General features: G+C 63.6%; 43 protein-coding genes. 28 read left to right on the forward strand and 15 right to left on the reverse strand.

What is annotated here, in order from left to right; all coding sequences use genetic code 11:
* Positions 1 to 254: FCD domain-containing protein (locus E5X88_RS09290; protein WP_292160575.1), on the forward strand; the 254-nt coding region annotated here is incomplete at its 5' end.
* A 9-nt stretch (positions 255 to 263) separates the two neighbouring features.
* On the opposite strand, the gene E5X88_RS09295 is transcribed toward E5X88_RS09290, so the two are convergent.
* Entirely contained in the window at positions 264 to 551 is a 288-nt protein-coding gene (locus E5X88_RS09295; RefSeq protein ID WP_292160577.1) for a DUF3175 domain-containing protein, read from the reverse strand.
* Between the two features lie 178 nt (positions 552 to 729).
* Between E5X88_RS09295 and E5X88_RS09300 the strand changes: the two genes are divergently transcribed.
* The 7 genes from E5X88_RS09300 to E5X88_RS09330 all read left to right on the forward strand — a co-directional run bounded on the left by E5X88_RS09300 (position 730) and on the right by E5X88_RS09330 (position 9,270).
* Positions 730 to 1,962, forward strand: a complete 1,233-nt coding sequence (locus E5X88_RS09300) for an MFS transporter (protein WP_292160579.1) — start codon at positions 730 to 732, stop codon at positions 1,960 to 1,962.
* A 557-nt stretch (positions 1,963 to 2,519) separates the two neighbouring features.
* Complete coding sequence (locus E5X88_RS09305; RefSeq protein WP_292160581.1) at positions 2,520 to 3,548, forward strand: LacI family DNA-binding transcriptional regulator; 1,029 nt, start codon at positions 2,520 to 2,522, stop codon at positions 3,546 to 3,548.
* A gap of 441 nt (positions 3,549 to 3,989) precedes the next feature.
* Positions 3,990 to 5,114, forward strand: a complete 1,125-nt coding sequence (locus tag E5X88_RS09310) for a sugar ABC transporter substrate-binding protein (protein WP_292160583.1) — start codon at positions 3,990 to 3,992, stop codon at positions 5,112 to 5,114.
* Positions 5,115 to 5,184: 70 nt separating this feature from the next.
* Positions 5,185 to 6,753: a sugar ABC transporter ATP-binding protein gene (locus tag E5X88_RS09315; protein WP_292160585.1), complete on the forward strand. Its 1,569-nt coding sequence runs from the start codon at positions 5,185 to 5,187 to the stop codon at positions 6,751 to 6,753.
* Positions 6,750 to 7,730 carry an ABC transporter permease gene (locus E5X88_RS09320; protein WP_292160587.1) on the forward strand — a complete coding sequence of 327 codons (981 nt, stop codon included), beginning with the start codon at positions 6,750 to 6,752 and terminating at the stop codon, positions 7,728 to 7,730. The genes E5X88_RS09315 and E5X88_RS09320 overlap by 4 nt, the downstream gene beginning before the upstream one ends.
* The gene (locus tag E5X88_RS09325; protein ID WP_292160589.1) at positions 7,727 to 8,713 is read left to right on the forward strand and encodes an ABC transporter permease; all 987 of its coding nucleotides are present in this window, start codon (positions 7,727 to 7,729) and stop codon (positions 8,711 to 8,713) included. Before E5X88_RS09320 ends, E5X88_RS09325 begins: the two co-directional genes overlap by 4 nt.
* Positions 8,714 to 8,784: 71 nt before the next feature.
* Complete coding sequence (locus E5X88_RS09330; RefSeq protein WP_292161027.1) at positions 8,785 to 9,270, forward strand: gluconokinase; 486 nt, start codon at positions 8,785 to 8,787, stop codon at positions 9,268 to 9,270.
* A gap of 34 nt (positions 9,271 to 9,304) precedes the next feature.
* Here E5X88_RS09330 and E5X88_RS09335 read toward each other — a convergent pair whose 3' ends face one another.
* The 9 genes from E5X88_RS09335 to E5X88_RS09375 form a co-directional block, all read right to left on the reverse strand.
* Entirely contained in the window at positions 9,305 to 9,754 is a 450-nt protein-coding gene (locus E5X88_RS09335) for an Rrf2 family transcriptional regulator (protein ID WP_292160591.1), read from the reverse strand.
* Between the two features lie 250 nt (positions 9,755 to 10,004).
* Positions 10,005 to 10,991: a sulfate ABC transporter substrate-binding protein gene (locus E5X88_RS09340; protein ID WP_292160593.1), complete on the reverse strand. Its 987-nt coding sequence runs from the start codon at positions 10,989 to 10,991 to the stop codon at positions 10,005 to 10,007.
* Between the two features lie 208 nt (positions 10,992 to 11,199).
* Positions 11,200 to 12,240 carry a sulfate/molybdate ABC transporter ATP-binding protein gene (locus E5X88_RS09345; RefSeq protein ID WP_292160594.1) on the reverse strand — a complete coding sequence of 347 codons (1,041 nt, stop codon included), beginning with the start codon at positions 12,238 to 12,240 and terminating at the stop codon, positions 11,200 to 11,202.
* A gap of 20 nt (positions 12,241 to 12,260) precedes the next feature.
* Positions 12,261 to 13,145, reverse strand: coding sequence for a sulfate ABC transporter permease subunit CysW (gene cysW / locus E5X88_RS09350; RefSeq protein ID WP_292160596.1), 885 nt, complete (start codon positions 13,143 to 13,145; stop codon positions 12,261 to 12,263).
* A complete protein-coding gene (gene cysT, locus E5X88_RS09355; RefSeq protein ID WP_292160597.1) occupies positions 13,138 to 13,989 on the reverse strand; it encodes a sulfate ABC transporter permease subunit CysT in 852 nt (283 codons plus the stop codon). Before cysT ends, cysW begins: the two co-directional genes overlap by 8 nt.
* A gap of 33 nt (positions 13,990 to 14,022) precedes the next feature.
* Entirely contained in the window at positions 14,023 to 15,051 is a 1,029-nt protein-coding gene (locus E5X88_RS09360; RefSeq protein ID WP_292160599.1) for a sulfate ABC transporter substrate-binding protein, read from the reverse strand.
* A 244-nt stretch (positions 15,052 to 15,295) separates the two neighbouring features.
* Positions 15,296 to 15,982, reverse strand: a complete 687-nt coding sequence (locus E5X88_RS09365) for a M15 family metallopeptidase (protein WP_292160601.1) — start codon at positions 15,980 to 15,982, stop codon at positions 15,296 to 15,298.
* A gap of 37 nt (positions 15,983 to 16,019) precedes the next feature.
* Positions 16,020 to 18,125 (reverse strand): penicillin-binding protein 1C, encoded by a 2,106-nt coding sequence (pbpC, locus tag E5X88_RS09370; RefSeq protein WP_292160603.1) that lies wholly within the window; start codon positions 18,123 to 18,125, stop codon positions 16,020 to 16,022.
* A gap of 201 nt (positions 18,126 to 18,326) precedes the next feature.
* Positions 18,327 to 23,807 (reverse strand): alpha-2-macroglobulin family protein, encoded by a 5,481-nt coding sequence (locus E5X88_RS09375; RefSeq protein WP_292160605.1) that lies wholly within the window; start codon positions 23,805 to 23,807, stop codon positions 18,327 to 18,329.
* Positions 23,808 to 24,083: 276 nt separating this feature from the next.
* Between E5X88_RS09375 and E5X88_RS09380 the strand changes: the two genes are divergently transcribed.
* The 6 genes from E5X88_RS09380 (at position 24,084) to E5X88_RS09405 (ending at position 38,705) form a co-directional block, all read left to right on the forward strand.
* Positions 24,084 to 26,012, forward strand: a complete 1,929-nt coding sequence (locus tag E5X88_RS09380; protein ID WP_292160607.1) for an autotransporter assembly complex family protein — start codon at positions 24,084 to 24,086, stop codon at positions 26,010 to 26,012.
* Positions 26,012 to 32,062 carry a translocation/assembly module TamB domain-containing protein gene (locus tag E5X88_RS09385; RefSeq protein WP_292160609.1) on the forward strand — a complete coding sequence of 2,017 codons (6,051 nt, stop codon included), beginning with the start codon at positions 26,012 to 26,014 and terminating at the stop codon, positions 32,060 to 32,062. Before E5X88_RS09380 ends, E5X88_RS09385 begins: the two co-directional genes overlap by 1 nt.
* Positions 32,063 to 32,431: 369 nt before the next feature.
* Complete coding sequence (locus E5X88_RS09390; RefSeq protein ID WP_292160612.1) at positions 32,432 to 34,084, forward strand: ABC transporter substrate-binding protein; 1,653 nt, start codon at positions 32,432 to 32,434, stop codon at positions 34,082 to 34,084.
* Between the two features lie 160 nt (positions 34,085 to 34,244).
* Positions 34,245 to 35,279, forward strand: a complete 1,035-nt coding sequence (locus E5X88_RS09395) for an ABC transporter permease (RefSeq protein ID WP_292160614.1) — start codon at positions 34,245 to 34,247, stop codon at positions 35,277 to 35,279.
* 12 nt (positions 35,280 to 35,291) lie between these two features.
* Complete coding sequence (locus tag E5X88_RS09400; RefSeq protein ID WP_292160616.1) at positions 35,292 to 36,449, forward strand: ABC transporter permease; 1,158 nt, start codon at positions 35,292 to 35,294, stop codon at positions 36,447 to 36,449.
* Positions 36,450 to 36,497: 48 nt separating this feature from the next.
* Positions 36,498 to 38,705, forward strand: a complete 2,208-nt coding sequence (locus E5X88_RS09405; protein ID WP_292160618.1) for an ABC transporter ATP-binding protein — start codon at positions 36,498 to 36,500, stop codon at positions 38,703 to 38,705.
* Between the two features lie 13 nt (positions 38,706 to 38,718).
* On the opposite strand, the gene E5X88_RS09410 is transcribed toward E5X88_RS09405, so the two are convergent.
* Positions 38,719 to 39,309 (reverse strand): hypothetical protein, encoded by a 591-nt coding sequence (locus E5X88_RS09410; protein WP_292160619.1) that lies wholly within the window; start codon positions 39,307 to 39,309, stop codon positions 38,719 to 38,721.
* A 219-nt stretch (positions 39,310 to 39,528) separates the two neighbouring features.
* Here E5X88_RS09410 and E5X88_RS09415 point away from each other — a divergent pair, with 219 nt between their 5' ends.
* A complete protein-coding gene (locus E5X88_RS09415) occupies positions 39,529 to 41,067 on the forward strand; it encodes a trimethylamine methyltransferase family protein (RefSeq protein ID WP_292160621.1) in 1,539 nt (512 codons plus the stop codon).
* A gap of 82 nt (positions 41,068 to 41,149) precedes the next feature.
* Complete coding sequence (locus E5X88_RS09420) at positions 41,150 to 43,591, forward strand: FAD-dependent oxidoreductase (protein ID WP_292160623.1); 2,442 nt, start codon at positions 41,150 to 41,152, stop codon at positions 43,589 to 43,591.
* A gap of 20 nt (positions 43,592 to 43,611) precedes the next feature.
* Here the strand turns inward: E5X88_RS09420 and E5X88_RS09425 are convergent, their stop codons facing one another.
* Entirely contained in the window at positions 43,612 to 44,004 is a 393-nt protein-coding gene (locus E5X88_RS09425) for a DoxX family protein (RefSeq protein ID WP_292160625.1), read from the reverse strand.
* Positions 44,005 to 44,185: 181 nt separating this feature from the next.
* Between E5X88_RS09425 and E5X88_RS09430 the strand changes: the two genes are divergently transcribed.
* Positions 44,186 to 44,692 (forward strand): hypothetical protein, encoded by a 507-nt coding sequence (locus tag E5X88_RS09430; RefSeq protein ID WP_292161029.1) that lies wholly within the window; start codon positions 44,186 to 44,188, stop codon positions 44,690 to 44,692.
* Between the two features lie 138 nt (positions 44,693 to 44,830).
* Here E5X88_RS09430 and E5X88_RS09435 read toward each other — a convergent pair whose 3' ends face one another.
* A complete protein-coding gene (locus E5X88_RS09435; protein WP_292160627.1) occupies positions 44,831 to 45,607 on the reverse strand; it encodes a VOC family protein in 777 nt (258 codons plus the stop codon).
* Between the two features lie 234 nt (positions 45,608 to 45,841).
* Here E5X88_RS09435 and E5X88_RS09440 point away from each other — a divergent pair, with 234 nt between their 5' ends.
* The 5 genes from E5X88_RS09440 to E5X88_RS09460 all read left to right on the forward strand — a co-directional run bounded on the left by E5X88_RS09440 (position 45,842) and on the right by E5X88_RS09460 (position 50,062).
* The gene (locus tag E5X88_RS09440; RefSeq protein WP_292160629.1) at positions 45,842 to 47,206 is read left to right on the forward strand and encodes an NAD(P)-dependent oxidoreductase; all 1,365 of its coding nucleotides are present in this window, start codon (positions 45,842 to 45,844) and stop codon (positions 47,204 to 47,206) included.
* 2 nt (positions 47,207 to 47,208) lie between these two features.
* Positions 47,209 to 48,522 carry an NAD-dependent dihydropyrimidine dehydrogenase subunit PreA gene (gene preA / locus E5X88_RS09445; protein WP_292160631.1) on the forward strand — a complete coding sequence of 438 codons (1,314 nt, stop codon included), beginning with the start codon at positions 47,209 to 47,211 and terminating at the stop codon, positions 48,520 to 48,522.
* A 111-nt stretch (positions 48,523 to 48,633) separates the two neighbouring features.
* A complete protein-coding gene (locus E5X88_RS09450; RefSeq protein WP_292160633.1) occupies positions 48,634 to 49,152 on the forward strand; it encodes an Rrf2 family transcriptional regulator in 519 nt (172 codons plus the stop codon).
* Positions 49,153 to 49,164: 12 nt separating this feature from the next.
* Positions 49,165 to 49,623 carry a carboxymuconolactone decarboxylase family protein gene (locus tag E5X88_RS09455; RefSeq protein ID WP_292160635.1) on the forward strand — a complete coding sequence of 153 codons (459 nt, stop codon included), beginning with the start codon at positions 49,165 to 49,167 and terminating at the stop codon, positions 49,621 to 49,623.
* Between the two features lie 61 nt (positions 49,624 to 49,684).
* The gene (locus tag E5X88_RS09460) at positions 49,685 to 50,062 is read left to right on the forward strand and encodes a DoxX family protein (RefSeq protein ID WP_292160638.1); all 378 of its coding nucleotides are present in this window, start codon (positions 49,685 to 49,687) and stop codon (positions 50,060 to 50,062) included.
* A 59-nt stretch (positions 50,063 to 50,121) separates the two neighbouring features.
* On the opposite strand, the gene E5X88_RS09465 is transcribed toward E5X88_RS09460, so the two are convergent.
* Positions 50,122 to 50,751: a TetR family transcriptional regulator C-terminal domain-containing protein gene (locus E5X88_RS09465; protein ID WP_292160640.1), complete on the reverse strand. Its 630-nt coding sequence runs from the start codon at positions 50,749 to 50,751 to the stop codon at positions 50,122 to 50,124.
* Between the two features lie 254 nt (positions 50,752 to 51,005).
* Between E5X88_RS09465 and E5X88_RS09470 the strand changes: the two genes are divergently transcribed.
* The 5 genes from E5X88_RS09470 to E5X88_RS09490 all read left to right on the forward strand — a co-directional run bounded on the left by E5X88_RS09470 (position 51,006) and on the right by E5X88_RS09490 (position 55,947).
* Positions 51,006 to 52,334 carry an aspartate aminotransferase family protein gene (locus E5X88_RS09470; protein WP_292160642.1) on the forward strand — a complete coding sequence of 443 codons (1,329 nt, stop codon included), beginning with the start codon at positions 51,006 to 51,008 and terminating at the stop codon, positions 52,332 to 52,334.
* A 69-nt stretch (positions 52,335 to 52,403) separates the two neighbouring features.
* Entirely contained in the window at positions 52,404 to 53,654 is a 1,251-nt protein-coding gene (locus E5X88_RS09475; protein ID WP_292160644.1) for a Zn-dependent hydrolase, read from the forward strand.
* The gene (locus E5X88_RS09480) at positions 53,651 to 54,091 is read left to right on the forward strand and encodes a contact-dependent growth inhibition system immunity protein (RefSeq protein ID WP_292160647.1); all 441 of its coding nucleotides are present in this window, start codon (positions 53,651 to 53,653) and stop codon (positions 54,089 to 54,091) included. Before E5X88_RS09475 ends, E5X88_RS09480 begins: the two co-directional genes overlap by 4 nt.
* Positions 54,092 to 54,124: 33 nt before the next feature.
* Positions 54,125 to 55,576 (forward strand): dihydropyrimidinase, encoded by a 1,452-nt coding sequence (gene hydA / locus E5X88_RS09485; RefSeq protein ID WP_292160651.1) that lies wholly within the window; start codon positions 54,125 to 54,127, stop codon positions 55,574 to 55,576.
* Positions 55,573 to 55,947 (forward strand): hypothetical protein, encoded by a 375-nt coding sequence (locus E5X88_RS09490; protein ID WP_292160653.1) that lies wholly within the window; start codon positions 55,573 to 55,575, stop codon positions 55,945 to 55,947. The genes hydA and E5X88_RS09490 overlap by 4 nt, the downstream gene beginning before the upstream one ends.
* A gap of 35 nt (positions 55,948 to 55,982) precedes the next feature.
* On the opposite strand, the gene E5X88_RS09495 is transcribed toward E5X88_RS09490, so the two are convergent.
* Positions 55,983 to 56,387 carry a cupin domain-containing protein gene (locus tag E5X88_RS09495; protein ID WP_292160655.1) on the reverse strand — a complete coding sequence of 135 codons (405 nt, stop codon included), beginning with the start codon at positions 56,385 to 56,387 and terminating at the stop codon, positions 55,983 to 55,985.
* A gap of 128 nt (positions 56,388 to 56,515) precedes the next feature.
* Here E5X88_RS09495 and E5X88_RS09500 point away from each other — a divergent pair, with 128 nt between their 5' ends.
* A complete protein-coding gene (locus E5X88_RS09500; RefSeq protein WP_292160657.1) occupies positions 56,516 to 57,307 on the forward strand; it encodes an ABC transporter ATP-binding protein in 792 nt (263 codons plus the stop codon).
* The last annotated feature ends 364 nt before the right edge of the window (positions 57,308 to 57,671 follow it).

The raw sequence follows: 57,671 nt of genomic DNA on the forward strand, positions 1-57,671 counted from the left end.
GCGCCGACACGCGTTTTCATCTCGCCATCCTGCGCGCCTCGGGCAACGATCTCCTGGTGCCGCTCGGCGTGCTGATCGAATCGGCTTTCGATCATCTGTTCGCCTATACGACGCGGGAGCTGGACGATTTGCAGCACGCGCAGAAACTGCACGAGGCGATCGAGAAGAACATCCGCCTGCAGCGGCCGGATGCGGCGCGCAACGCGGTGCGCAAGCTGTTGGCCAACACCGACAGCGTCATCAAGTCGCGGTAAGTCGATACTCTAATTTTCTCTCGGTCGGCCAAACGCTGCGCGCAGTTCGTCCTTGGCGTCCTCCAGCACTTTCTTCTGCTTGGCCGGCAGGTTCTTGCCGGCCCGGTTGATGTAGAAATTCAGCATCGACATGGCGGACTGGAACGGCTCGGCCTTGCGCCGGTCGCTGTGTTCGGCCGATCGCTTGAGCGAGGCCGCGATCTTTTTGGGATCGTGGGATTCGAAGACATGTTCCTCGAGGTCCAGCGCATCGCTGTGCTCGGTCACGTCGGCCGACCATTTCCTTTTCGCGGTCATGAACAAACTCCTTCCCTTGGTGCGTTTGATGGAAAACGCCGGGACGGCGGCTGCTGTTCCACTGCCGCTTAAATCCGTGGAGCCACGGATTTGCCTGTCGTGGCGCTGCTCGGCGCCGCGAATGTGCCGATAGTGGTGTCGAACCGGTCGATTTCGCAGAACCGCGACAGGAAACGCCTTGACCGCAACCGTCTCCAGCCGGGCCGGCAGCCCCGGCATCGACAGCGCCTACGCCTGGATGCGGCTCGGCATTTCCGTGCTTTTGGCGACGATCGGCGGCGTTGGCATGTGGGCGGTGGTCGTGGTGCTGCCCGCCGTGCAGGCTGAATTCGGCGTCGATCGGGCGGCCGCGTCGATGCCCTATACCGCGACCATGGTCGGCTTCGCCGCCGGCAACGTGCTGGTCGGCCGCGCCGTCGACCGGATGGGTTACTGGATCCCGGCGCTCATTGCCTCGGTGGTGCTCGGCGCAGGTTTCCTGCTGGCGTCGCTGACCACTTCGATCCTGCAATTCACCCTTGCTCAGGCGATATTGATCGGCATCGGCACCTCGGCGATCTTCGGGCCGTTGATCGCCGACATCTCGCACTGGTTCAACCGCCGGCGCGGCGTCGCGGTGGCGGCCGCCGCCGCCGGCAATTATCTCGCCGGGGCGATCTGGCCGCTGGCGATGCCCTATGTCATGCAGAGCGAAGGCTGGCGCTTCACCTATGCCGCGATCGGCGTCGTCTGCCTCGCGACCATGGTGCCGCTGATCTTGCTGCTCAGGCGCGGCGCACCACGTGCCGCCGTTCCCGGTTCACCCGGCAGCCGGCCGGTCCAGCCGATCTCGCTGTCACCGGCAGCCTTGCAGGTGTTGCTCGTCGTCGCCGGCCTTAGCTGCTGCATGGCGATGTCGATGCCCCAGGTGCATATCGTCGCCTATTGCATGGACCTTGGCTACGGCGTGGCGCGCGGCGCCGACATGCTGTCGATCATGATGGCGGCGGGCGTCGTCAGCCGGCTGGCGTCCGGCTTTCTCGCCGATCGCGTCGGCGGTGTAAAAACCCTGCTGATCGGCTCTGTCCTGCAAGGCCTGTCGCTGTTGCTCTACATCCCCTTCGACGGGCTCGCCTCGCTTTATGTCGTCTCGCTGGTCTTCGGCCTGTCGCAAGGCGGCATCGTGCCTTGCTATGCCATCATCGTGCGCGAATACATGCCTGCCAAAGAGGCCGGCCAGCGCGTCGGCATCGTCATGATGGCGACCATATTCGGCATGGCGATCGGCGGCTGGATGTCGGGCTGGATCTACGATCTGACCGGCTCCTACGCCGTCGCGTTCCTCAACGGAATTGCCTGGAACCTGCTGAACGTAGCGGCCATGATGCTGTTGCTGTGGAAGGCGCGGCGCAGCGCCGCGGCGATGGCCTGAGCCGATGAAGAAGCATCACGGCGCATAAAAAAACCGCCTCGGCGGCGGTTCGCTGGCGCAATTCAGCACCATGAATAAATTCCTAGCATAACTGCCGTCACCTGTCAAGTTGAAACTACCAAAATTCCGGAGCTGGCGCCGCCGGCGACGCTGCTGATCTCCCCCCTTGCGGGGGAGATGCCCGGCAGGGCAAAGGGGGGTGCTGTCCCGCCGGCCTGTCAACCAATAGCGGCCAAGCCCTCAGGCTGAATCCCGGTTGGGAATGGCGGAAGTTGGCGATCCTTCCCACCCCCCTCTGTCCTGCCGGACATCTCCCCCGCAAGGGGGGAGATTGGATGTCGGCTCGGCTTTCGCCAATTACCAACGCAGGCGGAAGAGGGGCAGCGCAACCTGAAGCGGTTGGCCTTGCCTTTGGGCCCGTTCGCTTGACAATGGGGTAAGGCTGCGCGACGCCAGACGGGTGGGGCTGCAGGTCGGGGCATGGCGAGAGTGGCAAAAACGCTGAACATCGTTGCGCGGTCGGGCCTCGGCGCAGGCGCCGCGTTCGGGACAAGGCTGTGATCAAACCGCGCTCACGCCGCGGCGGCGGCCGTCCGACCATCGCTGATGTCGCGCGCAGGGCCGGCGTCGGCGCCATCACGGTCTCCCGTGCCTTGCGCGAGCCGGAGCGCGTTTCGGAGGATTTGCGCCGCCAGATCCAGGCGGCCGTCGATGAACTAGGCTATCTGCCCGACCCGAATGCGCGGGCGCTGGCTTCGGCGCGCGCCGAGGTCTTTGGCGTGCTGGTGCCGTCGCTCACCAACAGCGTCTTTGCCGAAGTGCTGCGCGGCATCTACGACAGCCTGTCCGACAGTTCCTTTCGCATCCAGCTTGGCAACACCCATTATTCCGGTCTCGAGGAGGAGCGGCTGTTGCAGGTGTTCGGTCCCCAGCGCCCGGCGGCGCTGATCGTGGCGGGCATCGACCAGACGCCAACATCGCGAAGACTGCTCGAGGCGGCGGGCTGCCCTGTCGTCCAGGTCATGGAGACCGGGCCCGATCCGGTCGACATGATGGTCGGCTTCTCGCATTTCGACGGGGGCAGGGCGGCGACGGAGCACATGCTCGAAATGGGCTATCGCCGCATCGGCTTCATCGGCGCGCGCATGGACCCGCGCTCGCAGCGGCGTCTGGCCGGCTATCGCGCGGCGATGGAGGCGGCCGGTTTGTTCGACGCGCGGCTGATCACCACCACGCCGGTGCCGTCCAGCGTGACGCTCGGGCGCGAACTGTTTCGGGACGCGCTGGCCAAGGCGCCGACGTTGGACGGGGTTTTCTGCAACAACGACGACATCGCGCTCGGCGTATTGTTCGAGTGCCACCGCGCCTCGATCGCCGTGCCGAAGACGATCGGCATCACAGGCTTCAACGATCTCGACATGATGGAAGTGGCCTTTCCGTCGGTCACCAGCGTCCGGACGCCTCGCTACGAGATCGGCCGGCGCTCGGTCGCCATGGCGCTCGCGGCGATTGCAGGCAAGCGCCCGCAGGAGCCGGTCGTCGACCTCGGCTTCGAACTCAAGCGCCGCGAGAGCACGGCTCGCTGAAAGCACCTTGCAGGCATTCGCGAAATGTCGCTTTACACTGCGTCATGGTAGCGCTACCATTTGTCTCTGGTGAAAACTCGCGGCAAAGACCGAAGTCTGTTTATTATATATAAGCGACAGCTCACGCTTGTTTATTATGTATAATATGATAGTTTTTACTTCGGTTGCCGAGCGGCAAGGGAGGAGATCGGGTCGGCATTCGGCCACCTGAAAAGCGCGACGGGCAAGGCGGGAGGTGCCGGGCCAGACGCGTAAGACGCGTAAGAGCCTGTTTGGAAACTCTGCTCCGACGGTCATCTGATGGCGTTTTCTGCGCTTCCGGTGCTCACGGACCCAAATGTCCGCTGCGCTCCGGTTCTCGAAGCCAGCATATGACTCGCCGGAGCGGCTTTCGAAACAGCCTCTAAGAACAATCAGAAACTGCAACTGGGAGGAATATCGATGATCAAGTCACTCGTTGGCGGCATCGTTGCTGCCACTGCATTCGTCATGCTGAGTTCGTCGGCGCTCGCCGAACCCGAAATCGTCACCGGCCCGTCCGCCGAGCCGGACTGCTTCGCCCCTTGGGCGGCCGACACGCAATTCTTCAAGTTCCCCAAGAAAGACGGTCCGTACCGGATCGCGCTCGCCAATGGCTACATCGCCAACACCTGGCGCATCCAGATGGTGCAGACGGCGAAGGCCTATGCGGCGCAGCCGGAGGTCGCGGCGAAACTGAAGGAGTTCAAGGTCGTCTCGACCGGCGAAGACGTGCCGGCGCAGATTTCGGCGATCAACAACTTCATCGATTCCGGCTATGACGCGATCGTCGTCAACGCGCAGAACCCGACGGCGTTCGGGCCGGTCATCAAGCGCGCCAAGGAAGCCGGCGTCGTGCTGGTCGCCTTCGATAACATCCTCGACACCAAGGACGCCATCAACGTCAATGTCGACCAGAAAGGTCTTGGCGAATTGTGGGGCAACTGGCTGATCAAGCATGTGCCCAATGGCGGCAAGATCCTCGAGGTGCGCGGCGTTGCCGGCACGTCGGTCGACACCGACCGCCACAATGGCATCCATGAGGTTCTCGACGCCTCAGGCAAGAAGTGGGAGGTCACCGAAGTCATCGGCAAGTGGGACGACGGCGTGGCGCAAAAGGCCTCGGCCGATGCCATCGCCACCAATGGCCCCTTCGACGGCGTCACCGGGCAGGGCGGCGACACCGGCATCGTCCAGGCGATGATCGACGCCAAGCATCCATTCGTGCCGTTTGGCGGCGAAACGGAGAATGGCTTCCGCAAATTCTGCGCCAAGTTTGCCGCGGACGGGCTGAAATGCTCGTCGGCCGGAACCGGCCCCGCCCAGGTGGCGGTCGCCATCAAGACGGCGATTGCCGCGCTCGAAGGCCAGGTCGTCCCGCAAGCGGTGAAGCTGCCGCTGGCGATCGTCGAGGATCCGAACTTCAAGGAAGGCCAGGACTATTTCCCTGACCAGTCCGACAATTTCTTCGTCGGCAACTCCTTCCCGACCTGTGGCATCAACTTCACCGCGCAGGAAATCATGGGCCAGAGCAAGGAAAACCAGTAGGCTGATCGCTCGGCGCCGCGGGACATCCCGCGGCGCCGGTCCCGAAGAACGAGCGCCTTGGGAGGGGCCGATGGACGGTGCGGTTCCGCTCTTCCGCATGGAGGGCATATCCAAGCGCTATGGCGGTGTGCGGGCGCTGGAAAAGGCCGAGCTTTCGGTCACGTCAGGCAGCATTCACGCCATCCTCGGTGAAAACGGCGCCGGCAAATCGACGCTGATCAAGATCATGGCCGGCGTTGTCGCGCCCGACGAAGGCCGCATGATGCTGGACGGAAGCGAGGTGACCTTCGCTTCACCGGCCGCGGCCAACCAGGCCGGCATCGTCTGCATCTTCCAGGAACTGTCGCTCGTCCCCGAACTCAGCGTTGCCGACAACATCGTCATTTCCGATCCGCCCAAGCGCTTCGGCATGATCGACCGCAAGGCGCAGCGACGCATTGCGGAAGAAGCCCTTGCTCGCGCGGGCGCCGCCGACATCCACCCGCTGGCGCTGGTCAAGGATCTTCCTCTTTCAAGAAGGCAGATGGTCGAGATCGCCAAGGCGCTTGCCAGGAAGCCGCGCATCCTGATCCTTGACGAGGCGACCTCGGCGTTGACCGCGGCGGATGTGGCCAAGATTTTCGGCGTCTTGAAGCGGCTGCGCTCGGAAGGGCTGGCGCTGCTCTACATCTCGCACCGGATGAACGAGATCGCCGAGCTGGCCGACCAGTGCACGGTGTTCCGCAACGGCCGCAATGTCGCCAGCTACGCGGCAGGCACGAAGAGCGACAATGAAGTCGTCGAGCTGATGATCGGCCGCGAATACAGCCATATTTTCCCACCGAAGCCGGTGCGCGCGCCAGCCACCGCCGCTCCGGTGCTGGAGGCGCGAAAACTGTCCTGGACCGACCGGCTGGACAACATCTCGCTGACGGTCGGGGCAGGCGAGGTCGTCGGCCTCGGCGGTCTCGACGGCCAGGGCCAGCGTGAATTGCTGCTCGCCTTCTTCGGCGTGCTGCGCGGCCTGTCCGGCCAGATATTGATCGATGGCAAGCCGACCACGATCGCCAGTCCGGCCGCCGCCCGGGATGACCGGATCGGCATGGCGCTGATCCCGGAGGATCGCAAGACGGAAGGGTTGATGCTGCCGATGACGGTGCGCGAAAACCTCTCCTTCGCCGCACTCGACCGGCTGTCAAAAGCCGGCATCATCGACCGTGCCGCAGAGCAGCGGCTGATCGACGACATGGTCGGTCTGCTGGCGATCAAGACGGCCGGCCTCGACATTCCGGTCGGCGCGCTGTCCGGCGGCAACCAACAGAAGGTCGTCATCGCCAAATGGCTGATGCGGCAGCCGCGCATCATCCTGCTCAACGATCCGACGCGAGGCATCGATGTCGGCACCAAGCAGGAACTGTATCAGCTGATGCGCAAGCTTGCCGACCAGGGTGCTGCGATCCTTTTCTACTCCACCGACTATGACGAACTGATCGGCTGCTGCGATCGGGTGCTGGTGCTCTATGATGGGGCGGTCAAGCGCGAGCTGGTCGGCGCCGAGATCACCGAGCGCGCGCTGATCGCCAGCGCCCTCAACATCCATGGCGAAGAGATGCCTGTCAGAGGCATGGCGAAGACGCCAGCCCGAGGAGCGGACGCGTGAAAGATTGGCGCTACTGGCTTGCCGAACAACGCGGGACGCTGCTGGCGTTCGGCATCTTCATCGTGATGTTTATCATCTACACCTCGAACCATCCGGCGGGCTTTACCGCCAATGTCGTGCAGACGGCCTCGAACAAGGGCGTGCTGCTTGCCTTCGTCGCCATGGCGCAGACGCTGGTGGTGATCACCGCCGGCATTGACCTTTCCGTCGGCATGATTTTTCTGCTGACCAACTGCCTGGCCTCATGGCTGGTCATCGGCACCGGCATCGAGACCGCCTTCGGCGTCGTCGCGGTGCTCGGCACCGGGCTGCTGTGCGGGGCGATCAACGGCGCCATCGTCATCTACGGACGGCTGCAGCCGATCGTCGCCACCATCGCCACGGGTGCGGTCTATTTCGGCATCGCGCTGCTGCTCAGACCCTTTCCGGGCGGTTCGGTCAACGAGGATCTCGCCGACGCGCTGACCGGGCGGCTGTTCGGCGTGGTGCCGGCGAGCCTGGTGGTGCTTTTGGCCGTCGTGCTCGTGGTCTGGGTGCCGTTCAGCCGGTCGGTGCTTGGCCGCGCCGCTTACGCGGCCGGATCGTCGGAGATGGCGGCCTACATGTCCGGCGTGCCGATCCGCCGCGGCAAGTTCGCCGCCTATGCGCTCGCCGGCCTGCTGGCCGCGATCGGTGGATTGTTCCTCACCTTCTTCACCTATACGGGCGAGGCGGCCTATGCCAGCGGCAATGCCTATACGCTGTTCTCGATCGCCGCCGTGGTGCTTGGCGGCGTCTCGCTGTTCGGCGGCAAGGGCAGCGCCATCGGCGCGATCTTCGGCGCGCTCGCCTTCCGCACCATTGGAGACCTGCTATTCGTCTTCGATTTCGATCCGCTCTGGCAGCCGCTATTCCAGGGTGTCATCCTGCTGATCGCGGTCAGCCTCGGCGCCTTCGCCCTGTTCAGAGTCCGCAACCGGCTGGAGTGGTTCCTGTGAGCGAAACGACGATAGGCGGCATCGCCGGCCGCATGCCGAAATTCATCCGCCGCGCCGATCCTGCGGTGTTGACGGCCTTTGCCTGCATCGTGCTCCTGTTGTTCCTCGGCAGCCTCTATTCACGCAGTTTCCTGTCGCCGGAATATCTGCTGCAGCAGCTCAAGGTGGCCTCGTTTCTCGGCATCATCGCCACCGGCATGATGCTGGTCATCCTGCTCGGCCAGATCGACCTGTCGGTGCCGTGGTCGGTGGCGACGGGCGCCATGATGGCTTGTGCGGCCGCCGCCTACGGCCCGGTCGGCGTCGCGCTGGCGGTCCCGTTCGGCATTTTCTGCGGTGTGCTGATCGGCATCGTCAACGGCGTCGGCGTCGCTTATCTGCGCATTCCCTCGATGATCATCACGCTCGCCACCAATGCCGTCGCGCAAGGGCTGATGGTGGTCTATACGGGCGGCTTCTCGCCGCAGGATTCGGCGACCCGGGCGATGCGCTATCTGGCCACCGGCTTTGCCATTCCAGGTGTGCCCAACGCGGTCATCATCTGGGCGCTGATTGGTGCCGCGATGGTTTTCGTGCTGACCCGCACCGGCTTCGGACGCACCGTCTACGGCATCGGCAACCGTGAGCGCGCCGCCTACCTCTCCGGCGTCGATACGCGGCGCGTGGTGCTGATCGCCTTCGCCATATCCGGAGGGCTCTCGGCCTTCGGCGGCGTGCTTCTGGCCGGCTATGCCTCCAAGGCGGCGCAGTCGATGGGCGACGCCTATCTCCTGCCGTCGATCGCCGCCGTGGTGCTTGGCGGCACCTCGATCCTCGGTGGACGCGGCTCTTACCTCGGCACGGTCGCGGGCGTCATCCTGATCACGCTTTTGCAATCCATTCTTTCCGTCATGCAGATGCCGGAGGCGGGGCGGCAGATCATCTACGGCGTTGTCATCGTCGCCATGCTCCTGCTTTACGGCCGCGCGCCGGCCAGCCGCTGACCCGCATCGTGGACGAAAGAGCAGCACAAGTGCGAAGGGATCCCGTTCGGTCCGCACCGGCCATCGTGGTGATGGGCGTCGCCGGTTGTGGCAAGTCGGCCGTCGGCGAAGCGCTGGCCGCGGCGCTGGGCGCCGTCTTCGTCGAGGGCGACAGGCTTCATCCGCCGGAAAACGTCGCGCGCATGGCAGCGGGTGAGCCGCTGACCGACGCATTGCGCGAAGGCTGGCTCGACGCGATCGGCCGGCGCATTGCGGGATCGGTCGGCGATGGGCAGGGCGTCGTCGCCGCCTGCTCGGCGCTGAAGCGCAGCTACCGCGAGCGTCTGCGCGGCTTTTGCCAGGACATCGTTTTCCTCTATCTGGAAATCGATCCCGCGACGGCGAAGCGGCGTGTCGGCTCCCGCCAGGGTCATTTCATGCCGGCAAGCCTGGTCGACAGCCAGTTCGCCACGCTTGAAGCGCCGGCAGCCGACGAGAACGCATTGACGCTCGATGCGACGCGCCCGATCGCCGATATTGTCGCCGACGTCGTGAGCCTGTTCGAGGCGAATTCATGAGCCGCCGGCGCTAATCTCGCCTTAGGCTGCCTGATCAGATCTGCGACGTCAGTTCGATTGGAAAATCGTCGTTGTCGGCATCGCGCATGGCGGCGAGGCTGCGATTATCAAGCACCTCGGCGATCGCCTGGCGCACTTCCAGCATCATGTGCCGGACCTGGCATGTCGCCTCGTCGCAATCCTCGCAGCGCTGATATTGGGTGCGGCTGGCGCAAGGGATCGGCGCCAGCGGCCCGTCGAGGACACGCACGACATGGCCGATCTTGATCTCGGAGGCCGGCCGGGCGAGGCGGTAGCCACCTTCCTTGCCCTTGCGGCTCTGGACGAAGCCGGCATTGCGCAACTCGCCCAGAATGGCGTCCAGGAATTTCTTGGGGATGTTGTTGGCGACCGCGATGTCGTTGACGAATGCAAGCTGGCCGACCGGCAGGCCGGACAGATGCACGAGGGCCTTGAGGCCGTATTTGCCTTTTTTGGTCAGCATGCCCGAGTCAACCTATGAAGCCCCAACCACCCGCGTCTGGCGGCTGTTTGTGTGCAAATCATGACGGTTTGGCCGTGCGACGCCGTTCGCGCGGGCAAACCGCCTGATGACACATTGGCGCAAACGCGTTGATTCTTCGTAACGTTTTGGAAGGCAGGCGCCTGGAAAGCGGGAAATCACCGTTCCGGAGTGGAAAACGAAGAAAGCCGGCAAAAGCCGGCCTTCCCATCGCGTTCGAAGATCGCTTGCTTCAGCGGCTGCCGTAGGTCTGGTCGAGCAGGCCGCCGGCGGCGAAATGCTCGGCCTGGACCTTGGCCCAGCCGCCGAAAACGTCCTCCACCTTAAGCAGGCGGACATCGGGAAATTCAGCCTTGTATTTGGCAGCGACCGACGCGTCGCGGGCCCGCAGGCCGTTGCGGGCGGCGATGTCCTGGCCCTCCGGCGTATAGAGGAACTCGAGGTAGGTCCTGGCGAGATCGCGTGTGCCGTGCTCGTCGGCGACTGTGTCGACGATCGCCACCGGAAACTCCGCCAACAGGCTGACCGAAGGCGTCACCTGCTCGAACTTGTCCTCGCCATACTCCCTGCGGACACCGCGCGTTTCCGACTCGAAGGTGATCAGCACGTCGCCGATCTCGCGCTGAACGAAGGTGGTGGTCGCGGCGCGTCCGCCGCTGTCAAAGATCGGCACGTTGTTGAACAGCTTGGTGACGAACTCCTTCACCTTGGCGTCGTCGCCCTTGAAGGCTTCCTTGGCGTAGGCGGTGGCCGCGAGATAGGTGTAGCGCGCATTGCCTGACGTTTTCGGATTGGGGAAGATCACCTGGACGTCGTCTCGCACCAGATCGTTCCAACCCTTGATGTTCTTAGGATTGCCGGCGCGCACCAGGAAGGATGGCAGAGAATAGAAGGGCGAGGCGTTGTCGGGGAAGTCCTTCTGCCAGTCGGCGGAGATAAGACCCTTCGAGACCAGAAAGTCGATGTCGATGACCTGGTTAAAGGTGACGACATCGGCGCCGAGGCCTTCGGCGATGGCACGTGCTTGCGCCGACGTCCCGGCATGCGACTGATCTATGGTGACGCCGGGGTGCCCAGCGATGAAGGCCTTGTTGACCTGCGCAAACAATTCGCGGCCAACATCGTAGGACGCGTTCAGCAGTGTGTCGGCCGACCAGGCTTGGGAGGATGCGAGGAACAGGCCGGCCGCCGTGGCGACGCCAAACAAAAATCGCTTCATGAAAATTAGGGCTCCGTGAAAACGCCGTTTGTCGAATGCCTAAGGATAATTGGACGATGCCCGCCGCGACGAGGCATTCAAGCCGGATCTTGGTGATGCTGTGAGAAAAAGCGTTGCCGAAACAGCCAATTGCTAGGATTTTCTTCCAAGCCGAATCATTTCGGCGTGTATTCGCCGCGCCGAGGTAGCTTCGCTTGGCAGCAGCCCTCTACGCAGCCGGAAAAAGCTTCCAGCGTCCCGGCCGGAACGCCACCCGGCTTTTTTGCGAGGCCGGATGGTTGACGGGCAGCTCGATCTCGACCCGCTGACGCTCGCCGCCGATTTCGAGTTCCACCCGCCTGGTGCCGGCGACGCGGCGGCTGGCTGCGACCGTGCCGGCGATGCAGCCATTGCATTCGTCCACCAGTTCGACATCGTGCGGGCGGAAGAACAGCGTCGCTTCGCCCTGCGGCGCCTGCGGCGCGGAGAGCCCGATCGGGCGGTCGGCGATCCAGACCTGACCGTCCTCGACCTTGACCGGAAGCGAGCTCGATTCACCGATGAAGCCATAGACGAAGGGCGAGTTCGGCGTGTCGTAGATTTCATCGGCGGTGCCGACCTGCTCGATGCTGCCCTGGCTCATCACCACCACGCGGTCCGCAAGTTCCAGCGCCTCTTCCTGGTCATGGGTGACGAAGACCGTGGTGTGGCCGGTGGCGTCATGGATGTCGCGCAGCCAGCGGCGCAACTCGCGGCGGACCTGGGCATCGAGCGCGCCGAACGGCTCGTCAAGCAGCAGCACGGCCGGTTCGATCGCCATGGCGCGGGCGAGCGCCACGCGCTGGCGCTGACCGCCCGAAAGCTGTGCCGGATAGCGCTTTTCCAAGCCGGAAAGCTGGACGAGGTCGAGAAGCTCGGAGGCCCGGCGGCGGATTTCTTGCGCCGGCGGCCGTGTCGGCCCATGCCGAACCTTGAGGCCGAAGCCGATATTGTCGGCGACCGTCATATGGCGAAACAGTGCATAATGCTGGAAGACGAAGCCGACATTGCGCTCCTGGATCGACTTTTGCGACGCGTCCTCCTCGCCGAAGAAGATCTTTCCCCGTGTCGGTCGCTCCAGCCCGGCGATCAGCCTGAGCAGCGTCGTCTTGCCGGAGCCGGAAGGCCCGAGCAGCGCGATCAGCTCGCCGGACTTGATGTCGAGCGAGACATCGTGGAGGGCCGGAAACCGCTCAAACTCCTTGCGCACGTTGGCAACGCGAACTTCCATCAACCGTCCCTTTTCAGTTTTCAGTGTCCGCGCGTCGCGGCGATCTCGGCGCCGTAGCGCATCTCGAGAAGTGTTTTCAAGACCAGCGTGACGAGCGCCAGGCCCGCAAGCAGCGAAGCGACGGCGAAAGCGGCGGCGGCATTGTACTCGTTGTAGAGGATTTCGACATGCAGCGGCATGGTGTTGGTCAGCCCGCGTATGTGCCCCGACACGACTGAGACCGCGCCGAACTCGCCCATGGCGCGGGCATTGCACAGCAGCACGCCGTAGAGCAGCCCCCATTTGACGTTGGGCAGCGTCACGTACCAGAAGGCCTGCCAGCCATTGGCGCCGAGCGACAGCGCTGCCTCCTCGTCGCCATTGCCCTGTTCCTGCATCAAGGGGATCAGTTCGCGGGCGACGAAGGGGAAAGTGACGAAGATGGTGGCAAGCACAATGCCCGGCACGGCAAAGAGAATGACGATGCCATGCGCCTTCAGCCAGGCGCCGAACAGGCCTTGCGCGCCGAACAAAAGCACATAGACCAGGCCTGATATGACCGGCGAGACCGAAAACGGCAGGTCGATGAGCGTGGTCAGGAAGGCCTTGCCCTTGAACTCGAACTTGGCGATCGCCCAGGCAGCGGAGATGCCGAAGACGATGTTGAGCGGCACCGAGATCGCCGCCACCAGCAGCGTCAGGTGGATCGCCGAGCGCGTGTCGGGGCTGGTCAGCGCCTCCGTGTAAGCACTGAGACCCCTTGCGAAGGCTTCGTTGAAGACGACAATCAGCGGCAAGAGCAGGAAAATGCCGAGGAAGGCAAAGGTCACGATCATCAGCACGGCTTTCGCCGGGCGGCTTTCGGTCACTGCCGCCGACTGGCTTTCGTGGTGCGGTGCGTAGGATTTGATCTCCGGATCAGCCATAGCGCTTACGGCTCCACGTCTGCACCAGATTGATGACGAGCAGCATCACGAACGACAGGGCGAGCATGATCGCCGCGATCGCAGTGGCCGCCGCGTAATTGTATTCCTCCAGCCGGATGACGATCAGAAGCGGCGCGATCTCGGATTTGTAGGGCAGATTGCCGGCGATGAAGATGACGGATCCGTACTCGCCGACGCCGCGCGCGAAAGCCAGCGCGAAGCCGGTGACGATGGCCGGCGCCAGGCCTGGAAGCAGCACACGGGCAATGGTCTGGAAGCGATTGGCGCCGAGCGTGGCGGCCACTTCCTCCACCTCTTTGTCGATCTCCTCCATGATCGGCTGGACGGTGCGCACGACGAAAGGCAGGCCGATGAAGATCAGCGCGATGACGATGCCGAGCGGCGTGTAGGCGACCTTGATGCCGAGCGGCGCCAGCAGGCTGCCGAGCCAGCCATTCGGCGCGTAGAGCGTGGTCAGCGCGATGCCGGCGACCGCCGTCGGCAGCGCGAAGGGCAGGTCGACCATGGCATCGACGATGCGGCGGCCCGGAAAGTTGTAGCGCACCAGTACCCAGGCAACGATCGTGCCGAAGACGACATTGACGGCGGCGGCAATGAAGGCGGTGCCGAAGCTGATTTCAAGCGCGTTGATGGTGCGGCGGTCGGTGGCGATCGCCCAGAAATCGGTCCAGCCGAGCGCGGCCGATCGCCAGATCAGCCCCGACAGGGGAATGAGGATGATGAGGGTGAGGTAGGCAAGTGAGAAGCCGAGCGTCAATCCGAAACCCGGAATGACGCTCGGCTGTCTGAATCGCCACCCCGCCTTGGCGGGTGCTGTGGTCATGTCGTCCTGATCTAGAATCTAGCTTACTGGGTCCTACTGGGCCGGTTTGTAGATCTGGTCGAATATACCACCGTCGCCGAAATGGTAAGGCTGTGCTTTCTTCCAGCCGCCAAAAAGCGGATCGTCGATGGTGATCAGCTTGATCTCCGGCAGCTTGGCGAGATCCTCCGCCGGCACCAGCTCGGGCTTCGACGGACGATAGTGGTTCTTGGCGATCAGCGTCTGGCCTTCCTTGGAATAGAGGAAGCTCAGATAGGCTTCGGCGACTTTTCGCGTGCCCTTGGCATCGACATTGGCGTCGACCACGGCGACCGGCGGCTCGGCCAGGATCGAGGTTGGCGGGTAGACGATATCGAAATTGTCGGCGCCGAATTCGTCGAGCGCCAGATAGGCCTCGTTTTCCCAGGCCAACAGCACGTCGCCCAGGCCCTTTTGCGCGAAGGTCACGGTCGCGCCGCGCGCACCGGTGTCGAGCACCGGAACATGGGCGTAGAGGTTACTGACGAATTCCTTCGTCTTGGCCTCGTCGCCGCCATCCTTGGCGTTGGCATAGGCCCAGGCGGCGAGGTAGTTCCAGCGCGCGCCGCCCGAAGTCTTGGGATTCGGCGTGATCACCTGGACGTCGTCCTTGACCAGATCGCCCCAGTCCTGGATGCCCTTCGGATTGCCCTTGCGGACGAGGAAGATAATGGTCGAGGTATAAGGCGCCGAATTGTTCTCGAACTTGGTCCGCCAGTCCGGATTGATCTTCTTCGATTTCGAGACGATGGCGTTGATGTCGCCTTCGAGCGCCAGCGTCACCACGTCGGCGTCGAGGCCGTCGATCACGGCGCGGGCCTGAGCGCCCGATCCGCCATGCGATTGCTGGATGGTTACCGTCTCGCCGGTCTCGGCCTTCCAGTGAGCGGCAAAGGCCTCGTCGAATTGTTTGTACAGCTCACGCGTCGGATCATAGGACACGTTGAGGATGGTGGTATCGGCAAACGCGAAACCGAGCGTTCCGAACTGGACCGATGCAGCGACCAGTGCGCCGAGCAGTTTCCTGAAATGAGGATTGATCATTTCCGCCTCCGTTGAGATCATTTCAAATCTACCGAATTGGTAGAAATTAGATGCATTCAATGTTGCTTTTTTTGACCTTCTGAAGCAATTTCTCGCCGGCTTTTGGCCTGATGAGGAAATTCTTTCCTCGCATCGCCCCTATGCGGAATCCGGGCTCATGAAGCGATCTATCTAGGGACAGGTCGCGCCTCGGCAATGGCTGGATGTGATCGGGGCGCGATTTGCGCTCGCGGCGGCCGGTGGTCTATTCGGCGGTGACGGGAAAATCGAAGCGCTGCTTTGGAAACGGCTCGTTTTCCAGCGTGAAGTGCCACCATTCGCGAGCATAGTTCCTGAAGCCGCCGGCGCGCATGGCCTCGACAAGCCTGTCGCGGTTTGCCGCCACGCCCTCGGCGAGCGGACGGTGGGCTGTTTCGCTCTTCGGGTCGAAACAGTCAAAGCCGGTGCCGAAATCGAGCGTGTTGGCATCGGGCGCGCCACAGGCCGGTTTCTGGGCGGTCCTGCGGTCGGCTCGGGCGATGGCGACATCGACGGTCGAGCCGCGCGAATGGGTGGATAGTTCGCCAATATAGCCCTTGGCGATGAGGTCCTTGCGCTTGACCGTCGGATACCATTGCGGGTCGGGTGGTCCGCCTTCTTTGGTCCATTGGCCCATGTCCAAGACGGCGCGCGCCGGGCGGTAGCAGTCGAACACGACAAGCGTCAGGCCCTCGGCGGCAATCGCCTTCTGGACGCCGGCAAGCGCTTCTGCCGCTCGCCCGGTGAGAATGCAGACCGGCGCGTCGTAGCCGCTGGCCTTGCGGTGCAGGAAATTCTCGAAGCCGGCATAGCGGATGTCCTGCCGGATGGTGGGTTCGATGTCAGCCAGGCGGACAAAGCCGACGGGGAGGTCGGCGGCGAAGGCGCGGACCATACCGGCAACCGACAGCATGGCGCAAAAGCCAATGCCCCGAATCGCTTGGCGCCGTCTATTCAACGAAGACTTTCACGCTCGCGGCACGCCCCGCCGCATCGATCACGGTCAGGGTCGAATAGCCGGCGCCGTCCGGCTGCCAGGTCGCGGTGCGCCGCCGGTCGATGCCGACCAGCGGCTTGCCGTTGGCCAGCCAGCGGAACGGCGCGCGGCCGCCTTGCAGCTTCAGCACCAGCGGCGAGGCCTCGGCGGAGGTGGTGCCGAGGTCGACGCGGGCCCCCTCGGGCGGAAAGACGATCGTCGGCGCAGGCTCGGTCGGCGTCGCCTGGACCAGCCCGTCGGCGCCGGCGCCGAAACGGGCGAGCGTCACCGGCAACTCGTCGCGCCTGGGTCTGATGACGCCGGCCGGCTGGCTTGGCAGCGGCACGGCAGCCAGGCCGGAGCGGACAAAGCCCTCGAACAGGATGGGCGCGGCCGAGACATAGCCGGACAGGCCGGGCACCGCGCCGGCATCGGGACGGCCGACCCATACGCCCAGCACGTAGCGTCCGTCGAAGCCGACCGACCAGGCATCGCGGTAGCCGTAGGAGGTGCCGGTCTTGTAGGCGATGCCACGCTGGGCGGCCCCCTCGGGCGGCTTGATGCCCGACAATATGTCGGTGATCTGCCAGTTCGCCTGATCGTCCAGGATGGTCACGGTGGAGCGTTCGGCATTCGCCGGTTCGGTGCCATCATGCAGCGTGTGCGCCTTGCCGCCATTGGCAAGCCCGGCATAGAGCTGGACGAGGTCGCGCAGCGTCATGCCGACGCCGCCAAGGCCGATGGCAAGACCCGGCGCCTTGTTGAGGGGCAGGGCCGGCGTGATGCCGGCCTGCCGGAAGCGCGCGAGCAGCCGCGCCGGCCCGACCGCATCGAGCACGCTGATCGCCGGTACGTTGAGCGACAGTTGCAGCGCCTGCCGGATGCTGACGTCGCCTTGGTAGCCCATGTCGAAATTTTTCGGCCGGTAGCCGGAAAAATCAGTCGGACGGTCCTCGATCAGCGTTTGCTGCGCGACCAGTCCTTGTTCGAAGGCGAGCCCGTAGATGAACGGTTTCAGCGTCGAGCCGGGCGAGCGGACGATCCTGGTCATGTCGATCCAGCCGGAGCGGCTGGCGTCGAAATAGTTGGCGGAGCCGACCTCGCCGAGGATGTCGCCGGTGCGGGCGTCGGCCAGCACCATGGCGACGGACAGGCGGGGACCGAGCCTGACGGCGGCGTCCCTGGCCACCTGTTCCAGCCCTTCCTGGACGCTCTTGCGGATGGTCAGTCGCAACGGCTGGCCGGGGACGGCCCTGGGCAGCATCGCATAGGCGGCATGGGCGGCGAGCGCCGGCAGCGTGCGGCGGATGCCGGAAACGTCGTCGAGCGCGGCACGTGCGGCCTCACGTTCACCAAGCAGCCCGGCTGTAACCATGCGCGTCAGCACCCGGTCGCGGGCGGCATGGGCGATTGTGAGGTTACGATCGGGCCGGCGCTTTTCCGGCAGTTGCGGCAGTGCGACTAGCAGGGCCGCCTCCGAAACCGTCAGCCGCTTCGGCTCCTTGCCGAAATAGGCCAGGGAGGCGGCGCGCACGCCCTCGAGATTGCCGCCATAGGGGGCCAGCGTCAAATAACGTTCGAGGATCTCGCGCTTGGTGAGCCGCCGCTCGATCTGGATGGCGCGCAGCATCTGCTTGACCTTCGAGCCGAGGCTGCGGCTGTCGCGCGGTTCGGTCAGCCGGGCGAGTTGCATCGAGAGCGTCGAGCCACCGGAGACGATACGGCCATTGATCGCGAACTGACCGGCGGCGCGGGCCAGCGCCAGCACGTCGACGCCTCGATGGTTCCAGAAGCGCTTGTCCTCGTAGGTGACCAGCATGTCGACGAACTGCTTGTCGACCTGGTCGAGGCGGGTCGCGAGCCGCCAATAACCGTCCGGCGTGGCGAAGGCCCGCAACAGTTGACCGTCGCGGTCCTGCACTTCGGTAGACACCGTGAGTTCGGGCGGCAGCGGCGGTGGAAAGGCGCGGTCGAGCTGCCAGAGGGCGGCGGCGGAGAGGGAGAGGAAACCAGCGAGAGAGGTCGCGGCGATCGCCGAACGGCGCAGGAATCTTTTGGAGAGCACGGCGCCGCCCCTCATCCGCCTGCCGGCACCTTCCCCCCGCACAGTGACGGGGAGAAGGGGGCCGTCGCGACCCTCGGCGCCCTTTCCGCGACGTTCGAGGTTGGCGAAAACTTCGGCGCAAGCTTCTTTCTCCCCGTCTCTATACGGGGAGAAATGCCCGGCAGGGCAATGAGGGGCAGCGCCATCGCCATGTTCCTGTTCGCCACCATCGGCGCCTTACGGCGCCTTGACCTCCATCATCCCGGTCGCGGTGCGAGCTGAATATTGCGGCCGGTACATATCCTCGACCGTTGCCGCCGGATGGGCATAGGTGCCCGGCGTCACCGCGCGCACGACGTAGGCGAGCGTGATGTTGCGGTCGCCGTCGCCATCGTTGGGATTGAAGGCCGCGACGAAACGGTCGTCGCGGAATTCGAGATGGGCGGCGTCGGTCTGGGCCAGCCAGGAGAAGTTCGACAACTGGGCGCTGGAAACCAGGCCCGGATTGTCGATCTCGAAGCCGGCCGGCAGCAGATCGGTGATTACCAGCCGCGAAGGCCATTTGTTCTGCTCGTAGATCTTGAGCACGACGACATAGCGTTCGTTCTGGGTCGCCTCCGTGACATTGGCTTCGGTGCCGTCGAGCTTGTAGTAGGTGCGGCCGATGGTGAAGCCGTTGCCGCTGGCCGGCAGAGGCTGGATCGGCGAAGCCACAGTGGTGACAACTGCCTGCAGCGGGTTGCTGCCGGTGTTGGCGACGGTCAGCGGACTGTCGGCCAGGTCGCTGCCGGCGATCCGGTCCGAATAGGCGCCGGCATGCGGCGCGCCATTGATGGTCAGCGCGATCGCATCATTGCCGGCCTTCAGCGCGCGGGCCGCCAGCAGCATCCAGGACTCGTCCTGCGTGCTGGTCCATCGGACGGCGGCGCGTTCCTTCGTCACCAGCTTGATCAGCGCCGGCACGATCGTCGGCACCGGCTTCGATTCCGCGGCAAGTGCCAGCATCGCCGCGCCGTCACGCAGCGGCGAGCCATAGTCGGACCTGTAGTCGTCGTATGCCGAGGTCGACTGGGCCAGTTGCAGGGCGGCCTGGAAGGTGGCTTCCGAGCGCTGCGTGTCGCCGTAAAGCGCCAGGCCCGCCGCCAACTGGGCAACGGCCATCGGACTCGTAAAAGCTTCGAGCTGGGTGTCGGCATAGTAGCGCAGATCTCCGATCGAGGCCTTCTTGTTGCGGGCCAGCACATAGAGCGCATAGGCGATCTCGCTGCCGCGGTCCTGAACGTCCTGATCGTAGCCGATCGAGTTCTGCAGATTGCTCAGCGCCTGGTTCATCGCCTGTGCCGGCACGTCGTATTTCTGCTCGCGCGCCCGGGTCAGGAAATCGGTGACGTAGGCGTCGAGCCACAGATCGCCGGAGCCTGGACCCCACAGGCCGAAGCTGCCGGCCGAGGCCTGATAGCTCAGCACCTTGTAGATGGCGCCCTGGATGCGGCCGTGCAGGTCGGGGTCGCTGGCCATGCCGATGCCCGACGCCATGTCGTTGACATAGAGAAGCGGCATGGCGCGGCTGGTGGTCTGTTCGGCGCAGCCATAGGGATAACGGTCGAGCGTCATCAGGAGCGACGGCACGTCGAAGGCCGCTGCCTGTGAAACGCCGACGCTGACCGAAGCGCCGTCGAGCAGGCTTGCCGCCAGGAGCTCCTTGTCGACGCGCAGCGACCCGCCATTGCCCTTGAGGTCGACCACCATGCGGGTGGTTACCGGCAGTTGCGCCGGGCGCACCGGAACATAGAGCGTCTGCTCGACAGCGGTGCCGTCGGCATGAGCGAGCTTGACGGTGATCGAGGCGTTGCCCGGTGTCTCAGCCATCAGCGGCACAGTCAGCGTCTGCCGTTTGCCCTTGGCGAGCGTCAGTTTTTCGGGCAGGGCGGCACTGCCGGTCGAAAGATTGCCGGTGGTGTCTATCGACAATGCATAATCGCCGTCCGGACCGTCCGCGTCGGTGACGTCGAGCCGCATGACAGCCGAATCGCCAGGCGCCAGGAAGCGTGGCAGGCCGGCGGTGATCACCACCGGATCGCGCACGATCACGTCGGACTGGGCATGGCCGACCGCGTCCCTGGTCCAGGCGACGGCCATGACCCGCACGGTGCCATTGAACTGCGGGATATCGAAGTCGATCCGCGCCTTGCCGTCGGCGTCGAGCTGGACCGGGCCGGAGAAAAAGGCGACCAGCTTTTCGGTCGGCGGGCTGCCTTGCGACTGCATGTTGGCGCCGTCGCCGCCGGTGCGCAGCTTGCCGGTGGTGCCCAGCGAGCCGTCGATCAGGCGGCCGTAGAGGTCGCGCACCTCAAGGCCGAGCATGCGCTGGCCGAAGAACCAGGTCTCCGGATCCGGCACCTTGTAGTTGGTCAGGTTGAGGATGCCGACATCGACGGCCGCGACCATGACATAGGCGTTGCTGCCCGGCTGCACGCCGGCCACCGAGACCGGGATCGACAGCTGCTGGCGCGGCATGGTCTTGTCTGGCGGCGCCAAGGCGACGGCGAGCTTCTTCGAGCCCGGATCGACCTTCAGCCATTTCACGCCGATGGCGCGCGCCGGCATACGCGTTTCCTGCGCATCCCCCGGCCTGAACAGCGTTGCCGTGACATAGGCGCCGGCGCCCCAGTCGTCGGAGACCGGGATGTCGATGGTGCTGCCGCCGACCGGCACGCTGGCGGTGACGGTCTTCAAGAGCTTGTCGGCACCGATGGTGACGAGCAGCTCGCCGGCAAAATGCGGCGACACTTTGAGCTTGGCCACGTCGCCTGCCGCATAGGTGTCCTTGTCGAGGGCAATCTCGAGGCCATCAGGTGTTTCGGTCGTGGTGGAGCTGACATACCAGCCGGCGTCGAACTCGTAGCTGGTCGCCGGGCCTTCCGGATCCGATGTCTCGATCTCGAGCCGGTAGCGGCCCCAGTCGACCGGCAACGAGACGGTGGCTTCGCCGTCGGCGGTCATGTCGACCTGTCCGTTGCCCACCGACTTGGTGAAGGTCACCGGCTCATAGTTCCAGGAGTTGTTCGAGCGGTACCATTGGTAATTGCGTTCGACCTTGACCAGTGACCATTGCGCGCCCTGCAGCGCCTCGCGCTTGCCGTCGGGGTCGACGGCGATCAGGCTGAACTTCGCCGTACCGCCTTGCGGCACCTCGTCGCCGTCGAAGTCCGGACGGATGCCGATCATGTGGCCCTGCGGCCGGATGCCGATGTTGAGCGAGCGTTCGACGGCGCGGCCGCCGGTCTCGCGCATCCTGATTGTAACCTTGCCATCGACGAGCTTGGTGGTCGAGGGCAACTGGTCGACGGAAACCGGGAAGGTCGCCTTGCCGTCCTCGCCGACCACCGGCAGATCGGTGAACGGCGTGACTGACGGTTCCGCCGACTGCTCGTCGGCGAGGCCGAAGGAATAGCCCTTGAAACGATCCCAGTTGCGAGTGGTCGACAGCGTCAGCTCGCCTTCGAGCGCCAGCCCCGCGGCCGGCGCGCCATAAAGGAAGCGGCCGTCGACGGTGACGTTGGCGGTTTCACCCTGCGCGATCTCCTGCTTGTCGGAAGACAGGTCGAATTCGATGCGATCCGGCACGAAATCTTCGACCAGGAACATCTGGCTGGCGACCGCCGCCTGCTTGGGATCGGTGTGGATCGCCACCGTCCAGGTGCCGCGCATGGCGTTGGGTTCGAGCGGCAGGTCGACGGCATGGCCGCCGGCCGATGCGCCATCGCTGACGATGCGGCGGTTCTCGACGCCGTCGGGGCGCGTGAAGATGAAGGTCAGCGGCAGGTTCTCGACCGCCTTGGCGGCGCCGTCGCGGGCAAGCGCAGCGACATGGACGTCCTCGCCGGCGCGGTAGATGCCGCGTTCGGTCCAGGCATAGACGTCGAGCGCGCCCGGCGCCGGACGCCCGGTGACGCCGCGGTCGGACAGGTCGAAGCCGGCGCGACCCATGTCGAGGAAGACGAAGTCGCTGTCGCCCTGCTTGGCTGTCAGCACGGCCGGCACCATGCTGCCTTCGCCGCGTGTCAGGCCGGGGTTGAAGACGGCGCGGCCTTCCGCGTCTGATGTCGCGGTGCCGAGGATTTCATTGTTCCTGGCGAGCAGCGTCAGTTCAACACCGGCCATCGGCTCGGCGGTTCCGAGCGAACGGGCAAAGACGTTCAGCCCATCCTGTCCGGTATAGGTCGACAGGCCGATGTCGGAGACGACGAACCATTGCGTGGCGCGCGAATCATAGTCGTCGCCATTCTCGTCGACCGGTTGCGCGGTCAGCACATAGACGCCGGGCTTGCGCTGCGGCAGGGCTTCGTCGACCGGGAAGGAGGTGGTGACTTCCTTGTTGAGGGCGTTGGCGATGTCGATCTGGCCTTCCCAGACCGGCTCGCCCATCTGGTCGGTAATGTTGGAGATGTCGTAGCCGTCGAGTTGGCGCAGGAACTGGTAGCCGGACAGGAGCTGGGTCAACGAGCGGTCGCCGATGCGGTAAAGCTTCATTTCGGCGGCGGTCATGTTGACGGTGACGACCGGGATGCCACGGCGCGCGCCGGCGGGCAGTACGAAGCTGTCGCCGGTGAAACGAGCGGACGGGGCGCGGTCCTGCACATAGATCGACAGCACCACCGGGGCGGTGATCACCTCGCCGATGGCGGCCGGCAGCCCGGAACGGAAGGTCACGTCGTAATGCTGGCCGTGCTCGAGCCCTTCGACGCAGATCTGCTTGTCCTTGGCCTCGACGCCCTCGGGGGCGGCGTTGTCGACGGTGACGAATTGCGAATAATCGACACCGGTCTTGACCAGATCCTCGGAAAACTGCGCGCAGATGCGCGGCGCGCTGGTGTCGGCTTCGACGGTGTGATCGACGACGCGGAAGCCCTTGCGCGCTTTCAAATCTTCATAGTCGGCCTTGACCGCCGGCGAATTGACCAGAGCGAGGCTGGCTTCGTAGGCCTGCAGGGCGGGCCGGGAGAGGTCGCGCCGATCGAGCGCGGCGGCGAGCAGCGCCAGCACGTCGGCGCGCGTCTTGGTGGTGCGCAGCAATTTGTAGGCGTTGAAGCCGGCGGAGGTGGCGTTTGACGGCAGGGCCGAGGCCTCGGCGCTGTTGGCGGCCGGCTGCACGGCGAGTGTTTCCTGCGCCAGTTCGAACCAGAGCTGGCCGTCCTCGGGCAATACCGAAACCAAAGCCTCGTATTTCCGCATGGCCGAGCGGTGGTCGCCGGTCTGCGACGCCTGTTGGGCCGCCTCCCGCAGCGCCGCAAGCCCTTCGGTGGGCTTGGTGTAGGCCGGGTCCGTGAGCCTGTTGCGGTATTGCTGGGCCTGGTCGGCCATCCAGGCAGGGAAGAAGGCGAGATCCGGCGGCGCGCCGATATCGGGGTCGCCTTCGATGTTGACGACCTTGCCGGCGACAGCGCCGTTGAAGGGTTTCAGCGCATTATAGTCGGATTTGAGAAAACACCATTTGACCTTGGGGTTGTAGGTGAAGGCACGGCAGGCGGGATCGCCGAGACATGTCGTCTTGCACTGGTCGAGGCTGACATTCTGGTCGGATCTGAGATCGAAACCGAAATAGTCGGAATTGTCCGATGTCACCACCCGGCGTGCTTCGGCCGCTTGCGCGACACTGCCCAGGGCGAAAAAGAGGAGCAAAAGGACCGACAGACCACGAGCCGCGCGCATTGTCATAACACCCTCCCGACACTGCTACGTTACGTCCAAACATGTTCAAGCTTCAGTCCAGCTTGTCAACACGACGACGCGGCAGGTTCCGCCTGCCAACGGTTTCCTTTCCGGCCGATGACCGGTAGTACCTCCATAGGACAGGGATCACGCCTTCTTGCGGCAACGCAGAAGGTGTGAATTCCAAGCCCTGTCCATTTCAGACAATTGGATTGTGGCTCCTTTACGAGCAATTCAGAAGTTCATTCCAATTTTAGCTTTGGGAGCTAGGGTAGAGTTGTAATGTTGGCGTATGAAGGGCAGATGTCGGGAGGAACCGCGCCACGGCGTGTGTTTTCGCTCGCCCTGCTTTTGGCTTTGCTTTGCTCGACTGCATTGGTCGCCGAAACCGGAAAAGCGGCCGCTTTCGAGATTTTCGGCATCAAGCTGTGGGGATCGTCCGAGGACGAAGATGCCGATATCGTCGATCCGCTGCGTTATTCCGTGACGATCGAGGCGCCCGATGCCGACAAGGATCTCGTCAAGAAGCTCGAAAACGCCTCGACTCTGAAGGCCGACGAAGAACGTCCAGTCTCCGGTTCGCTCGGCCTGTTGGCCAAGGCGCGCGGCGACCGCGATCAGCTTATCGCCGCGCTTTACGCGGACGCCCGCTACGAGGGTGTCGTCACCATCACCATCGAAGGCAAGCCGCTCGACGATTTGCCGCCCGATGCCGAATTCAAGGGACCGCAGCCAATCCCGGTGGTGATCGACGTTGCGACCGGGCCGAAATTTACGCTTGGCGACATCAGACTGGAGGGCGATGCGGCAGGGCTGGCGAGCGCCGATTTCGGCCTGATCGCCGGTGGCGATGCCGGTTCCGGCGCCGTGCTCAAGGCCGAGGCGTCGATCGTGCGGGCGCTCAAGGAGGAAGGCAGGCCATTGGCCAAGGTGACGGACCGCGAGATCGTCGCCGACCACCCCACCGCGACGCTCGACGTCACGCTGACGGTGGCGGCCGGACCGGTTGCCGGCTACGGCGACACCACCATCGAGGGCACCGAGAAGGTTGACCGCGATTTCACCGAATACATGACCGGCCTGAAGCGCGGCCGCCAATATTCGCCCGAGGAGATCGACGACGCGCGCGACCGGCTGCTCGGGCTGGAAGTTTTCAACAGCGTGACGCTGAAGGAGGCCGACAGTCTCGACGCCGACGGCAACATCCCGATCGGCGTCGAAGTGAGCGAGCGCAAGCCGCGCTATTTTGGTCTTGGCGGCACCTTCTCCAACACCGAGGGGCTGGGCCTCGAAGGCTATTGGGGGCACCGCAATCTGTTTGGCCGTGCCGAAAAGCTGCGTATCGAGGGTAAAATCAGCGGCATCGGCAGCAACGAGTTGACCGAGCTCAACTACAATGCCGGCATCATGTTCGAAAAGCCTGGCGTGGTCGGGCCGGCTTCGAAATTCTTCGCCGGCGTCAAGACCGTACTCGAGCATCCCGACGCCTACGACCATTTCTCGGTCAAGGGCAACACCGGTCTGTCCTATGAACTCGACAAGCAACAGACTGTGTCCGCGGAAGTCGCGCTCGACTATTCGAGGATCGAGGATTCCTTCGGCAAGCATACCTATCTGATCGCCAGTGTTCCGCTGCAATATGTCTACGACAACCGCGACAACCGGCTGAACCCGACGAAGGGCTTCAGGGTGCTGGGCTATGTCGAGCCGAGCTACGACATTTTGAGCGGTGCGGCCTTCGTCAAGCTGAGGGGCGAGGGATCGGCCTACCAGTCGCTCGACTCGGCTTCGAAGTTCGTCTTCGCCGAACGTGTCGCCATCGGCTCGATCGTTGGTGCCGGCCTTCAGGATGTTCCTGCCGACCGGCGCTTCTATGCCGGCGGCGGCGGCTCGGTGCGCGGTTATGCCTATCAGGGCATCGGCCCGAAGGATATCGACGGAGAGCCGATCGGCGGGCTTTCGTTCCTCGAGACCTCGGTCGAGATGCGGATCGCCATCACCGACACGATCGGCGTCGTGCCATTCGTCGATGCCGGCACGGTCTCGACCAAGGAGTTCCCGGACTTTTCCGACATGAAGGTCGGCGCCGGCGTCGGCCTGCGCTATATTACGCCGTTCGGACCGCTGCGCATCGATGCGGCGGTGCCGCTCAACCGGGATCCCGACGATCCGCGTTTCGGCATCTATGCCGGTATCGGCCAGGCGTTCTGATGACAATGTTCAAGCGCATCCTCCGCATTGTCCTTTACACGCTGCTCATCGTGGTGGCGGCGGTGGTCGGTGCGCTCGTCGTGCTGACCAAGACCGAGCGCGGCCGCGACAATCTCGCCGGCATCATCTCGACCATAGCGTCGACCGATGACCAGAAGGTCACGGTCAGTGGCATCGACGGCATCTGGTCGGGCGCGCTGAGGCTCGATCATGTGGTGCTGGAAGATCGCCAGGGTGCCTGGCTGGTGGCCCGCAAGGTGGCCGTCGACTGGTCGCCCCTTGCGCTTCTGTCGAAAAACTTCAGCGCCGGCCGCATCGCCGCCGATCGCATCGAGCTGGCGCGGCTGCCGGTGGCCGGCACGCAGCCGAGCCAAGGTGGCGCCACCACGCTGCCGGTGTCGCTCGACATCAAGCAGATCGACCTGCCCGAAATCGCGCTCGGGCAGGCGCTGGCCGGCAGCGGCATCGCCGAACTCGCGGCCAAGGGCTCGTTCAAGGCCGACGCGGCGCCATTGGCGCTCGAAACCAACCTCAACATCACCCGCCACGACGGCAGGCAAGGCACGGTCGACGCCAGCATCCATTTCGCGCCTGCCGACAACAAGCTCGACCTCGATCTGAAGGCATCGGAGCCGGCCGGCGGCATCATCGCCAATCTGCTCAATTTGCCCGATGCGCCGCCGATCAACATCGTCGTCACTGGCTCGGGGCCAGTCGCCAACTGGAGCGGCATCGGCACATTCGTTGTCGACGGCCAGATCGTCACCCAGCTCACCGGCCGCCATCAGCTCACCGACAAGGGCAACCATGTCGAGGCCAAGGGCGATGGCGACTTCCAGCGCTTTATGCCCGACAATCTGAAACCCTTGTTTGCGGGCAAGACCAGCTTCGACCTCGCCGGAACCGCGATCGACGCGGGCGGCGTGGATGTCGAGCGCGCCAGCATCGATAGTGACGCCGTGCATGGCACTGCCGCCGGTATTGTCGACCCCAACGGCGCCAGCGACCTTTCGGTGGAGCTCGCCGCCAAGGGCCCGCCGATCGTGCTCAGCCTCGGCACTGCGGCGCAGCCGGTCACCGTCGCGATCACAGGCGCCACGGCCCGTGCGTTCGGCGGCGGCAAGGCGCCGATCGTCGACATCGGCGCGTCCCTGGTCTCGGTGGTGGCGGGCGGCACGCGGCTGGACGATCTGTCGGCTGAAATCCATTCCGACGGCTTCGACATCCAGGACCGCAGCGGACCAGTCACCATCAAGCTTACAGCCGGCGGCCTGAACACCGACGTGGCGACGCTGGCGCCGCTGGTGACCGGCAGGGTGACCGCGGATCTCGCCGGATCGGTCAGCAAGGACGAGATTGTCCTCGATCAAGGCACGCTGCGCAGCGAGGCGCTCAATGCCTCGGTGACGGCCAAGGTGACGCTGGCCGATCTGGCGATGACGCTGAAGATGAACGCCGATGCCGTGTCGACGGCGCTGCCGCCGCAGATCCGCACTGTTCTCGGCGAGCGCGTGCAATTCTCCGCCACCGCGACCCGCGATCCGCAAGGCTCATTTGCCGCCAATGCACTGGAATTCACTTCCGGCTCGCTCAGCGCCAGCGGCACCGCCAGCGTGACGGGAACCGACATCCAGGCCGACATCAAGGGCACGCTCGGCGACGTTTCGGTGCTGTCGCCCATGGTCGGCGTACCGGTCGGCGGGGCCGTCGATTTCGCACTGTCGGCGAGCGGCGCGCGCACGGCGCCGGATTTCTCGGTCTCGGCCGACAGCGACAGTCTGACGGCGTCGGGCCGCACGGTAAAGCAGATCAAGCTGTCGGCGACCGGCAAGGCCGACATCGCCAATCCGGCCGCCGATGTCTCACTGACCGGATCCGTGAACGACCAGCCACTCGATCTCAGGGCATCATTGGTCACGAGCGACGGAAAGCGTTCCCTCAACGGGCTTAGCCTGTCGCTCGCCGACAACAAGGTCTCGGGTAATCTCGTTCTCGACGACAGCCTGCTGCCGCTCGGCACGTTGACACTCGAAGCGCCCGATATCGGCCCGTTGGCCGCACTTGCCGGGCAGACGGCGGCAGGCGACCTGCAAGGCAGCATCCGCCTCTCGAATGATGGTGGCGCGCCGGCGGTCGCCATCGATATGACGAGCGTCTCGATTTCGCGCGGCGATCTGGCGGCGAAGACCATCGCCGTCAATGCGCTGGTCGCCAACTATCTCAAAGGCCCGGCGATCTCCGGCACGATAAAGGCCGATAATGTCACATCGGGGACCACCGTGATCAGCGGCATCGGCGTCGATTTGAAGCGCGATGGCGACTGGACCGGGTTTACCGGCGGCGCCACTGTCGCCGGCATTCCGGCCACGGCTGCAGGCAGGGTGAAGATCGCGGATGGCACGACAAGCGTCGAGATCGCCTCGGGCGAGGCGACCGTCCGCGGCATCAAGGCGGCGATCGCGCAGCCATCGACCTTCAGCATCGCCAATGGCACGACCAGCATCGAGAAGTTGGCGCTCGATGTCGGCGGCGGATCGGTAAGTGTCTCCGGCACCGCCGGCCAGACGCTGGACCTGGCAGCCACGTTCTCCGCATTGCCCGCCGCCCTTGCCAATGATTTTTCACCCGGCCTGGACGCCGCGGGCACGCTCGGCGGGACGGCGCAGATCACCGGATCGTCGGCTGCCCCCGACATTCGTTTCAATGCGCAGCTCAACGGCGCCGAGACCAGTCAGACCCGCCAGGCGGGACTCGGGCCGCTCAGTCTCGACGCGGCAGGCAGCTTCTCGTCGGCCGGCGGCATTGCCATCGACCAGGCGACGCTTTCCGGTGACAAGGTTTCCGGCAAGGCGACCGGCACCATCAATCCGAACGGCGCTAGCGATTTTACGCTCGACCTGGCCTCGACCGGCCCGAGCCTGCCGCTGGCGCTTGGCAGCAGCGAAAGCCCGATCAAGCTCGAGCTGCAGGCACTGTCCGTCAAGGCCGCGGGGCAGGGCACGCAGCCACAGCTCGATATCTCAGCGACGCTGCCTTCGGTCGCAACCAATTTTACCAAGGTCGAAGGCATCACGCTTGCACTGCACTCCGATGCTTTCGACGTGAAAGGCCGGACAGGACCGATTTCCGGCACGGTGACGGCGGACAAGATCGGCCTGGACAATCCGACCATCGCGCCGCTGATCGCCGGCAAGATCACCGCCAAGGTTGCCGGCAGCCTCGCCGCTGACACCATCGTCATCGACAGCGGCTCGGTGACGGGCGACGCGCTGAACAGCGGTTTCAACGGAAAGGTCTCGCTGGCCGACGGATCCATCGACCTCAACCTCAAGGCGGATGCGGCTTCCGCGGCGCTGCCGGCGGCAGCGCGCGGTGTGCTGGCGGAGCGGACGGAACTCAGCGCCGCGCTGAAGCGCGACGCCCATGGCAATGTCACCGCCAACGCGATCAGGCTGGTGTCCGGCGCGTTGACCGCCGACGGGCAGGCCAGCCTTGCCGACAACAAACTCGCCGCCGACATCAAGGGCGCGCTGGCCGACATCTCGCTTCTGTCGGGGGATGCCAAGGGCGCGATCGCTTTCGCGCTGAACGCGCAAGGGCCCAGCACCGCGCCCGACCTGTCGCTCACGGTGAACAGCGACCGGCTTTCGGTGGCTGAACGCGAGATCACCGGACTGAAGCTTACCGCCACCGGCAAGGCTGATGCCGCCAACCCGGCGGCCAATGTGCAACTGACCGGAAATGTCGCGGGTCAGGCCCTGCAAGGCAGTGCAGTGCTGGCGACGTCCGACGGCAAGCGCGCCATCGACGGGCTTTTGCTGTCGCTCGGCAAGAACCGGATATCGGGTGACCTCGCGCTCGATGAGGCCTTCGTGCCTGAAGGCACCGTGGCGCTCGACCTGCCTGATATCGGACCGCTCGCAGCCTTGGCCCTGGAAAAGGCGGAAGGCGACGTGCGCGGCACTATTCGATTCTCGAAGACCGGCAATGCGCCTGAGGTCGCCATCGAGGCTTCGACCGCTTCGATCTCACGCGGCGATGTCTCGGCGAAGACGGTCACCATCGACGCGCTGATCGCCAATTACCTCGCGGCGCCCGTGATCTCCGGAAAAATCCGTGCCGATAGTGTCACCTCAGGCAGTACCGTCATCCGCGGCATCGACGTTGACCTCAAGCGTGACGGCGACTGGACCGGCTTTTCCGGCGGCGCCACCGTCAAGGACATTCCGGCCAAGGCCGCCGGCCGTGTCAGGATCGCCAACGGCACGACGACGGTCGAGCTCGCTTCCGGCGAGGCGACCATGCGCGGCATCAAGGCGGCCATCGCCCAGGCGTCGACCATCACCATCGCTAACGGCACGACCAGCCTGGACAAGCTCGTGCTCAACCTCGGTGGCGGCACGGCGACGGTTTCGGGCAAGGTCGGGCAGGCGCTCGATCTCAACGCGACGCTGGCGCGGGTGCCGATCTCGCTCGCCAACAGTTTTTCGCCGGGTCTCGATGCCGCCGGCTCAATCTCGGGCACGGTGAAAGTATCAGGCGCGCCGGCCAATCCGGCCGTCGCCTTCGACATAGACGCCGCGGGCGTCCAGACGTCGCAGACCCGCGGCGCCGGTTTCGGCGGCATGGGTGTTTCGTCCTCCGGCACATATTCGGGCAACAAACTGGCCTTCGACGCCGACATAAGCGACGGAGCCGGCCTTGGCCTCAAGGGTGGCGGCGCGGTGACGACATCAGGCGCGCCCACCCTTGATCTCGACTTTTCCGGCAGGGTGCCGTTCGCCTTCCTGACCAGGACACTCGCCGCGCAAGGCCTGTCGTTGAGCGGCACGGCCAATGTCAATGTGCAGGTGCGCGGCCCGGCGACGTCGCCGGTGATCTCCGGCACGGTTGGTACATCAGGCGCCCGTCTGGTCGATGCCCGCTCAGGCCTTGCGATCAACGACATCGCCGCCGATGTCGCGATCGGCGGCGGTGTCGCCAGGATCAACCGGCTGACCGGCACGCTGTCGACACGCGGCAGCCTGTCGGCCAGCGGCACGGTCGGCATCGATCCGGCGCAAGGTTTTCCGGCCGATCTGTCGGTCAAGCTCGTCGATGGCCGCTACACCGACGGCAGGGTGGTCACCGCCAATCTCGGCGGCGACCTGACCATCAAGGGGCCGCTCGCGTCCGCGCCGGTGATTTCAGGCACGATCAACCTGGCCAAGACCGTCATCACCGTTCCCGAAAAGCTGCCGGGCTCGCTGGCGGCGCTCGACGTCAAGCACAAGAACGCACCGGCCGCCGTGCGCGCGCAGGACAAGGCATTGCGCCCGGCGACGGCGAGCAGCAGCAGCGGTGGCGGCGGCCTCACCCTCGACGTCACGGTCAATGCGCCGAACCAGATCTTCATCCAGGGCAGGGGCGTCGATGCCGAGCTTGGCGGCTCGCTGCGGCTGACCGGTCCAGCGTCGTCGCCGCAAGCGGTCGGCACCTTCACCTTGCAGCGCGGGCGGCTGACAATCCTCGCCAAGCGACTGACCTTCACCGAAGGCACGGTCGGCTTTTCAGGATCGCTGGTGCCTTATCTCAACCTCACGGCGACATCGACGACGAGCAGCGCCACCGTCACCATCGTGGTATCGGGCGAGGCGACCAATCCGAAATTCAACTTCTCGTCGGTGCCGGCGCTGCCGGAAGACGAGGTTCTGGCGCAACTGATTTTCGGCCGCTCGATGTCGAACCTGTCGCCGTTGCAGATCGCCCAGCTTGCTGAAGCCGCCGCGCAACTGGCTGGTGTCGGCGGCTCGACCTCGCTGCTTGAAAACCTGCGCGGCGCGATCGGCATCGACGATCTCGACGTGACGACGGACGAGGAGGGCGGCACTGCCGTCTCGGCGGGAAAATATCTCAACGACCGCACCTATGTGACGATCCAGAAGGGCGACAAGCCGGGTTCGGGCAAGGCGGCGATTGATCTCGACGTCGGGCGCGGCGTCAAATTGCGCGGCGAGGCCAGCGACGCCGGTGAGGCCAAGGGCGGCATTTTCTACGAACGCGAGTACTGAAGCCGTTCGACGCCAAGGCTGGTGCTGCGCAAAACCCGGCGCATGACCCCCAAGCCGAAGGTCAGCGTAGCAAAAATCGGTACCGATTTTCGGTAAAGGATCATGCGCAAATCAAAGTGCTACGGCGTCCTTTGCGCGTCGATCGTGACGCGCGGCGCTGTCATGAATGTCTCAGTTTAATCGATGCCGGAGATTCGAACGGAATCTGCCGGGAAGTAGCAATTTTGCGCCAAGACTGTCGTTATCACGCGAACCGCTTCCCTTCCAAAGTTGCACATTCCTTGGCATGTTCCCAATCCGTGCCGTTTTTGACATCATGGCCCGGATGCGGAATGGTAAAAGGCAGAAAGCCAACAATGGGAGTTCGTGATGACAATCTACAGAAGTAACGGCGATCGCGTTCCGGATCACATTCATGCCATGGCCGAAGAAGCCAGGGCCGGACGTGTCGATCGCCGCGAATTTCTCGCCTTGGCCAGCGTCTTCGGCGCGTCCACGGCGATGGCCTACGGAATGCTCGGCCTCGCCGACCCGACGCCGGCGAGAGCGCAGGACGCAGAGCCCAAGAAGGGCGGCATACTGAAAGTCGCGATGTGGATCAAGGATCCGAAGGATCCGCGCAAGGCCGACTGGTCGGAAATCGCCAATGCCGAGCGCCAGGCGCTCGAGCCGCTGGTCAAATACACAACCGAATACACGTTCCGCCCCTACCTGCTCGAGAGCTGGGACGTCAACGACGATGCCACCGAATACACGCTGCATGTGCGCAAGGACGTGACGTGGTCGAATGGCGATCCGTTCACCGCCGAGGACGTGATCTTCAACATTCGTCGCTGGGCCGACAAGAAGGCCGAGGGCAATTCCATGCCTGGCCGCCTCGGTACGCTTGTCAAGGATGACAAGCTGAACGAAAGCGCGGTGACCAAGGTCGACGATTTGACGGTGAAGCTGAAGCTCGACACGCCTGATATCGCGCTCATTCCCAACATGTGCGACTATCCCGGTCTTATCGTCCACAAGACCTTCGACGAAAAAGGCGGCGATTTCAAAGCCTGTCCGATCGGCACCGGACCGTTCGAACTGGTCTCCTACGATGTTGGCCAGAAGGTCGTCTACAAGCGCCGCGAAGACAACAAGTGGTGGGACGGCGAGGTCTACCTCGACGGCATCGAGTTCATCGACTACGGCACCGATCCCGCGGCCACGGTCAGCGCCTTCGAATCGGGAGAGGTCCATACCAATTTCGAGACGTCGGCTGACTATGTATCGATCCTCGACGGTGTCGACCTGGTCAAGTACGAGGTGGTTACCGCAGCGACCATCGTCTGCCGCACCAACGTGGCCAACAAGCCCTACGAGGATCAAAAGGTTCGCAATGCGCTGCAGCTCGCGGTCGACAACGCCGTCGTGCTCCAGCTGGGCAATGGCAATGCCGGTACTGTCGCCGAAAACCACCATGTCAGCCCGATCCATCCGGAATATTACGAGCTGCCGAAGATTGCCCGCGATCCGGCCAAGGCGAAGGCGCTGATGGAGGAAGCCGGTCAGGCCGATTTCGAGCACGAGCTGATCACGGTCGACGAGGACTGGCACAAGAATACAGGCGATGCGATCGCCGCGCAGATGCGCGACGCCGGCATCAAGGTGAAGCGCACGGTGCTGCCGGGCTCGACGTTCTGGAACGACTGGACGAAGTATCCGCTGTCGATGACCAACTGGAACATGCGGCCGCTCGGCGTGCAGGTTCTGGCGATCGGCTACCGCACCGGAGAGGCCTGGAACGAAACGGCCTGGTCGAATCCCGAATGGGATGCCAAGCTCAACGCCGCGCTTTCGGTCGCCGACGCCGCCAAGCGCAAGGAGATGATGAAGGACATCGAGCAGATCCTGCAGGATTCCGGCATCATCATCCAGCCCTATTGGCGCAAGCTCTACAGTCACTCGGTGGCTGCCGTTAAGAACTACGCCATGCACCCGACATACGAGCGCGATTACGGCAAGATCTGGCTCGACGAGGCTTGACTGGTCGAAGCAAACGGGGAGGGAGGGCGTTCGTCCCCCCTCCTGTTTCGAACATGATCCGCAAATGTGGGTCAGCGCGCTGCTGACTTTTCAAGCTGATTCATGCGACAAATCAAGGGTTGACAGCACCTGACCCCAACCCAGCCGGCAGGGGGCCGCCATGCTTTCCTTCATCCTTCGACGCCTCGGCACGATGGCATTGACGATGCTGTGCCTGACATTGGTCGTCTTCTTCCTGATCAATCTCGATCCCAATCTGAAAAAGCTGGCGATCAGCCAGACCGAAATGCACACCTCGGCCGAGCAGCTCGAAAGCTGGCTGGTAAACCACGGCTACCGCCAGAATTTCTTCTCCCGCTACGCCCAATGGCTGGGTATCGCGCCCAAGCAGCCGGTGATCAATCCTGAGACGGGGGAGCCAACAAAGCGTTTCTCCTTCTGCAACGATCCAGTCGTGCCGACATTCTCCGGCGTCCTGCAAGGCGACTTCGGCTGCTCGACCAAGTTCAAGACCACAGTCGCGTCGAAGCTCTTTCCAGCACTTGGCGCCACTGGCATCCTGATGTTCTGGGTGCTTGTGGTGATGGTGCCGATCTCTTTGCTGATCGGCATCCTCGCCGGCATGCGCGAGGGCACGCGGACCGACCGGACGTTATCGGTCGCCTCCATCGCCTCGACGGCGACGCCCGAATATGTGTCGGGTGTCATCTTCACCGTCATCTTCGCCTCATGGCTCGGCTGGCTGAACGGATCAGCGGCCTCGGCCAGCCGGGGCATCACCTTCTACAACTTCACCTTGCCGGTGATGACGCTGGCGATCTACGGCATCGGCTACATCGCAAGAATGACCCGCGCCTCGATGGTCGAGGTGATGACGCAGCAATATATCCGCACCGCGCGGCTGAAGGGCCTTTCCTTCGGCAGCGTCGTGGTCAAGCACGCGCTACGCAACGCGCTGATCGCGCCCTTCACCGTCATCATGCTGCAATTTCCCTGGCTGCTCACCGGCGTCGTCATCGTCGAGGTGATGTTCCGCTATCAGGGCTTCGGCTACACGCTGGTCGAGGCGGCCGGCAACAACGACATCGATCTTTTGCTCGGCTGCTCGCTGGTCTCGGTGTTCATCGTCCTGATCACGCAGCTCATTTCCGATGTCGGCTACGCGTTTCTCAATCCGCGTATCAGAGTTCAATAGGGGATCGGGCGGATGCAGCTTGAATATATAGGCGCCTTCGATGTGGTGCTTGGCGTGCTTGCGCGTTTCTGGCCGGTCTGGATCGCTCTCGTCGTGGTGATGGGCGCAAGCTTCGCCTACAAGAAGAGGCTTGGCCTCTACGGTCAGCTCTTCGACAGCGCCGTCGGCATCGCCGGCGTGGGCATATGCCTGTTCTGGCTGTTCACGGCGATCTTCGCGTCGACCGTCGCGCCTTTCAATCCGCTTGCCCAGGTGGCGATCATGAAGGATGCGCTGCCGGGCGCGGTCGAGCCGCAATCGGGGCTTGTCTACCTTTTCGGTGGCGACAAGCTCGCCCGCGACGTGTTCAGCCGCATGGTCTATGGCAGCCAGATCGTGCTGATCATCGCGCCGGCGGCGACCGGTTTCGCGCTGATGGTCGGCATCACGCTCGGCCTGCCGGCCGGCTATTATGGCGGCAAGATCGACACTGTGCTGTCCTTCCTCGCCAATCTCGTGCTGGCCTTCCCGGTGATCCTCCTGTTCTACCTGCTGGTGACGCCGGGCATCATGGACACGCCAATCCCCTATGCGATGGCCGGGCTGTTCTTCCTGTTTCCGATCGTCTTCTTCAGCGTGCTGTTCTGGACGCGCTACAAGAAACGGCCCGACCGCCTGTATATCCTTCTGGGACTGACGCTGATCATTGGCGGCTGGGTCTATGCCGGCCTGGTCTTCGATGCCGATCCGTTCAGGATCATCCATATCGATCCCAACCAGCTCAACATCTTCGTGGCGGTGGTGTTCGCTTCCAGCCCCGGCGTGTTCCGCATCGTGCGCGGCCTGGTCATGGACATCAAGACGCGCGACTATGTTGCGGCGGCGCAGACGCGCGGTGAATCGCCCTGGTACATCATGCTTTGGGAGATACTTCCCAATGCGCGCGGGCCGCTGATCGTCGACGCCTGCCTGCGCATCGGCTACACCACGATCCTGCTCGGCACGCTCGGTTATTTCGGCCTGGGGCTGGCGCCGGAAAGCCCGGACTGGGGCACCGCGATCAAGGACGCCAGCCGCCTGCTGCGCTCCTTCATCCATCCCGCGCTGCCGCCGACGATCGCGCTGATGTCGTTCGTGCTGGGCCTCAATCTCCTGGCCGACTCGCTGCGTGAACAATCGATGAAAGATTGATGGACGGGTCTTCGACCCTACTTAGAAGAACCAGGATTGGAGCGACCCATGAATGAGGCAGTTCGAAATCCCGCCGAGCCGATCATCGAGATCGAGAACCTGTCGATCTCCTTCTTCACCCGCAAGGGCGAGATACCGGCCGTCATGGACTTTTCCTGCACGGTCATGCCCGGTGAGGCGATGGGCATCGTCGGCGAATCCGGTTGCGGCAAGTCGACCGTGTCGCTCGGTATCATGCGCGACCTCTCCAACATCGGAAAGATCGTCGGCGGCCGGATAAAGTTCCAGGGCAAGGACATGGGCGAACTGTCCGAGGAGGAACTGCGCGCCATCCGCGGCAACAAGATCGCGATGATCTACCAGGAGCCGATGGCGAGCCTCAATCCGGCGATGAAGGTCGGCCAGCAATTGATGGAAGTGCCGCTGATCCACGACAAGGTGTCGAAGGAGGAGGCTTATAAACGCGCGCTCGAAATGGTGCGCTCGGTCAGGCTGCCCGATCCCGAGCGCATGATGCGATCCTTTCCGCACCAGCTTTCCGGCGGCCAGCAACAGCGCATCGTCATCGCCATGGCGCTGCTGTCGAAGCCAGCGCTGCTTCTGCTCGACGAGCCGACGACGGCGCTCGACGTGACGGTGGAAGCCGGCATCGTCGACCTGGTCAAGGGGCTCGGCGAGAAGTTCGGCACCTCGATGATCTTCGTGTCGCACAATCTCGGCCTGATCCTGGAGACCTGCGACCGCATCACGGTGATGTATTCGGGCGAAGCGGTGGAAACCGGCAAGATCAAGGACGTCTTCGACCGGATGCGCCATCCCTACACGCAAGGCCTGTTCCGCTCGATCCCGCTGCCCGGCGCCGACAAGAATTCGCGGCCGCTGATCTCCATCCCGGGGCAATTGCCGCTGCCGCACGAGCGGCCCAAGGGCTGCAATTTCGGCCCACGCTGCCACCATTTCGTCGAAGGCGTCTGCAATGCCGCCGAAATCCCGATGATCGCGGTCGAGGGCCATGAAGGCCATTTTTCGCGCTGCGTGCGTTTCAACGAGATCGACTGGGAGGCGCTGCCGCCCGGCGCCAAGAAGGTCAACGAGCGCATCGAGCCCGGTGCGCCCGTGCTCAAGATCGAGGACCTCAGGAAATACTACAAGGTCGGCGGCAGCGAGGTGTTCGGCTCGAGCGGAGGCCGCGTCGTCAAGGCCAACGAGACGATCTCCTTCATGGCGCGGGAATCCGAGACCGTGGCCATCGTCGGCGAGTCCGGCTGCGGAAAGTCGACGCTGGCCAAGGTGCTGCTCGGGCTGGAGACAGCAAGCTCCGGCAGCGTGACACTCGGCAACAAGCAGATCGAGTCGACCAGCGTCGAGAAGCGCAGCGTCGAGACGGTGTCGTCGATCCAGATGGTGTTCCAGAATCCGTTCGACACGCTCAATCCCAGCCACACGGTTGGCTCGCAGATCATTCGCACGCTGGAAAAGTTCAATGTCGGCAAGACCGTCGCCGACCGCCGCAAGCGCATGCTGGAGCTTCTCGACCTGGTGAAGCTGCCGCGGGCGTTCGAGACCCGCAAGCCGCGCCAGCTTTCCGGCGGCCAGAAACAGCGCATCGGCGTGGCGCGGGCCTTCGCCGGCGACGCCAAGGTGGTGGTGGCCGACGAGCCGGTCTCGGCGCTCGACGTGTCGGTGCAGGCGGCGGTGACCGAGCTTTTGATGGACATCCAGCGCAAGAACAAGACGACGATGCTGTTCATCAGCCATGACCTGTCGGTGGTGCGCTACATCGCCGACCGCGTCGTCGTCATGTATCTCGGCTATATCGTCGAGCAGGGCACGACCGACCAGATTTTTTCGCCGCCCTATCATCCCTACACCGAGGCGCTACTGTCAGCGATCCCGATCGCCGACACCAGCGTGATCAAGAAGCACATCGTGCTGGAAGGCGACATCCCGTCGGCGATGAACCCGCCAACCGGCTGCCCGTTCCAGACGCGGTGCGGTTACAAGAAGCTGGTGCCGGACAATCTTTGCGAGACGCAGGTGCCGCCGGTGAAGAATCTCGGCGATGGCCATATGAGCCTATGCTGGCTTGCCGACGACGTGCTGGCGAAAATGGAGCCGGTGATCAAGTTCGACAAGGAGCATGCCGCCCATGAGGGCGTGCCGGACGACGCGCCACAGGGCGCCGCCGGTCCGGGCTTTGCCGGCGCTCCGCCAAAGCGTCCGCGCGGCAAGAGGCCTAAGCTGACGGACGGCTAGATCCGTGGCGCCATCAAGGTGCGCATTGGCGTAGCTGCGCGGCGTAGTCCCGAGCCATCTGCTCGGTGGCCCGCGCATAGCGCTGCACGCCGGCATCGCCTCGCTCGCCGCGCTTGTAGGCCGTCCAGCCAAGATAATAGGCCAGATAGAGATTGTAGGTGTCGTTGCGGGCGACGCCAAGCGTGTCGGCGGTCCTGGAATGATACCAGCCGACGAAATCGACGGCATCGGCAAAGCTGGTGCGGCGCGCCGCCCAACTGCCCGTCTCGCTTTGATATTGCGCCCAGGTGCCGTCGAGCGCCTGCGAGAAGCCGGTGGCGCTGGAAGCACGTTTCCAGGGAATGAAGCCCAGAAGCTTGGTGCGCGGCGGCCTGGCGTTGCTCTTGAAGCCGGATTCCTTGCGCACCGTCGCCATCACTACGGGAACCGGCACGCCGTATTTCTGCTCGGTGCGCTCGGCAGCCGCCTGCCAGTTGTCGAACCAGCCGTCATTCTGGTCGAATACGGCGCAGACATCGTTGATATGGCTCGGCGGTGTCGCGCAGGCCGATAACGCCAGCAGCACGCTAACAGCTACAATTTTACTAAAACTCGACCTACCCATCGGAGGAGGATTAGGCCGAAAACATAAAAGGAATCTTGCGACGTTCCTTAACGGCTCATCGGCCGCTTTGGCTGCGGCGGAGCCAAGGATAGATATTTCGACGCTTTCTGTCGTTTTTGTCGCAATGAAATCTCCAAAATGCCGCCTTGGCTAAAATCACGCCCGCAGGCGGCGGATTTCTGACAGCCTGATCCTTGTGCCGGCGCTTTGATGCGCCGCATGACCGAACCGAGACGCAAGCGCGGCGCTGAGCGAACCAGCAACAGGGGACCGACCGCCATCCCGCAGCTGCCGTTGCGCCGCGTCACCAATCCCTATCCGCCAATGGCGATGCTCTCGGCCGACCAGATCGAGGCGATCCACGAAGCCTCGATGCACATCCTGGAGAATTTTGGCATCGAGGTGATGAGCCCGCGGGCGCTTTCGCTGTTCGAGAAGGCCGGGGCCAAGGTCGATCATCCGTCGATGACCGTCCGTGTCGACCGGGGTATGATCGATGAGGCACTGAAGACGACGCGGTCGAGCTACACGCTGACGCCACGCAACCCGGCCCATACCGTCCATCTCGGCGGCAACACCATCAATTTCACCCTGGTCGCCGGGCCGCCCAACGTGCACGACATGGAACGCGGCCGCCGCGCCGGAAACCTGCGCGACTATTGCGATCTCACCCGGCTGGCGCAGCATTTCAACTGTATCCACATGCTGGGCAACCAGGTCTGCGCACCGGTGGAACTGCCGGCCAATTCACGCCACCTCGACACCTATTTCGCCAATCTGACGCTGACCGACAAAAGTTTTCACGTCTCGGCGATCGGTCGGGGCAGGGCGCTCGACGGCATTGAAATGATGGCGATTTCGCGAGGGCTGACGTCCGACCAGATGCGTAACGATCCGGGCGTCACCACCATCATCTCGGTCAATTCGCCGCGCCGCTTCGACGAAATGATGGCCGAAGGGCTGATGACCATGGCCGAATACGGTCAGTCGGTCGCGGTGACGCCGTTCACGCTGATGGGTGCGATGAGCCCGGTGACGCTTGCCGGTGCACTCGCCCAACAGAACGCCGAGGCGCTGTTCGGCGTGGTCTTGACGCAGCTTGTCCACCCCGGCGCCCCGGTCATGTATGGCGCCTTCACCTCCAATGTCGACATGAAGTCGGGGGCGCCGGCCTTCGGCACGCCGGAGAACACCAAGGCCAACGTCGCGTCAGGGCAGCTGGCACGGCGCTATGGACTGCCCTACCGGACGACGCCGGGCTCGGCCTCCAACGCCGCCGACGCGCAAGGTGTCTATGAGACGCTGATGGCACTGTGGGGCGCGGTACTCGGCCACGGCAATCTCGTCTACCACGCCGCCGGCTGGCAGGAAGGCGGGCTGACGGCGTCGTTCGAGAAGTTCATCATCGACGTCGAGATGATCCAGCACATGATGGAGTTTTTGCGCCCGATCGAGGTCAACGAGGCGGAACTCGCCGTCGAGGCGCTGGGTGCGGTGCCGACCGGCGGCCATTTCTTCGGCGAGCCGCACACGCTGGAGCGCTACGCCACCGCTTTCTACCAGCCGATGCTCTCCAATTGGCAAAACTATGAGGCGTGGCAGGAGGCCGGCGGGCTCGACACAACGGCGCGCGCGACGCGGCTGTGGAAGAAAGCGCTGGAAGATCATGTCGAGCCGGCGATGGATATTGCCGTACGCGAAGCGCTGGAGGCGTATGTGGCCAAGCGCAAGGAAGCGATCGGGGCGGGCGAGCCGTGACGGATCGCGATCCTTCCAACAAACGCGCTTCACATCTTGAATCCATTCATCCACCCAACTCCCTGAAATAACGAGAAAAACCATGAAATCGCATGCAAAGGTCGTGGTCATAGGCGGAGGCGTCGTCGGCTGTTCCGTGCTTTTCCATCTGGCCCGTCACGGCTGGACCGATATCGTGCTTCTCGAGCGCGACGAGCTGACTTCCGGTTCGACCTGGCACGCGGCCGGCGGGATGCACACGATCAATGGCGATCCCAACGTCGCCAAGCTGCAGAAATACACGATCTCGCTCTACAACGAGATAGAGGAACTGTCCGGTCAGGCGACCGGCGTGCATCTGACGGGCGGCGTGCTGCTGGCAGCTACCGAGGCGCGGCTCGACTGGCTGCGCGGCGTCGTCGCCAAGGGCCGCTATCTCGGCATCGACCTCGAGGAGATCTCGCCTGATGAGGCGGCCGAACTGATGCCGCTCATCGATCCCAAGCAGTTCGTCGGCGCAGTGCGCAACAAGGAGGATGGCCATCTCGACCCTTCTGGGGTCACCCATGCCTATGCCAAGGCGGCGAGGAAGCTTGGCGCCGAGGTCGAACGCTTCACCAAGGTCGAGGATATCGTGCGCCGTGCCGACGGGCTGTGGCGCGTCATCACCAACAAGGGCGAGGTGGTGGCCGAGCATGTCGTCAACGCCGGCGGCCTGTGGGCGCGCGAGGTCGGCCGCATGGTCGGGCTGGAACTGCCGGTGCTGGCCATGGAGCACATGTACCTGATCACCGAGGACATGCCGGAAGTCGCCGCCTGGAACCAGAAGACCGGCACGGAGATCATCCACGCGGTCGATTTCGACGGCGAGCTCTATCTGCGCCAGGAGCGCGGCGGCATGCTGATGGGCACCTATGAGAAGGCCAACAAGCCCTGGTCCGAATTTTCCACGCCGTGGAATTTCGGCCACGAATTGCTGGAGCCCGACATCGACCGCATCGCGCCGTCGCTGGAGGTCGGGTTCCGGCATTTTCCGGCCTTCCAGAGTACCGGCATCAAGCAGATCATCAACGGTCCTTTCACCTTCGCGCCCGACGGCAACCCGCTGGTCGGGCCGGTACGCGGCCTGCCGGGCTTCTGGGCCGCCTGTGGCGTCATGGCCGGCTTTTCGCAGGGCGGCGGCGTCGGTCTGGCGCTGTCGAACTGGATGATCGAGGGCGATCCCGGTGCCGACATCTGGGCGATGGACGTCTCGCGCTACGGCGACTGGGCGACGATGGCCTACACCAACGCCAAGGTGCGCGAGAATTATTCGCGGCGTTTTTCCATCCGCTTTCCCAACGAGGAACTGCCTGCCGGGCGACCGCTCAAGACCACGCCGGTCTACGATCTCTTGTCGGCCAAGGGCGCGCAATGGGGCGTGGCCTATGGGCTGGAAGTGCCGCTGTGGTATGCGCCGGAGGGCGTCAAGGACGAGTTCTCGTGGCGGCGATCGAGCGATTTCGAGCATGTCGCAAACGAGGTGAAGACGGTTCGCGGTGGCGTCGGCCTGGCGGAGATCTCGTCATTCGCCAAATACAGGGTGACGGGCGAGGGCGCTGCAGTCTGGCTGGATCGCCTGCTTGCCTGCAAATTGCCCAAGCCCGGCCGCATGACGCTGGCGCCGATGCTGAAGGAAGATGGCAAGCTGATCGGCGATTTCACGTTGGCCAATGTCGGCGGCCCTAATTCCAACGGCGAGGACTGGTTCCTCGCCGGCTCCGGCATTGCCGAGCAGTATCATATGCGCTGGTTCGAAAAGCATCTGCCGAAGGACGGTTCGGTCATGATCGAGGCGCTGGGCGCGAAGCTGACGGGTCTATCGATCGCCGGACCGAATGCGCGGGACGTGCTGGCCAGGGCTACGCGGGCGGATGTGTCGAACACGGCGTTTTCGTTCATGGCCGTCCGCAGGATGGATATCGGCATGGCGCCGTGCCTGGTCGGCCGCGTCAGCTACACTGGCGATCTCGGCTACGAGATCTGGGTGGCGCCGGAATATCAGCGTGCCGCGTACCAGACCCTGATGGCGGCGGGCGAAGAATTCGGCATCGGCCTGTTCGGCTCGCGCGCGCTCAACGCGCTTCGACTGGAGAAGAATTACGGTTCATGGGCGCGCGAATACCGGCCGATCTACGGGCCGCTCGAAGCCGGCCTCGACCGTTTCGTCGCCTATGGCAAGGAGGCCGATTTCATCGGCAAGCAAGCGGCACTCGCCGAGCGCCAGCAAGGCGGCAAGCTGCGGCTGCGCGCCTTTGTCGTCGATGCGGCGGACGCCGACGTCATCGGCGACGAGCCGATCTGGTTCGACGGCGCCGTGCGCGGCTGGGTCACGTCAGGCGGCTACGCGCATCATGCGAAGACATCCGTCGCCATGGGCTATGTGCCGAAGGAGATTGCCGACGAGGCCGACGGTTTTGAGATCGAGCTGCTGGGCAAGCGCTATACCGCGCGCATGCAGCCGGCGCCGCTGTTCGACGCGAATCTCGAGCGAATGCGTGGATGAAGGCGCCGCTTGTCGGCTACTCAAGCGCTGCGGCGGTTGTCCAGCGCAAAAGCGCCGGGACCGGCGAACACCAGATAAAGGAAGATGAAGCAGAAGGAGATTGCCGCATCGCCGCCATTGTTGACTGGGAAAAAGCCGCTTGGCATGTGCGCCATGAAATAAGCGATTGCCATCTCGCCGCTGAGAATGAATGCGACCGGCCTGGTGAACAGCCCCAGAACCAGCAGGATGCCGCCGGCGAATTCGAGGATGCCCGCGGTCAGCGACAGCCCGCTCAAGGCGCCGGCATGATCGCTGATGGGAAAATTGAACAGTTTCTGGGTGCCGTGCTCGATGAATTGCAGCGCCGTCATGATGCGCAATGCGGCCAGAGCCTGCGGCCGATATCTGGCAAGACCGTCAAAGAGCTTCATCTAAGACTCCATTTTGCACTCCACCCGGCCATAAATTATCGCCCGGCAATGGACCATTCACTTCCCATGGCCTGCCATCAACAATCGGTGACTGGTCCCCCAGTCTGGCCTTTCATATTTATTCTCGCTATGGTTGCATTCATCTCTTTCTGGTTGTATTGATGTACAGATACTCCAAACCATGTGGGTTCCCTTTGCCATGAAAAAAGTCGTCATCAGCCTGTTCGCAATCCTTGCAGGCACCAGCTTCGCCATCGCCGCCGACGCCGGCTGTGATGCCTTCAAATGGCCGGTGACACGCGAGCAGGCACTGTTTTCGGCAGCGCCCGCCGCACAATCCGGCGGTGCCCTGACGGTCGGGGAAGCGGTTGATTTCACGCTGGCAGCAGTCGATACGATCAGCTTTGCTGTTCCGCCGGAACGTGCACCGGCCGCCGGCACGTTCGCCGCGACGGCAAGCATCGTCGTGCCGCCGGAAGGAGAGCTCCAGATCAGCCTGTCGGACGAAGCCTGGATCGATGTCGTGCAGGATGGCCATGCCGTGAAGTCGGCGGGTTTCAGCGGCGTGAAAACCTGCCCGGGCATCCGCAAAAGCGTGCGTTTCAAGCTGCCCGCCGGTGCTGCCACCATCCAGCTCAGCGGCGCAAAGAAGCCCGATCTCAAAGTTTCCGTGCTGACGCCGGAGTAGTTCTCAAGGAGCGTATGGACAGCGCCCCCTCTGTCCTGCCGGCTTTCGTCGTTCAGAAAGCCAAGCAATTGGCTTCCCGTCCCCACGAGGGGGAGATTGGCTGTAGCAGCCGGTTTCGCAGATCGCGACGCGATGTTGTTACCGCACCGGCGCCATCAGCGCGAAATGGGCGCCTTGCGGATCCGTGCACTGCACGATCCAGCTGCCGCCGGGCACTTCCATCGGGCCCATCAGGATCTTGCCGCCATTGTCGGTCACGCGCCTGGCTGCCGCGTCGATGGCCGCAACATTGAAATAGAACTGCCAGACCGGTACCGGAATCTGCTCGGGCTTGTTCATTATGCCGCCAACAAGCTCGCCGTCGACGGCAAAGAGCTGGTAGATGCCTATTGGCCCCATATCCATCGCATCGCCCTTGGTCCAACCGAACTGGCCGGCGTAGAAATCGACCGCTGCCTTCCAGTCCGACGTGTAAAGTTCGTGCCAGCCGATATGGCCTGGCGTGGTGGCCGGCACCGTTGGCTGGTCGGGGCCATCCGGCTGCAGGAAGTTGAAGATCGCGCCTTGCGGATCGGCGACGACGGCAAAGCGGCCGACGCCCGGAATGTCGTCGGGCTCGCGATGAACCGTACCGCCGGCCTCCTTCAACGATTTCGTCGAGGCATCGACATCCCTGGTGTGGATGTAGCCGATCCAGGCCGGCGGCATGCCCGTCTTGCGCACCTCCTCCGGCTGCGCCATCAGCCCGCCGACGCCGCGCTCGCCGACATTCATGACAATATAGCGCGGCATGCCGGGCGCGCCGTCGAAGGCCTGCGCCTTCCAGCCGACCACGTCAGTGTAGAACGCTTCGGCGGCATCGAGATCGGTCGTCATAAGTTCGTACCAGAAGAAGGGCATCGGGGACTCAGGCATTGTCGTGCTCCTTGGGTTTCCAGTTATCGATCATGCGTGATCCATCCTAGGACGATCTTCGCGACGAGAATCCGACAGCCGAGCGAAAATTGATGGCGCAAGCATTTCAATAACATGAGTGTATGTGTCATGTTTTTGTCCAGCCTTTTCAGTGGCTTGCACCGAAAATTGACCAATTGATAAAAAAATAAAACGTGCTAGCCTCCGACAAGACCACAAGAATGGGGAAGCGGAATGGCGACTGGTCATTTTAAGCGGGGCATTGCCGGCGGCCGGCTTTCGCCTGAGCAGTATGCGGATAATTTTTCCGACCTGCATCCGCCGCTCGATCATCACGAGGCGCTGGTCGAGTCCGATCGCTGCTATTTCTGCTATGACGCGCCGTGCATGAATGCATGCCCGACCTCGATCGATATTCCGCTGTTCATCCGCCAAATCTCGACCGGCAATCCGATCGGCTCGGCCAAGACGATTTTCGACCAGAACATTTTGGGCGGCATGTGCGCCCGAGTCTGCCCGACCGAGACACTGTGCGAAGAAGTCTGCGTGCGCGAGGTGGCGGAGGGCAAGCCGGTGCAGATCGGCCGCCTGCAGCGCTACGCCACCGACGTTGCAATGGCGCAGGACAAGCAGTTCTATGCGCGCGCCGCCCCGACCGGCAAGACGATCGCGGTGGTTGGCGCTGGACCGGCTGGCCTCGCAGCCGCTCATCGGCTCGCCCGCCATGGACATGAGGTGACCATACTTGAAGCCCGCCCGAAAGCCGGCGGCCTCAATGAGTACGGCATCGCTGCCTACAAGAGCATCGACAATTTCGCCCAGGCCGAGGTCGACTATGTCCTGTCGATCGGCGGCATCGACATCCAGAACGGCAAGGCACTTGGCCGCGACTACCAGCTGTCGGACCTGACCAGGAACTACGACGCGGTGTTTCTCGGCATGGGGCTTGGCGGCGTCAACGCGCTGCGTGCCGACGGCGAGGAGGCGCAAGGCGTCACCAATGCGGTGGAGTTCATCGCCGAGCTTCGCCAGGCCAGCGATCTCTCAAGCCTGCCGGTCGGTCGGCGCGTCGTCGTCATCGGCGGCGGCATGACGGCAATCGACGCGGCGGTGCAGTCGAAGCTGCTCGGCGCCGAGGAGGTGACGATCTGTTACCGGCGCGGCCAGGAGCACATGAACGCCTCCGAATTCGAGCAGGATCTGGCCGCCGCCAACGGCGTCACCATCCGCCACTGGCTGCAGCCGAAGCGGGTCATTGCCGAAGGCGGCAAGGTGTCGGGCATCGAACTCGAATATACGGCGATGGATGGCGAAAAACTCATCGGCACCGGCGAGCGGCTGACGCTCACCGCCGACCAGGTGTTCAAGGCGATCGGCCAGAGCTTTGTTCCGGCCGCGCTCAACGGCAGCGGTGCCTTGCTCGAACTGGAAGGCGGCCGCCTCAAGGTCGATGCCGAGGGTCGCACCTCGCTGGCCAATGTCTGGGCCGGCGGCGACTGCATCTTTGGCGGCGACGATCTCACCGTCTCCGCCGTCGCACAGGGCCGCGACGCGGCCGAATCGATCCACCGGGCACTGACCTCGAACGGGAGGGCATGAGCATGGCAGACATCCGCAACAATTTCGTCGGTATCAAATCGCCGAATCCATTCTGGCTGGCCTCGGCGCCGCCGACCGACAAGGCCTACAACGTCATCCGCGCCTTCAAGGCGGGCTGGGGCGGCGTTGTCTGGAAGACGCTCGGCGAGGAGGGGCCGCCGGTGGTCAACGTCAATGGTCCGCGTTACGGCGCGATCTGGGGCGCCGATCGCCGCCTGCTCGGCTTGAACAACATCGAACTGATCACCGACCGCGACCTGCAGATCAATCTGCGCGAGATCAAGCAGGTCAAGAAGGACTGGCCCGACCGCGCGATCGTCGTCTCGCTGATGGTGCCGTGCGAGGAGCATGCGTGGAAGGCGATCCTGCCGGTGGTCGAGGAGACCGGGGCCGACGGCATCGAGCTCAATTTCGGCTGCCCGCATGGCATGTCGGAACGCGGCATGGGTGCCGCGGTCGGCCAGGTGCCGGAATACATTGAAATGGTGGTGCGCTGGTGCAAGGCCAACACTCGCATGCCTGTGATCACCAAGCTGACGCCCAACATCACCGACATACGCAAGCCCGCGCGGGCGGCACACGCAGGCGGAACAGATGCAGTGTCGCTGATCAACACCATCAACTCGATCACCGGCGTCAATCTCGACAGTTTCGCACCGGAGCCGACGATCGACGGCAAGGGTTCGCATGGCGGCTATTGCGGCCCGGCGGTGAAGCCGATCGCGATGAACATGGTGGCCGAGATCGCGCGAGATCCCGAAACGCATGGGCTGCCGATCTCCGGCATCGGCGGCATCACCACATGGCGCGACGCCGCCGAATTCATGGCGCTCGGCGCCGGCAATGTGCAGGTGTGCACGGCGGCGATGACCTATGGCTTCAAGATCGTGCAGGAGATGATCGCCGGCCTGGAAAACTGGATGGACGAGAAGGGCCATGCCTCGCTCGACGATATCGTCGGCCGCGCCACGCCCAACGTCACCGACTGGCAGTATCTCAACCTCAACTACGTCGCCAAGGCGCATATCGACCAGGAGGCCTGCATCAAATGCGGCCGCTGCCACATCGCCTGCGAGGACACCTCGCACCAGGCGATCACCAGTATGGTCGATGGCGTCAGGCATTTCGAGGTGATCGAGGCGGAATGCGTCGGCTGCAATCTCTGCGTCAATGTCTGCCCGGTCGAGAACTGCATCACCATGGAGCCGCTGGCGGCCGGCGTGATGGACCAGCGCACCGGCAAGCCGGTGTCGCCGGTCTATGCCAACTGGACGACGCATCCGAACAACCCGATGGCCAAGGTAGCGGCGGAGTAGGGGCAGCCCGTTGCGGAAAAGCGGCGCCTGCAGGCGTCGCTTTTTTCAAATGGCTATTGCGGATAAAAATTATCCACGATAAACTATATCCATGAATTGGAGATCAGCACGATGAAGCTGGGCGAGGGCGTCGAAGCGGCGATCCACTGCGCCGCCATGCTTGCCGGCGTGGAAGGCGCGGCGACCATGCCGGGTGCTGCCATGGCGGAAGCGTTCGGCCTGTCGCAGAGCTATCTCCTCAAGCATCTCAACGCGCTGACGGCGTCGGGCGTCCTGGAGTCGGTGCCGGGGCCATCGGGCGGTTACCGGCTGGCGCGGCCGGCGGAGCGCATAACATTGCTCGACATCGTGCTCGCCGTCGAGGGGCGAGAGCCGGCCTTTCGCTGCGGCGAGATCCGTCAGCGCGGCCCGGCCAGGCTCGATGCTTCCGCCTATGTCAAGCCCTGCGGCATCAACGTCGCGATGCTGAAGGCCGAGCGCGCCTATCGCGCCGCTCTTGCCGAGGTGCGGCTGTCCGACATCGTGGCGGACTATATCAGCGATGCCGATCCCCGTTCAGTCGCCGCGAACTGCGCCTTTGTCGAGCGCCATCAGCGACCGCAGAAATCGAGCTCAACCAAGCAAGCGTGAAAGGTGAAGACGATGAAACAGAGGCTGCAATTCTTCGGCGCGGCGCCGGAAATCATGAAAGCGGTATCGGCGCTCAACAAGGCGGTCGATGAATGCGGGCTCGAGGAAAGCCTCCTGCACCTGATCAAATTGCGGGCGTCGCAGATCAATGGCTGTTCGTATTGCGTCGAGATGCACAGCCGCGAGGCGCGCCGTGATGGCGAGACCGAACAGCGGCTCTATCTCGTCTCCGCCTGGAAGGAATCGCCGCTGTTTTCCGAGCGCGAACGCGCTGCCTTCGCCTGGACCGAAACGGTGACGAAGATCGCGGACAGCGGCGTGTCGGATGATCTTTACGCAAAAACGCTGGAACACTTTTCGGAAGAGGAACTGGCCAAGCTGACGGTGGCGATCGGCATGATCAACACCTGGAACCGGCTTTGCGTTTCCTTCCACGCCGTGCATCCGATGCCGGCGGCCAAGGCTGCTTGATGGATCGAACCGGGCACGCGGGCTCAGGTCCGCGCGCCCTTTTGGGTGGGAGATCAAGAACATGTTTTCGAATCTTGAGAATGAGATTCTGTTTGCCGCCCGCCTGCTGCTTGGCGGCGCCTTTGTCTTTGCCGGCCTGCGCAACATTCAGAACCAGGCCTTCCTGACCCAGTTGATGGCGACGCGCGGCGTGCCGCAGGCACGGCTGGCGCTGTGGGCCGGCATCATCGTGCAGATCGTCGCTGGAGGGCTGGTGATTGCAGGCATCTGGACTGCTTTTGCAGCCGCATGTCTGATCCTCTTCCTGCTGGTCGCGACACCGATGTTCGATAATTTCTGGGATCATCAGGGTCCGGAGCGTGCCGCCCGCATCAACGGTTTTATCGCCAATGTCGCGCTGACGGGCGGGTTCCTGGCGCTGATGGCGCAGCCACTTTGACAGTTGCCGGACCTCGCGGAGGTAGTTGCGGTGACCTTCTTGGTCGGTGGAGCGGCAGATCAGCCCTTCGGCTTCAGCCCGTCGATGAACAGCTGCTCGAGAAATCTTGCCGCATCCTCGAAGCGGCCGTCGCCGCCGCGGTTGGGCCCGAGCACGGCGCGGACCTGAACGTCGAAATCGGCATAGTGCTGCGTCGTCGCCCAGATCGAGAAGATCAGGTGCCAGGGATCGGTGCGAGCGATCTTGCCGGTGCGCATCCAGCCTTTGATGACGGCGGCCTTCTCGTCGACCAGTGTCTTCAGTTCGCCTTCCAGCATGGGCATGATGCGCGGTGCGCCTTGCAGGATTTCGTTGGCGAACAGGCGGCTCTCGCGTGGGAAATCGCGCGCCATTTCAAGCTTTCGCCTGATGTAGCTGCGCAGTTCGGTCAGGGGATCGCCGATGTCGTCGAGTTCGCGCAGCGGCGCCAGCCAGGTGTCCAGAAGCCGCTGCATCAGCGTCTCGTGGATGTCCTCCTTGCGCCGAAAATAGTAGAGCAGATTCGGCTTCGACATCCCGGCGGCTTCGGCGATCTGGTCGATGGTCGAGCCGCGAAAGCCGTTGGTGGAGAAGACCTCTAGCGCTGCCTCCAGGATGAGCTCGCGCTTTTCCTGCTGGATGCGGGTGCGGCGAGGAGTTGCTGTGTCCATGTCTGTCGTCATCCCTGCAGGACATTGCCGCGAGGGTCATCTGGACCAATTCTCTGGACCAGTTTTTCTCTGGTCTGTGGAGCGCGCCTCAGCTGCCGCATTTCCGCTAGTAATCCCTTGACCGCCGACAGGGCGGTGCTAACGTTTGTCCAATCGGTCAAAAATTGCGTAGCACGAAAACGTCGCGAAGACCAAGCATTGGGAAGACCAAGCGTTAGCCGCACCGAAACAGCTTACAAGGGGAAGTCTTGGTCATGTCCAACCGGCTGAAAGTCACGCCGAACGATCTCAGCGCATTCTGGATGCCGTTCACGGCAAACCGGCAATTCAAACAGGCGCCTCGCATGATGGTGTCCGCCAAGGACATGCATTACACGGCGAGCGACGGGCGCAAGGTTCTCGACGGCACCGCCGGCCTGTGGTGCGTCAATGCCGGCCACTGCCGGCCGAAGATCACCGAGGCGATCCAGAGCCAAGCCGCCGAACTCGATTATGCACCAGCGTTCCAGATGGGCCATCCGATCGTGTTCGAACTGGCGAACCGTCTGGTCGACATCGCGCCGAAGGGCATGGACCATGTGTTTTTCACCAATTCCGGCTCGGAATCGGTCGAGACCGCGCTGAAGATGGCGATCGCCTATCATCGCGCCAAAGGCGAGGGCTCGCGCACCCGCCTCATCGGCCGCGAGCGCGGCTATCACGGCGTCAATTTCGGCGGCATCTCGGTCGGCGGCATCGTCACCAACCGCAAGATGTTCGGCACGCTGCTCGGCGGCGTCGACCACATGCCGCACACGCATCTGCCCGAGAAGAATTCGTTCACCAAGGGCGTGCCCGAGCATGGCGCGGAACTGGCCAACGAGCTGGAGCGCATCGTCGCGCTGCATGACGCCTCGACCATCGCCGCCGTCATCGTCGAGCCGGTGGCCGGGTCCACCGGCGTCATCCTGCCGCCGAAGGGCTATCTGCAAAAGCTGCGCGAGATCTGCACCAAGCACGGCATCCTTCTGATCTTCGACGAGGTCATCACCGGCTTTGGTCGCCTTGGCACGCCGTTTGCCGCCGACTACTTCGGCGTCACGCCTGACATCATGACCACCGCAAAGGGTGTCTCCAACGGCGTCATCCCGATGGGCGCGGTGTTCGTCAAGAAGGAAATCCACGACGCCTTCATGACCGGCCCCGAGCATATGATCGAGTTCTTCCACGGTTACACCTATTCGGGCAATCCGATTGCCTGCGCCGCAGCCTTGGGCACGCTCGACACCTACAAGGAAGAGGGCCTGCTGACCCGTGGCGAGGAACTGGCGCCGTATTGGGAAGACGCGCTGCATTCGCTGAAGGGCGAGCCGAACGTCATCGATATCAGAAACATCGGCCTGATCGGCGCGATCGAGCTGGCGCCGATCCCCGGCAGTCCGACCAAGCGTGCCTTCTCGGCCTTCGTCAAGGCGTTCGAGCGCGGCGCCCTGATCCGCACCACCGGCGACATCATCGCGCTGTCGCCGCCGCTGATCATCACCAAGGGCCAGATCAACGAATTGATCGACCATGTGCGTGAAGTGCTGAGGGCGGTGGACTAGATACTCCACAACGTATAGGGCGGCGACGGGAACCGTCGCCCAATATGTGAATAAATGAGAGGAACTTGAATGGCCGCTCCCGGCGAGAATCTGCGAATCAATTCAGACCGTTTGTGGGATTCGATAATGGAGATGGCGAAGATCGGCCCCGGCATTGCCGGCGGCAACAATCGCCAGACCGTGACCGACGAGGACGGCGAGGGGCGGCATCTGTTCAAGCGCTGGTGCGACGCGGCCGGGCTCGACATGGGCGTCGACGAGATGGGCACGATGTTTGCCCGCCGCGAAGGCACCGACCCCGATCTGCCGCCGGTCTATGTCGGCAGCCATCTCGACACCCAGCCGACCGGCGGCAAGTATGACGGCGTGCTCGGTGTGCTCGGCGGCCTGGAAGTCGTGCGCTCGCTCAACGATCTCGGCATCAAGACCAAGCATCCGATCGTCGTCACCAACTGGACCAACGAGGAAGGCGCGCGTTTTGCGCCGGCAATGATGGCGTCCGGCGTCTTCGCCGGCGTGCTCGACCAGGCCGACGTCTATTCGCACGTCGACAAGGACGGCAAGAAATTTGGCGAAGAGCTCGAACGCATCGGCTGGAAGGGTTCGGAGAAGGTCGGCGATCGCAAGATCCACGCGTTCTTCGAGCTGCACATCGAGCAAGGGCCGATCCTCGAGGACGAGGGCATCGACATCGGCGTCGTCACCCATGGCCAGGGGCTGAAATGGCTGCAGGTGACGCTGACCGGCAAGGAGGCGCATACCGGCTCGACACCCATGCCGAAGCGCCGCAATGCCGGGCTAGGCATGGCGCGGGTGATCGAGCTGGTGCACGAGATCGCCATGGACTACCAGCCGGACGCCGTCGGCGCAGTCGGCCATATGGAGGTCTATCCGAACTCGCGCAACATCATCGCCGGCCGCACCGTTTTCACCATCGACATCCGCTCGCCGGAGAAGGAAGTGCTGGATGCCATGGATGGCCGCATCCGCGAAGGCATCGACACAATCTGCGAGGCGCTCGACATCAAATATCAAATCGAGCAGGTCGGCCATTTCGATCCAGTGACCTTCGATGCGGGCTGCGTCAAGGCTGTGCGGGATGCGGCAGAGCGCCTGGGTTATTCGCACCGCAACATCGTTTCCGGCGCCGGCCATGACGCCTGCTGGATCAACCGCGTTGCGCCCACCGCAATGGTGATGTGCCCCTGCGTCGACGGACTATCGCACAACGAGGCCGAAGAAATCTCCAAGGAATGGGCGGCCGCCGGCGCCGACGTACTGTTCCACGCGGTGGTCGAGACGGCGGAGATCGTAGGGTGAAGCCGCGACGCAATCTCGACGAGGACCGAACGCTCAACGTGCTGTTGGGCTGGAAGGCAGATCCGCCCCCGTATCCAACATCTCTTGTCGAACAGGCCAACATCGCCTTGGCAACGCCGCTGCGGGACCTCTCCAGAGAGCAAGTAAGGCTCCTGATCAGCCAGGGGTTCGGATTGGAATATGTGGTCCCGAAAGCAATCTCCATCCTGATTGAGAACCCGCTGATTGGGGTGACATTCTACGACGGCGATCTGCTCATGAGCTGCCTCAAGATTCCACAGCAATTCTGGATGGAGAACCAGCATCTGTGGATGGAGTTTGATGCGATTTTGCGGTCGCTTGATCAAACCGTCTCAGACATTGGCAAGCACCGACCACAATTTGAGTCCGCCTGGGAGGCTTGGAACAGTCAGGACGCGAGGTCGAAGAAAGCCTAGGCCTGCCAGCGCGAAAATAGGGGAACAACAAAAATGACCAAAGTCATCAGAAACGGCACCATCGTCACCGCCGACCGCACGTGGAAGGCCGACGTGCTGATGCAGCACGGCAAGATCGTCGCCATCGGCTCCAACCTGCATGGCGACCACGAGTTCGACGCCACCGGCTGCTATGTGATGCCGGGCGGTATCGATCCGCACACCCATCTCGAAATGCCGTTCATGGGCACCTATTCGGCCGACGATTTCGAGAGCGGTACGCGCGCCGCCCTTGCCGGCGGCACGACGATGGTTGTCGATTTCTGCCTGCCGGCGCCGCAGCAGTCGCTGCTCGAAGCCTTGCAGATGTGGGACAACAAGACCTCGAAGGCGTCCTGCGACTATTCCTTCCACATGGCGATCACCTGGTGGGGCAAGCAGGTGTTCGACGAGATGGCCACCGTCGTCGACAAGGGCATCACCTCATTCAAGCACTTCATGGCCTACAAGGGCGCGCTGATGGTCGACGACGACGAGATGTATGCGTCGTTCCAGCGCTGCGCCGATCTCGGCGCGCTGCCGCTGGTCCATGCCGAGAATGGCGACGTGGTTGCCGGACTGTCGCAGAAGCTGCTGGCCGCCGGCAATAACGGCCCCGAAGGGCACGCCTATTCACGCCCGCCGGAAGTGGAAGGCGAGGCGACCAACCGCGCCATCATGATCGCCGACATGGCCGGCGTGCCGCTCTATGTCGTCCATGTCTCCTGCGAGCAGGCCCACGAAGCCATCCGCCGGGCGCGCCAGAAAGGCATGCGCGTCTTCGGCGAGCCGCTGATCCAGCATCTGACGCTCGACGAGAGCGAGTATTTCAACAAGGACTGGGACCATGCGGCGCGGCGCGTTATGAGCCCGCCCTTCCGCAACAAATTGCATCAGGATTCGCTGTGGGCCGGCCTGCAGGCCGGATCGCTGCAAGTGGTGGCGACCGACCATTGTGCCTTCACCACCAAACAGAAGCGCAACGGCGTCGGCGACTTCACCAAGATCCCGAACGGCACCGGCGGGCTCGAGGACCGCTTGCCGATGCTGTGGACGACCGGCGTCAATACCGGCCGGCTGACGATGAACGAGTTCGTCGCGGTGACCTCGACCAACATCGCGAAAATCCTCAACATGTATCCGAAGAAGGGCGCCATCGTCGAAGGTGCGGACGCCGACCTCCTCGTCTGGGACCCGAAGCGCAAGAAGAAGATCACGGCCAAGAAGCAGCAATCGGTGATCGACTACAATGTCTTCGAGGGCTTCGAGGTGACCGGCCTGCCGCGCTTCGTGTTCTCGCGCGGCGAACTGTCGATCGAGGAAAGCGAAGTCAAGGCGAAGCCCGGCCATGGTGAGTTCGTCGGTCGTGAGCCGAATGCCGCGGTTAACCGGGCGCTGTCGACCTGGAAGGAAATTTCCGCGCCGCGCAAGGTGGAACGCACAGGCATTCCGGCGACCGGGGTGTGAGCTTGGCTAACCCGGCAGCGATCGTCTCACTGGTGGTGGCGACCATTGCCGCCGGTCCGGCAACGGCTGAGGTCCTGGCCGGTTCCTATGGCAATGATGTCGGTTGTGCCGGTGTACGGCTCGGTTATCAGGACAGCGATGAATATGTCGTGCTGACCGCCGACGGCATCGAAACCTATGGCAGCGGCTGCCGGTTCGCACAGCAATTGATAACGACGCCTGGTACGCAGTCGATGAGCTCAACTTGTTTCGCCGAGGGCGAAGAGGGAACGACGACCGAGACCGTCAAGGTCACCAACAAGGGTGCGGATGGTTTCTTCGTGACCATTCCCTGGCTTGAAGAGATAGGACCGCTGAAATCATGTTCGTGACGGTGCCGATGACGGCCTCTCCGTCGATGCCGACCTCAGGCGACCAGTCCATCCAGTTCCGGCAGCAGGACGACGCTTTCCTGTTCGTTGGGATCGGTGCGGGCGATGACCGCCGAGGCCGGGCTGCCGCTCAGATTGGCCGGCAGATGCGGCACGCCGGCGGGAATGTAGAAGAGGTCGCCGGCCTTGACCACGATCTGCTGCTCGAGCCGGTCGCCATACCAGGTATGGACCTCGCCGGAGAGCACATAGATCGCCGTTTCATGGCTTTCGTGCATATGCGCCTTGGCGCGAGCGCCGGGCGGCATGGTGAGCAAATGCATGCAGATACCGGAAGAGCCGACCGTCTCGGCGGCGATGCCGGCGAAATAACTCAGTCCCTGCTTGCCTTCATAAGAGCTTTCAGGGCGGATAAGATGGCAAGTGGGTTTGGGCGGCATCGGGGAAACTCTCGATCGAGTGGGAACTCTCAGTCGGATAGGACGGGGTAAGTGGAAAGCAACATCGAGAAAAGATCAACCGGCTTCCGGCCGGCGCGGCAGTGGCACAAGAAGGCAGGCTGCGGCCTATGACGGGAGCATCGCCAGCCGTCGTTTCGGCAAGCAAGCTCGGCCTGACCTTCCAGACCAGTGACGGTCCGGTGCAGGCGCTGTCGGATGTCGATCTGACCATTGGCAAGGGCGAATTCGTGTCCTTCATCGGGCCATCCGGCTGCGGCAAGACGACCTTGCTGCGGGTTATCGCCGATCTCGAGAAGCCGACCTCGGGAACTATCTCCGTCAACGGCGTGACGCCTGAGCAGGCGCGCGAAAACCGTGCCTATGGCTATGTCTTCCAGGCAGCGGCACTTTATCCTTGGCGCACGATCGATCGCAATGTGGCGCTGCCGCTGGAGATCATGGGCCTGTCCAGAGCGGAGCAGGCGGAGCGTATCAAGCGCACCCTCGACCTCGTCAACCTCTCCGGCTTCGAGAAGAAATATCCCTGGCAGCTTTCCGGCGGCATGCAGCAGCGCGCTTCGATCGCGCGGGCGCTGGCCTTCGACGCCGATCTTCTCCTCATGGACGAGCCATTCGGCGCGCTGGACGAGATCGTGCGCGACCATCTCAACGAACAGCTTCTGGAACTGTGGGAACGAACCAACAAGACCATCTGCTTCGTCACCCATTCCATTCCCGAGGCGGTCTATCTCTCGACGCGGATCGTCGTCATGTCGCCGCGTCCGGGCCGCGTCAGCGACGTTATCGAATCGACGCTGCCTAAGCAGCGGCCGCTCGACATTCGCGAGACGCCGGAGTTCCTGGCGATCGCAGCGCGTGTTCGTGATGGCCTCAGGGCAGGGCACAGCTATGATGATTGAGGCTGTGGACAGGATTCCGGCTTCGCCTAACGAAGAAGCGGCCAACCATGCCTTCGTCATCCTAGGGCGGAGCAGGCGCGAAGCGGCCTGCGCAGGCCCTAGGATCCATGCCGTGACGTTGGCCGAAGCGCACAAGCGGTTCAGAAAGTGTGCGGGACGAGCGGCAACCCTCCTCACATCGGGAGCATTATTCCGCACCGTTGCGGGGCGGGGAGGTAACGGCATGGATCCTAGGGTCTGCGCCGCGTCGCTTCGCTCCTTGCTTCGCCCTAGGATGACGAGGGTATGGTTGTCCGCTCCCTCTACGCGCGCCGCTTCGCGACCGCTCCGCCCTAGGATGACGAAAACGCGGTCATCCTCTGGC

The sequence above is a fragment of the Mesorhizobium sp. genome (assembly GCF_004962245.1).
Taxonomy (GTDB): Bacteria; Pseudomonadota; Alphaproteobacteria; order Rhizobiales; family Rhizobiaceae; genus Mesorhizobium.

Coding starts and splice junctions, on each gene's coding strand:
- E5X88_RS09465 (WP_292160640.1), bottom strand. CDS start 50,751: ATGGACACAGCAACTCCTCGCCGCACCCGCATCCAGCAGGAAAAGCGC.
- E5X88_RS09450 (WP_292160633.1), top strand. CDS start 48,634: ATGAAGCTGGGCGAGGGCGTCGAAGCGGCGATCCACTGCGCCGCCATG.
- E5X88_RS09425 (WP_292160625.1), bottom strand. CDS start 44,004: ATGAAGCTCTTTGACGGTCTTGCCAGATATCGGCCGCAGGCTCTGGCC.
- E5X88_RS09365 (WP_292160601.1), bottom strand. CDS start 15,982: ATGCTGTCGGTTGCCGGTATGGTCCGCGCCTTCGCCGCCGACCTCCCC.
- E5X88_RS09495 (WP_292160655.1), bottom strand. CDS start 56,387: ATGCCGCCCAAACCCACTTGCCATCTTATCCGCCCTGAAAGCTCTTAT.
- E5X88_RS09500 (WP_292160657.1), top strand. CDS start 56,516: ATGACGGGAGCATCGCCAGCCGTCGTTTCGGCAAGCAAGCTCGGCCTG.
- E5X88_RS09315 (WP_292160585.1), top strand. CDS start 5,185: ATGGACGGTGCGGTTCCGCTCTTCCGCATGGAGGGCATATCCAAGCGC.
- preA (WP_292160631.1), top strand. CDS start 47,209: ATGGCAGACATCCGCAACAATTTCGTCGGTATCAAATCGCCGAATCCA.
- E5X88_RS09330 (WP_292161027.1), top strand. CDS start 8,785: ATGGGCGTCGCCGGTTGTGGCAAGTCGGCCGTCGGCGAAGCGCTGGCC.
- E5X88_RS09440 (WP_292160629.1), top strand. CDS start 45,842: ATGGCGACTGGTCATTTTAAGCGGGGCATTGCCGGCGGCCGGCTTTCG.
- E5X88_RS09455 (WP_292160635.1), top strand. CDS start 49,165: ATGAAACAGAGGCTGCAATTCTTCGGCGCGGCGCCGGAAATCATGAAA.
- E5X88_RS09375 (WP_292160605.1), bottom strand. CDS start 23,807: ATGACAATGCGCGCGGCTCGTGGTCTGTCGGTCCTTTTGCTCCTCTTT.
- E5X88_RS09385 (WP_292160609.1), top strand. CDS start 26,012: ATGACAATGTTCAAGCGCATCCTCCGCATTGTCCTTTACACGCTGCTC.
- E5X88_RS09345 (WP_292160594.1), bottom strand. CDS start 12,240: ATGGAAGTTCGCGTTGCCAACGTGCGCAAGGAGTTTGAGCGGTTTCCG.
- E5X88_RS09415 (WP_292160621.1), top strand. CDS start 39,529: ATGACCGAACCGAGACGCAAGCGCGGCGCTGAGCGAACCAGCAACAGG.
- E5X88_RS09380 (WP_292160607.1), top strand. CDS start 24,084: ATGTTGGCGTATGAAGGGCAGATGTCGGGAGGAACCGCGCCACGGCGT.
- E5X88_RS09310 (WP_292160583.1), top strand. CDS start 3,990: ATGATCAAGTCACTCGTTGGCGGCATCGTTGCTGCCACTGCATTCGTC.
- E5X88_RS09420 (WP_292160623.1), top strand. CDS start 41,150: ATGAAATCGCATGCAAAGGTCGTGGTCATAGGCGGAGGCGTCGTCGGC.
- E5X88_RS09395 (WP_292160614.1), top strand. CDS start 34,245: ATGCTTTCCTTCATCCTTCGACGCCTCGGCACGATGGCATTGACGATG.
- E5X88_RS09405 (WP_292160618.1), top strand. CDS start 36,498: ATGAATGAGGCAGTTCGAAATCCCGCCGAGCCGATCATCGAGATCGAG.
- E5X88_RS09470 (WP_292160642.1), top strand. CDS start 51,006: ATGTCCAACCGGCTGAAAGTCACGCCGAACGATCTCAGCGCATTCTGG.
- E5X88_RS09475 (WP_292160644.1), top strand. CDS start 52,404: ATGGCCGCTCCCGGCGAGAATCTGCGAATCAATTCAGACCGTTTGTGG.
- E5X88_RS09295 (WP_292160577.1), bottom strand. CDS start 551: ATGACCGCGAAAAGGAAATGGTCGGCCGACGTGACCGAGCACAGCGAT.
- hydA (WP_292160651.1), top strand. CDS start 54,125: ATGACCAAAGTCATCAGAAACGGCACCATCGTCACCGCCGACCGCACG.
- E5X88_RS09430 (WP_292161029.1), top strand. CDS start 44,186: ATGTGGGTTCCCTTTGCCATGAAAAAAGTCGTCATCAGCCTGTTCGCA.
- cysW (WP_292160596.1), bottom strand. CDS start 13,145: ATGGCTGATCCGGAGATCAAATCCTACGCACCGCACCACGAAAGCCAG.
- E5X88_RS09435 (WP_292160627.1), bottom strand. CDS start 45,607: ATGCCTGAGTCCCCGATGCCCTTCTTCTGGTACGAACTTATGACGACC.
- E5X88_RS09400 (WP_292160616.1), top strand. CDS start 35,292: ATGCAGCTTGAATATATAGGCGCCTTCGATGTGGTGCTTGGCGTGCTT.
- E5X88_RS09410 (WP_292160619.1), bottom strand. CDS start 39,309: ATGGGTAGGTCGAGTTTTAGTAAAATTGTAGCTGTTAGCGTGCTGCTG.
- E5X88_RS09390 (WP_292160612.1), top strand. CDS start 32,432: ATGACAATCTACAGAAGTAACGGCGATCGCGTTCCGGATCACATTCAT.
- pbpC (WP_292160603.1), bottom strand. CDS start 18,125: ATGAGGGGCGGCGCCGTGCTCTCCAAAAGATTCCTGCGCCGTTCGGCG.
- E5X88_RS09335 (WP_292160591.1), bottom strand. CDS start 9,754: ATGCTGACCAAAAAAGGCAAATACGGCCTCAAGGCCCTCGTGCATCTG.
- E5X88_RS09460 (WP_292160638.1), top strand. CDS start 49,685: ATGTTTTCGAATCTTGAGAATGAGATTCTGTTTGCCGCCCGCCTGCTG.
- cysT (WP_292160597.1), bottom strand. CDS start 13,989: ATGACCACAGCACCCGCCAAGGCGGGGTGGCGATTCAGACAGCCGAGC.
- E5X88_RS09360 (WP_292160599.1), bottom strand. CDS start 15,051: ATGATCAATCCTCATTTCAGGAAACTGCTCGGCGCACTGGTCGCTGCA.
- E5X88_RS09340 (WP_292160593.1), bottom strand. CDS start 10,991: ATGAAGCGATTTTTGTTTGGCGTCGCCACGGCGGCCGGCCTGTTCCTC.